The organism is Idiomarina seosinensis (genome assembly GCF_003987275.1).
In the GTDB taxonomy this organism is placed as follows: domain Bacteria; phylum Pseudomonadota; class Gammaproteobacteria; order Enterobacterales; family Alteromonadaceae; genus Idiomarina; species Idiomarina seosinensis.
This window is the reverse complement of sequence record NZ_PIQF01000001.1, coordinates 978734-1036404: the sequence shown is the minus strand read 5'-3', so window position 1 is coordinate 1036404 and position 57671 is coordinate 978734. Positions and strand designations below refer to the sequence as shown.

The window sequence follows — 57671 nt, the reverse complement described above, 5'->3', positions numbered from 1 at the left end:
CTGGATATTGCGACGTTATATTCGCCGTAACGTCAATTCGACCGACCTTCGTCGGCGTTGGCTAGTTCAGCTACGCAATGGACTGTTGTTGGTCCTGCTGCTTGGTTTGGTAATGATTTGGGGCAACGAGCTGCGAACATTTGCTTTGTCATTAGTGGCTATTGCGGTGGCGTTGGTGATTGCCACCAAAGAGCTGATTATTTGTGTCAGTGGCACTTTAATAAAAAGTGGGTCGAATGCATTTCAGTTGGGTGACCGTATTCAAATAAAGGAATATCGTGGCGATGTTATCGATCAGAACCTACTAACCACGACTATTCTGGAAGTAGGGCCCGGTAAGAATATGCAACAACGAAGTGGTCGCATGGTTGTGATTCCTAACTCGTTATTTGCGATGGAGCCACTAATTAACGAGAGTTATAGTAAGGACTTTGTGCTACATACATTTGCAATCCCATTCTTACGAACAGACGACTGGCAGCGAGCGCAAAAAGAATTATTACGTGTTGCGCAGATCTACTGTGACGAATACCTGAGCGACGTAAAACGTCATTTTGATCGGATCAGTTATCGTACAGGCCTGGATTCGCCAGCAGTCGAACCGCGCGTAACGTTACAATTTGAAGAAGCAGAAGATATTACCTTGGTGGTTCGAATTCCAGCCCGAGCCGAAAGTCGTAACTGGGTTGAGCAAAACATTCTGAACGATGTTTTCTCAAATAATGATTTTTCTAGCAAGCAGGACGCTTAAGAGTCCTGCTTTTCATTCTTTTGCTTACGCCGAAGGCTCGCGCCGTAACCAATGCCGAACGCGACGCCTAAAGCGATACCCAGCGCTAGTTGATCCATAGCGACACCAATGCCAATGCCGACACCAACGCCGATTGCGATGGACACTCCCATAGGGTTGTTATCACTGGCTTTTTTACTTTCACTCATAATGATTGATCCACATCAAGTTGAAAAGGGCGGCTCTTTAATACACTAAAACCATAAACGATGTAGGGGGATAGAACCATGAGTTTATGGCAAGAGTTTTTTAAAGACCCAGTTATTTTTATTTCTTTTGTAGGCCTGGGTATCGTTATTGGCCTGTGTGTTTTTTATGGTATTTTCTTTTACAAGAAAATGATTGAAGCAGAAAAAAATCATTAACTGCTAACCGTCAGCTAAGCATTTTTTAACGCTGACGGTTCTTTACCTCATACATTGCCTGGTCCGCGCGTTTTAATAAATCGTTAACCGACAACTGGGTAGTTGCCCGATAGTAGCCAATGCTTGTTGATACGGTTAACGACAGATCCCGGCGCACCTGAATCGGTTGATTAAGGTGTTTTTGCAGACGTTCAATAAACTGGGTTATTTCAGCATCGTCATGCAAACTGTCAGTGACAATAATAAACTCATCACCGCCAAAACGTGCAGCCACATCACAGTCGCGGATTGCACTTTGGATTCTATCAGCTAACACGATGAGTACCTTATCCCCAACGTCATGACCATAGTTGTCGTTAATCGGTTTAAACTCATCAACGTCTAACATAAATAATGTCACTGGTGTCGCCGCCGAATCGCAGCTTTGCATGACTTTAGAGAGTATTTCGTTAAGTCCATTACGGTTAAATAGGTTGGTTAAGCCATCATGCTTTGCCATTTGCTCAAGTTCGTAGGTCCGTTGAGCAATTCTATTTTCAAGTTGCTCTTCGTTGGTTTTTAGTGCGGTTAACATGCCTTCCTGGGCTCGTTCTTTGTCTTGTTTTAGTTGGTTAAATTTGGCGGCGATAGCAAATGACAACAGAATCATTTCCAGCGCGGACCCTATTTGCATTCCGTACAAAGTGAAGAAGTGCGTTGGCAGAACTCCCAGGTTGCGCAGCGCGTGAATGGTTGCCCCTGAGAGTAACAATGTCCAGGCGATGACAAACAGTGTTGAACCGGGTACCCGTTTTATTAAACAACCAATGCCGCAGCTCAGCAGTACCACCCCGGCGACTAACCCGTTGAAATCGGATAATAGCAATGCGTTTTGTGCGGAGAGCAGGATGGCACCGATCAGTCCGCTGCCGGATACAAACAATGGCAAGTATGTAACTCGATACCAAAATCGATTGTTTTGTTTTAGGTTTAAAAAATCCCGTGCAAATAACGTTGCAGTAAACCCAGCGGCACAGAAACCAAACGCCATAACTCGGTTAACGTTTAAGGCGCTGTGGTCCCAAAATAGTTGCGGGCCAATACCGTTCATTGACAACGTGCCAATCAGGAAGCTGGATACAAAAAGGGAATAAAAAAGAAAGGTTTTTTGTTTTAACGAGATAAAGAGTAAAAGGTTATAAAGCCCCAGCGCAAATAGCATGCCGCAGTATAGTGATATCCAGAATAGTTCGGTACTGAAGGTGGAATCGTAGACTGCCGGAGAGTAGAGCCGGTGAAAAGCGGTTAAACTACCATTGCTCTCAATTTTTGTGTACACCTGAACTGTTTGTTTTGCCGGTATGGTTAAAGGAAACGAGGGGTGACGGTTTTGTAAGGTACGTTTGTCGCTCGCCACGTGCGACCCGGACTGCATTTCTCTGGCTAACTTACCGTTTTCGTTTACAACATATACCGAGACTTTATCCAGGTTAGCGTAATCAAAGGATAAAACTTTTAATAGCTCATCGTCTGAAGTATTGGTAATAACATTTGAAAGCCAGACAGTACCGTCATAGTAGCCAAGGTGTAATTGGGCTGGCTTTAACACGGGGACAAATTGCTCAGTATTTTTCTGAATATCGGCTAATGACAGTTGCCCGCGATCGTCATAGAGTACGCGTGAATAGTGAGTCAACTGAACTTCGTCGAGGCTGCCGCTCAAATACAAGTTGGCGCTGTTTGCCGAGGCCCAGGTCGACGCAGCGACAAAAGGACTGACTAAAACAAGCATGAATAGAACAAAAAGTTTGCGTACGTCGATCATGTCTAAATGATATATTTTTGTTAATGAGCCGATACTAGCAGTAATCTAACAGTTTAAAAACTGTCATTTAAATATTAATTGATGACTTAAAGGCTTTCCGCGTAGCTGTTTTTGCGACTGTGATGTTTGGTAATAAAAAATAAAACAAGCCCGGAGCCAGCAAGCAGTGCGCCGACCCAACCAGTGCCTTGCCATTGCCAGGGGGAAACGATAGCCAGCCCACCCAAGTAGGCACCCAGACCGTTGGCGATATTAAAAGCCGCATGATTTAACGACGCCGCTAATGTTTGTGCTTCACCAGCGACATCCATCAGGCGAACTTGTAAGGTTGGAACAAGGGCTGCGGTAGATCCCAGCAAAAATACCATGGGTAAAATAGTTGCCAGTTTTTCGATACTAAAAGGAAAAACTAATAGCACCAGCATTGACCAGCCTAGCGACCCGCCAATGGCCCATTTTATATTGACATCAGTGGCCCAACCGCCAACCAAACTGCCCGTTAGCGAGCCAATACCATAAACTAATAGCGCAACGGGTATCCAGGCGGCAGAAACTTGAGTTGCTTCGAGTAGCGTAGGTGCTAGGTAGCTTAATACTGCAAACATACCACCAAATCCAATGCTGCCTATTGCAAGTGTTAGCAGAACCTGATGGTTCTTTAGGGCGCTAAGTTCTGTGCGTGTTCGAGTGCGATTTTTTTCTGGGTAGGCTGGCACCACCAGCAGAATTAAAACTGCGGCGGCTAAAGCGGTAATACCGACCCCCTGGTACACCCAACGCCAGTCCAAAAGCTGACCAAACCAAGTGGCTACCGGATTGCCGACTAAAATAGCAATGGTTAAGCCCATCATTACCATGGTTACCGCCATGCCTCGTTGATCCTTCCGCACCATTGCCGCCGCCATTAAACAGACGATACCGCCATAAGCACCATGCGGTAATCCAGTGAGAAACCGCCACCATTGCAACTCGATAAAACTCGAGGCATTAGCACTTGCGATGTTGCCTGCCGCATAAATCAGCATCAGTATCAGCAACAGCAGTTTTTTAGGAACACGGGCAAAAATAACGGTGATTAGTGGTGCTCCAATAACCACCCCTAATGCGTATAAACTAACCAGGTAGCCGGTTTGTTGTGAGTTGGTGGAAAACTCCTGACCAACATCCGGCAGTAAACCCATCATGACGAATTCGCCAATACCAATAGCAAAGGTACCGATGGCCATAGCAAAAATGGCGAAACCGATTGTTAATTTTGAATTGGGCATTGGTGGCTAATAGGGCTATTGATTAATGGCCGCAAAGTTTATCGCAGAACAGCTATTAGCGCTATCCACTTTGTTGTTTATGATAGAGTGAGCGATATTATTAGTAGTAACGAGGTATATTGTAATGAACGATAAGACAGCGATTTATCCAATTGGAACGCAAGGTAAACCTTGGGGTGAACAAGAAAAGGCTGAGTGGCTTGCCCAGCAAACTAAAAAACGCTCGTATCAAGAGCAAGTCGTGGCAAAAATCGACGCGTTAAAAGACCGCTTTCAAGTAGAACAATACGGCGAGTTAAATTATCAGGACGCTACGTTTCCACTGTTTGTTATCAAAACTAAAAACTGGGATGAAGAAAAGCCAGCTGTGTTAGTGACTGGCGGTGTGCATGGGTATGAAACCAGTGGAGTGCAGGGAGCATTACTATTTGCTGAAGAACAAATGCAGGAGTACAGCGATGATTTTAATATTGTTGTGTTTCCCTGCCTGAGTCCATGGGGATACGAAACCATTAATCGCTGGAATCCAGATACTGTCGATCCGAATCGTTCGTTCATACAGGACAGCCCGGCGCAGGAATGTGCGTTGGTTATGTCTTATCTTGACCAGCTAGGTGTGGACTTCTTAGCTCATATTGATTTGCATGAGACAACCGATACTGATAACTCCGAGTTTCGCCCTGCTAAAGCGGCTAGAGAAGGAGAGGTGAACACCAACTGGAATATTCCAGACGGATTTTACCTGGTGGGTAATTCAGAAAATTTACAGCAAGAATTTCAGATAGCGGTGCTAGAAGAAGTGTCCGAGGTTACTCATATCGCGGACGCCGATGAGGAGGACAAACTAATTGGTGCGCCGGTTGATCTGCATGGGTTAATTAGCTTTCCGGTTAATCAATTAGGTCTATGTATCAGCTTAACCAATGCTATGTACACAACCACCACCGAAGTGTATCCAGATAGTCCTAAAGCGACGCCAGAAGAGTGCAACCGGGCGCAGGTTGCCGCAGTCGTAGGCGCGTTAAAATTCTTACAATAAAATCTAGGTAACTACCTAACAAAGTGCTACGTTATGAATTATAGCATTCAACTAACCTATAATTCATAACGTGCGTTTACTATTTCGATCACTGCTTCTTTTAGTTTTATGGCTAGCCCTGTGGCGGCTGTCCGCGTTAATGGAGTACAGTGAGCACGCCAGTCTGTGGTTTCCGCCAGCTGGCTTAACATTTGCTGCATTGCTGGTAATGAGCTGGCGGGCTATCCCCACACTATTTGTCGCCAGTATTGTCTCAACATTCTGGATGGCTTCTCTTTACCAGTTGGACGCCGGCCCACTAAGCCTGGCTAAGGCTGGAGTCGGATTCTTTTTTGCACATGTGGTCCCTTATTTCGTCGGTGCCTTGCTGCTACGATGGCAAATGACCCGTTTGCAAGATAGTGGAATCACCACCACCGTCCTTAACTTTTTATTACTTGCCTGTTTAAGTTCTTTGGTGGTTTCCTGGTTAGGAACATTAACCATCGCTGAAAGTGGCTTATTGAGCCGGGCAGAAATATGGGATACCTGGTTGCCTTGGTGGATTGGTGACTTAACCGAAGTGATTGTATTAGCGCCTATATTTATAGCTGTTATTAGCTGGCGCTATCCGCAACTCGAGGAATGGCTGGGAGGGCTTACCTTTGCAGTCTCCGACAGAAACTACCGTTCATTTGTTGGCAAACTTTCTCTCATCCTTGGTCTATTGTTTGTCAGTCTGCTGCTGGTTAATTACAGCCAGCGTGAGGAAGCGGCGTTTGCCGTATTCTTCTTAATTTTACCTTTTTTATGGATCGCCTATACAGAACCGGCGATCTATACCGCTCTGGCGATAACCTTGTTTAGTTTTCTACTCGCGAGTCTGGTGCCATTGTTGCAGTTAATGAATTATGCGCTGGTGTTTCAGTTTGCCATTACCGTGATTGCTGCCAGCGCCTGGTTCGGAGTTTCGGTACCAACGCTGGTAGCAAGTAATTTAGTGTTAACTGAACGAGTGTCTAAAGACGGACTCACTCAGGCATCTTCGCGTGAGTTTTTTATGCAGCGGTTGCAGCAGCAACTGCGCCAGGCAAAGTATCAACAAAAACCAACCGCATTGTTGTTGTTTGATGTTGATAAATTTAAGCATATTAATGACAACTTCGGTCATATTGTTGGCGACGAAGTTCTGGTCGGCGTTACCGCAACGGTTAAACAACAATTGCGTGATGGAGATTTACTTGGGCGTTTTGGCGGCGATGAGTTTATGGTGATGCTAAACACTACAAATTTAGGCGAAGCGTTAGAAACCGCCGAACGTCTGCGAAAAGCAATCGCTTGCCTTAAAGTGTCGGTTCCAGACATTCATGTAAGTTGCAGTTTTGGCATTGTTGAGATTGCGGCTGGTGAGCATATTATGGAAGCAGTCGATAGAGCCGATCAGGCGCTACTGAATGCCAAACGCGCAGGCAGAAATTGCGTAGCAAGGGGATAAGGTTCGATGAAGATTATTTTTTTAGGCGGTACAGAAACGGTAACTGGCTCTAAATATCTGGTTGAGACTGAAAATACCCGGTTATTGGTTGATTGCGGTTTATTTCAAGGCTACAAATGGCTACGAAAACGTAATTGGCAGCCCTTGCCAATGGGAATTAATGAAGTTGACGGGGTGGTCCTAACCCACGCGCATCTTGACCACTCAGGCTTTATTCCGGTGCTTTATAAAGAAGGTTACCGTGGTCCCATTTTTGCGCAAGAGGCGACCACTGCTTTATGCGATATTTTGTTGGCCGACAGCGGCCGTATCCAGGAAGAGGATGCTAAATTCCTGGGTAAGCACGGATTGAGCAAACATAAGACCCCACAACCGCTGTATGACGAAGCCATGGCACTGGCCAGCATGAAGTTATTTCAATCGGTGAGTTTTGGTCAAAGTTTTGCCGTTGGTGATATTAATATAACATTACAACCAGCAGGACATATCTTAGGAGCCAGCTCGGTCATCATTGAGGCAGAAGGCAAGCGCGTTGCATTTTCAGGAGATGTAGGACGGCCGCAAGACGTTATGATGTATCCGGCCGCACCATTGCCTGAGGTCGACTTGCTATTATTGGAGTCGACCTATGGCGACCGCCAGCATGATAAAACTGAGAGTGCAGAAAAGCAGCTGGCTGATGTAGTCAATGAATGTAGCAGTAGCGGTGGTGTTTTGTTGATTCCCGCCTTTTCAGTAGGTCGCGCACAATTGCTACAGTATTTGTTGGTTAAATTAATGGATCAGGGGGACATTCCGCGTCAGCCAATCTTCCTGGATTCGCCCATGGCCATTAATGTATCTCAGATCTATCGTCGTCATCACCAACTGCACAAACTATCAGACAGCGTATGTCAGCATTCTTTTGATAAAGTTATTTACACGCGGTCGGTGGATGAGTCTAAGGCTATTGCCTCGCAGTCGGGGCCGCATATCGTTATTGCGGGTAGTGGCATGGCCACTGGCGGACGTATTTTGCATCATTTTAAACGCTGGCTTACTGACCATCGTTGTACCGTGCTGTTTAGCGGACATCAAGCGGGTGGTACACGGGGTGCGAAGATGCTGCAGGGCGTTGAGTCGATTAAACTGCACGGCCAGTGGTTACCGGTAAAAGCGCGGGTACGGCAACTCGATGGGTTGTCTGCTCATGCAGACTATAGTGAGTTAAGCGACTGGCTAAAACAATCGGATTTGCGAGCGGGAACTCCAATTCAACTAATTCATGGCGAACCGGATGCAATGGAATCCTTCCGCGACCATTTAAATCAGACCACTAACTTTGATGTTGATATTGCCGACTATCAGGGGGTTTATCATCTATAGGTGGGTTAAAAAAACATCTACAAATATACTAGGTAATTAATCCAGTCACTGAGTTATTTACGTACTAGCCTCTGACTTTAACGCAGTGAGGTTATTTAATGTCTGCTTATCCCTGGACTCTGTCCGCCAACCGTGTCTTTACCGGTGTATTGTTAAGTCAGTTGGCGATTACCGTCCTGATTTGTTTTTTCACGGGCGAATGGTTATTACCCGTTGGTCTGTCATTGGTGATTGTTTCCTTGCCTCTTGCGTTAATCCGCTGGTTGCCGCATCAGCCAATAACCCGGCATACGGTAGCTGCGGCGATACAGCTAATTACCGCGCTGCATATTGACCAGACGATGGGGCTGGTTGAAATGCACTTTGAAATTTTTGCGGTATTAGCATTTTTGATTTACTACCGAGACTGGAAAGTTTTGGTAACCAGCGTGACGGTTGTTGCCGTTCATCATGTACTGTTTTTTGTTCTGCAGCTAAACGATGTTGGTGTTTATATTTTTGCTGAAGGCTATGTGACGCTGGGTATTTTAGCCATTCATGCGAGCTTTGCCGTTGCCGAGGGCGCAGTTTTAGCCTTTATTTCGCATAAGAGCTATGTTGAGGCGAAAACGGCAATAACGATAAAGTCAGCGATAGAAACTATTGTCAGTGATAAGCAACGGATAAACCTAAAGACCTCAATAGTTGCCGATAATCCCGAAACACAGCGATTTGCTGACTTAATTAATACCGTCCGCGAGAGTATTGCTGAGACGTATGATCTGAGTTCTACGGTTAATCAGAACTCTGATGAATTGACAACTAACACGCGGACCCTAACCGGTAAACGCGAAAATTCAGCGGCACAAATCGAACGAATCGTTAGCGCTATTGATGAGATGGGCAGTACCATTGCCTCGATTTCGGATCAGGCGCAGCAAGCCCGGGAAGCAGCCAATGAATCTTTAGACACAAGCAGTCAGGCCGTTGACTACACGCAACAGGTTAATGCAGAGATCGTCTCAGCTCGCGAAACGATCGATCAGGCGAATCAACACATTCAGTCTCTGGAGCAAAAAAGCAGCCGTATCAATACGGTGGTTACAGCGATTAATGACATTACCAAACAAACTAATTTGTTGGCGTTAAATGCAGCCATTGAGGCCGCGCGAGCCGGTGAACATGGTCGTGGCTTTGCTGTGGTTGCGGATGAAGTGAGAAGTTTGGCTCAGACGACTGAACGCAACGCCAAAGAAATTAGCGATATTTCTCAGCAAATACTTGAGGAAGTAGAGCTGTCGGTTAGCAAAGTGAGTAATGCGTCGAGTAAAATAGACCAGAGCGTATCATTGTCTTCAGACTTAAAGGAATTAATTGAACGCGTGAGTGAGCGAGTGGCGAGTATGGCAGACCGCATCGAGCAAGTGGCATTTGCGACCGAACAACAAAATTCGGCTACGGGAGAAATGTCGAATTCGGCCCAGGCCCTTACCGCTTTATCACACGAGGAACTGCAGTTGGTTGAGGCCAATGATGATAAAGCCAGAGAATTAGCGGATGTTGCAAAGCGCTTAAAACAGCGTGTTTCCAGGTTTGATGTGTAATAGAAAGCGAAACCAACCATGGCTGGTGGTGCTGGTGGTAAGCTGGTTTGCTATCATTTTGGTTGGATTGTGGTGGCTGCTCGATGCTCGACTGACCTGGTTTGATGGCTCTGGCCGGCTGCAAACACGAATAGCTGACGAGGGGTTTACTGAGCAGCTAAAAGCTCAATTAAGAAAACATACCGATGAATTAGCTGGCGCAGTTTTTCACATTAATCAGAAAGATTGTCGCTGTAACTGGCGAACTCAAGGCCACCAGGCTCAAGTAAAACGACAAGTCAGCGCTAATAAGGGCCATAATTATCAGCTCGATATCGACCAAATATCTGCTTTACAAAATTATATTCCAGCCACGCCAGCTATTATAATTTTTAATCAAAACGAACATTTAGTCTATTTGGGACCTTATGCCGATGGTGCTTTTTGTAATACCGAAACCAGTTTTGTTGAGCAGTTGATACCGCTGGTAAACGCGCGGCATAGCCAAAAGCAGTCTGGTTGGATCAACCTCGCGGCAAAAGGCTGTTATTGTCCAGTCGCATTTTAATGACTCTCAGGTTACAGTAACGATATAATAACAATTTACGCATTTAAGGGATCGTGTGGTGCGAAATCATCATTTGTTGAGCCAGTATGTGTCAGCATTGGAGTCATCAGCTTTGTGTATTCGCTTAGATGCGCAGGGCAGAGTCATCTTCATTAGTGAGTCTTTACAAAACCGGCTGAATACCGATCAGCCGCTTGTCGGTAAGGCGCTCAAACAATTTGTTGATCCCGCCCATCGCGAGCAGCTCGAAGATCGTATTAAGTATACCGTTAGTAACCAGCAGAGCTGGAATGGCATTATAAAATTAGCGACACAGCAAACCCAGGGTGCTTGGTTTCAGTGCCTTACAATTCCTTTGTTCGATACGCAGGATAAACTTTCTGAAATTGTGCTGCTATTGCAAGATGTGTCGCGAGAGGTATACCTGGATGAGTTGCTTAGCGAGACTCGTTTCGATTCGGTCACAGGTTTAGCTACTCGGGTGGATTTATTGAACGATATAAAAACCACCAATGCGCAATGTTTGGCCATTCTGGATATTAGAAAGTTTCGTTCATTTGCCGATTTTTACGGGCTGGAATTTGGTGATGAATTGCTACGTGCTTTTAGTCTTTGGTCTGCGCAATTTTTAAATGACAGACACTTAAAGATTTATCGCTTATACGGGGATAAATTCGCTATTGTCGCCGACTTTAGAATGATCCCCAGCGTTTTCGAATTGCATTTAAAACATTATTATCAGGCACTATCGTCCACTCAGTTTCAGATAAACGGTGGCGACGTGGCGATTGATATTGCGCTGGGCATGGGGGTAGGTCGCAAAAAGTTAGTGCAGTTGGCTGAAAGTGCGCTGGCAAAGGCGAAAAAAGTGTTTTCCGGCGATCGCATTGAATGTGTTAAGGAGCGCGAATTCGTTAACAGCAACAAAGTTAACTGGATGCCAAAAATACAGGCGGCGCTGGATAACCACGATTTTATTAACTATTACCAACCGATCAAAAGCAGTGATGGCAAGAATGTTGATTATTTCGAAGCTTTGGTAAGAATGCGTGACAATGGCATTGATTTGCCTCCGGGTATGTTCCTCGACAAAGCAAAGACGACCCGTTACTACAGTCAGATAACCCGCTCAGTGATAGAGCAAGCGGTGATTCAATCCGAACAACATAATGTCGCGATTTCGGTTAATATATCCATCGAAGATATTCTTAATCCACAAACTGTTGAATTTATGCTTGATACACTGGAGGCGCATAAATCTGCTCAGCTCATCTTTGAAATTACTGAGACTGAGTCAACTGAAGATTTTAGCGCCGTTGAGGACTTTGCCAAGCAAGTTCGCCTGCGTAACGGAAAAATCGCCATTGACGATTTCGGAGTTGGCTACTCGAATTTTTCCCGGCTTATTCAGTTGCATCCGGATTATTTGAAAATCGATGGTAGTATTATTCGCAATATTTTAAGTGATAAGAGTAATGCCAGTATTTTGACTGGAATGATTAGTATTTGCCGAGAAATGAATATTCCGATGGTGGCTGAATTCGTTGAAGATGAGGCGGTTAATGGTTATTTGACGCAACAGCAAATCGAGTTTTTGCAGGGCTATTACATCGGCAAGCCGGCTCCGCAGTTATCTAAATGGCTTAATTAAAGGGAAGTTTGGTCAATGGAAGTAAAAAGGACATTCCGGGAGTTTCTAGAAATCATTCCTGATGGAGCTATCGTTATTAATTGTGAAGGCAATATTGTAGCGGCTAATGAAGCGGCGGCAAACATGTTCGATTATACGTCGAGCACTCTTATTGACTTGCCATTAAATCAATTGATTCCGGAACAGTTTCGTAAGCAGCATGATCAACATTTGAGCAGTTTTTTCTCACACCCGGGTAAACGTTCAATGGGTAACGGTTTACGTTTTCCCGCTGTAAGACGTAATGGTGCCGAGTTTTATGTGGACATTATGCTGAATCAAATGGATGTCGATGGTGAGTTATTCGGGGTCGCCATTGTGCGTGACTATACGCTGCAACAACAGGCTGAAGAAAAGATTCGCCGCGAACTTGAGTATGAGAAGCGTCAGGCCCTGACGGATCACTTAACTGGGGTAATGAATCGCAGAGCATTTGTCGCTCAGTTAAACGATGAATTACAACAGTTGGCAGAGCAGGGCACGCCATTTGCTGTTGGGTTTATTGATCTGGACGACTTTAAAGAGGTTAATGACAAGTTTGGTCACCAATACGGTGACGAGGTGCTGCAGTCTATTGCCCGGCTTATTACTAATTGCAGTCGTCATTCGGACCATATTGCCCGGATAGGTGGTGACGAGTTTGCCACAATCCACCCGATGATTTCAGCTGATAATGCGTTGCAAATGATGGAACGGCTGCGCTCTCAGCTAGTCACCGGCATTGAATCGGAACATTTGCCGGTAACTTTATCGATTGGCCTGTGTCAGTGTGACCAGCTATCAAAATGCTATACCGTAGAAAACATTATCGATATGGCGGATAAAGCCATGTATCAGGCGAAAAGTGAGGGGAAAAACGCAGTAGTACTGGCGCAATCCCAATAAATCGCAGTTAATTATTAACCACCGGCCAATCAGCCGCGTCATTATGATCGAGCACTGATGTTTTATCGCCTCGCCAGCGCGCTATAAATTCACCCTCAGGGTCGAATTGACTGGTCTGCTTTTGCAAATTAAATTGACGCCCCCCTCGAGGGTCCGCGCCAACGCCTGCTATATACTGCCAGTTGCACCAGTTTGAGGCTACATCATAGTCAATAAGTTGCTGCTCGAAATAGGCTGCCCCGTAACGCCAGTCGATACCCAATTCGTTAATCAAACAACTGGCCACGATTTGACGGCTACGATTTGACAGATAGCCGGTTTCATTTAATTGCTTCATACAGGCATTCACTAAAGGATAGGGAGTATTACCCTCACACCATTGTTTAAAACGGCCCGGATAAAAACTGGTTTTGGGTCGTTTATCACTCAAACCTTTAAAGCTAAAAACTTTGTGCTGGTGACGGATCAGATACCAAAAAAAGTAATCTCTCCAGAGTAATTCAAATAGTATCCAATAGGTTGAGTCGTTAGCCTCATATTGTTGTTCATAGTCACGCACCCGATTAACCACTTGTTGTGGAGAAAGATTACCAGCAGCCAGCCATGCGGAAAGTTTGGTTGATTGATCAAAACCTTCTAAGGCATTCCTGGTTTGTTTATAACGGGCAGGGGCGGAGCTGCTAAAGTACTGCTGTAAATGCTGGGCTGCGGCAAGTTCGCCACCCTCGACTAAAGCTCCGGATGGTTCCGGCAGTTGCGGCAGTTGATGATGCTTGTTGATCACCAGCGTCTTGTGGTTAAAGTTCGGGTTATAAAGTTGCTTGCTGGGCAGTGAGTCTGAAAGCGGCTCGACCAGTTTACGAAACTGGCTAAAACTAGCGGGCAGTTCATTAGTGGAACAAGGCAGCTGCTGTTCTGCAAATAAGGTGGAGTTGTCAATTTGCTGAAAGCTCAGATAGGGAAACCTTTTCGCCAGTTGTTGCCAACGACGTTGTTCGTAAATACCGGCAGTCCTTGCTCCAAACACCGCGTCCAGACTGTACTGGCTAATTAACGCACTAAGCTCCTCAAGTGGTTCGCCGTTAAGCACGATAAGTTGGTGCCCGGCCTCGGCTAATTGCTGCTTTAGCTCGGCTAATGACTGCATAATAAAACGCAGACGATGCTTACCTAAAGAGGGCATACCGTAGCGCCCCCTAGTGAGGGCTTGCCTATCGATAACATAACAGTAAGCGAGTCGCTCACATTGCTGCTGTGCTATGGTTAGAGCAGCATTGTCGTTGAGTCGTAGATCGTGCGAGAACCAATATAGGGCGCGCTGGTATTTTTTTGTCATAATTTAAACTTAACTAGCGGAATTATCGTTATAAATTACGAAATAAAAACCAAAATGGACGTGTGATATGGGTACAGCAAAAACAAAAATTATGCAGCTACTCGGCTTTGCCGGGTTAATTCCCTTTCTGGTGTTTTCCTTAGCCCAGTTAATGGGGGTTAAGTTACCTTTACCGGTTGCACCAATGACACTGCTGCTCACTTACGGGGCTATTATTTTAAGCTTTTTAGCGGGGATTTTGTGGGGAAGAGCGATTCACCGCGCTGACAGTGAACCGACCAATAGTTTACTGGTGTTAAGTAATGCGTTCGCGTTGCTGGCTTGGTTTAGCTTGCTGCTTGATAGTGTGTTTTGGGCGCTACTGATTCAAATGGTTGGGTTTGCTCTGGTACTCACGTTCGAACGGGTGCTTGCCAGAGGCAGTCTGATGACGACGCAGTCCGGTTATTATCCTATGCGTCTAATTTTGACCGCAGGTGTAATTGTTTGCCAGCTATTGGTACTGGGTAATCATATTTTCTAACGACCAAGAAAAAAGCGGCACCAGTGTTTAGCTGATGCCGCTTTAAAAATATAACTAACTAATGGTTATTTTACGCCATCTAAGATAGTCACTTCGCCTAAATTTAGGTTCCGGACTTTGTCTTCGATTTGTTCTAAATCACCAACAATAACCCAAGTCATTGCACCAGGACGCAGCACTGAATCGGCTGTCTGCTTAACGCTGTCCAGGTCAATAGCCTCGATGCGTTGGGCATAAGCTTCAAGGTACTGCATGTCCTTACCTTTATTTAAGGTCTCGGTAACAGCTCCAATAAGCGCGCCTTTGGTTTCATAAGCGCCTGGCAACTTCGCCGTTTTGTTGGCTTTAACTTTTGCCAGTTCGTCCGCGGTTGCAGGATCAGAACCTTCGTACTGAGTAAACTCCTTAACAATTTCCTCAATAGACTCTTTAGTCTTATCGGTTTGTACAGGGGCTAACGCAATCAGCAAACCCGGTCCCAAATTATCCAACCATATTGACCGAGCACCATAGGACCAGCCTTTATCTTCGCGCAGGTTCATGTTCAAACGGCTGGTAAAGCTGCCGCCCAATATGGTGTTCATAACATCAATAGTGTCTGCGTTCTCTACGGTACCTGAAGGTGCCAACTGACCTGCAATGATCAGCGACTGTGGTGTTCCGGGCTTATCGATCAAGAACACACGCGCGTCTGACTGCGGCTCAGGAGTATCAAGCTGCTTGGTTGGTAAGGCCGACTCTGGCGCCTGCCAGCTGCTGAACTTTTGCTCGAGCAATGGCTTAACTTGATCTTCTGTGGTGTCGCCGACAATAACCAGACGTGCATTATCCGGACGCATCCAGGTATTTGCATGTTGCACCAAATCATCACGGGTTAATGACTCAATCGATTCGACCGTGCCAGAACCTGTTAATGGCTGGCTATACGCGTGGTTTTCACCAAACATTAGCCCTGGTACTACGCGCAGCGCCTGAGTTTGTGGCCTCGCTTGCTCTTTACGGATGTTCTCTATCCAGTTAGAGCGTTTGCGTTCAATTTCTTCTGCAGGGAAGGTTGCAGACTGCAGTACTTCATTCATTAGGTCCAGACTTTCGTTTAGATTTACTGTTAGTGTATCCATACGAACATTTGAACTATCCAGTGACGCGCCGGCTGACAGACTTGTTCCCAGGCTGTCAAGACGTGCTGAAAGCTCCATTGGACCATAATTTTCGGTGCCTTCTTTTAACATCGACATGGTAAAACTGGCGGTTCCCGGTTTGTTACCGGCATCTGCAGCGTAGCCAGCATCGAATACCAGGTTCATTTCGACGGTTGGTGTATCGCTGCGCTCGGCGAGGTAGACTTCCAACCCGTTAGACAGTTCAAACGTCTTAAGCTCTGGCAAATCGAGCATTGGCAAATCGCCAATTTCCGGTAGTTGCTCACGGCTTGCTTGAGCTTCGCCTGCCTGATAGTCACCGCGTGGTTCTACGTGCAAGACAAAATCGCCATCAGTTAACCAACGTTGTCCGGCTTTTTGTAGGTTGGCAACGGTAGCCCCTTTAATCCAATCCATTTCTTGTTGGTAAAAACCGGGATCGTTATGATAGACCGCGCCTGACGCTAAAATGTCAGATTTGCCACCAAACCCACCGACTTTCTCGGCCTGGCGAACAAATTGTGCCGTGGTACTGAATTTAGTTCGGCTCAGTTCTTCTTGAGTCGGACCTTCGGTTAATAGCTTATTCAGTTCTTCATCAATAATTGCTTCGATGCGGTCAAGCTCGACTCCTGCCTTGGCATCGGCGGTAATAAAGAACTGACCTGCTAAATCACGACTAAACTGAAAGCCGCCAACAGAGCTTGCTAGTTGTTCGTCATAAACTAACCGTTGATATAGGCGAGAGTTTTTACCATTCGCTAAAATATCGGATAACAATCCTAAATACTCAGCATCTGCGGTGCCAATCTGGGCCGTATTCCAAACACGATAAATGCGCGATGCAGGAACATCATCTTTCATTGAAGCGCGTTTTGAGCCTTCACGTTTGGCTACCCACGCTTGCAGCTTTTGCAGTGGTTTTCCGGGGTCGATATCGGCAAAATACTTCTCGACTTTTTCTTTGGCTGTCTCGACATCGATATCGCCGGCTAGAACAACGACCGCGTTGGACGCACCATAGTAGTCTTTAAACCACTGGTGAACGTCATCCAAAGAAGCATTATTTAAATCTTCCATTGACCCGATGACGGACCATGAGTAGGGGTGCCCCTCAGGGAATGTCTGTTCTGCCAGGTATCCCCATACTCTTCCGTAAGGTTGTGCTTCGCCTTGACGTTTTTCGTTTTGAACGACACCACGTTGCTCATCGAGTTTATCTTGAGTAACGGCGCCTAAGAGATGACCCATCCGGTCAGATTCCATCCATAACGCCATATCTAGAGCTGGAGTCGGTACATTCTGGAAATAGTTGGTACGGTCATTATTGGTGGTACCATTCATTTCGGTGGCACCAGCGCGTTCAAACGGGCCGAAATACTCATCATCGTAGTTTTCAGTACCATTGAACATTAAGTGCTCAAACAAGTGAGCGAAACCCGTTTTGCCGGGCTTTTCATCCTTAGAGCCAACGGCGTACCAAACATTAACGGCAACAATTGGTGCTTTACGATCTTCGTGGACCACGACCGTTAGACCATTATCCAAAGTAAACGTCTCGTAGTTTACTTCTACTTGCGGGAATTGTTGTTGGCTTGTTTGTTGAGATGTTGACGGTTCGCCAGCTGTCGACTGGGTCATCTGGCAACCACCTAATAGCGCCGTACTAACGGCCACCGCGGTTAAAGTTTTAATCATTTTCATCGTTATTTGTTGTCCTTAATGAAATTGTGCGTTGTTACTATAACGAGGGTGCTTGTATAACTATAGGTAAATGGGTTAAAAAATTGTAACGAAATTAGACAAAGCAAATTTACCGCTAGGCTTTTAATTGTCATCACAATCAAGGATAATTGCGCGCGGTCTGAAACGCTAAAGGGAAAACACACGCTTGTGAGTAAAACGACAGTTATTGCAATTGCTGGTGCGTCAGCTTCTGGCAAAAGCTTGTTCGCTTCTACCGTATACCAGGAGCTGGTAGCGGAGCTTGGCACCGATGGCATCGCAATTTTAGCCGAGGATGCGTACTACCGCGATCAGAGCCACATGACGATGGAACAGCGCGTGTTGACTAATTATGATCAGCCCTCTGCGTTCGAACATGATTTGTTGTTACAGCATATTCAGCAGTTACGAGCGGGTAAATCTGTCGAGATGCCACAATACAGCCATACGTCGCATACGCGAATGGAAGACACGATTAAAGTTGCTTCGGCAAAAGTCATCATGGTCGAAGGCATTTTATTGTTGACTGATCCTGCGTTAAGAGAAGAATTTGATATTGCAGTATTTATGGACACACCCTTAGACGTGTGTTTACTGCGTCGAATAAAACGGGATATCGAAGAACGTGGTCGTACCTTGCAGTCGGTAACAGAGCAATACGAACAGTATGTACGCCCGGCCTTTTTTGATCATATTTTCCCGTCGAAGCAATATGCAGATTTGGTGGTAACTCGTGGTGGTCAAAATGAAATCGCTATCGACATTATAAAAACAAAAATACGCCAGTTATTGGCGGAATAAAGTTGGTCTTCTATGAATAGTTTGCTCGGCATTGCTGTAATTCTTTTTGTTGCGTATTTATTCTCAACAAACCGAAAAATGATTCGCTGGCGCACCGTTATCGGTGCGTTTTCTATACAGGTGGCACTGGCCGGGTTTGTTCTGTATGTACCTATTGGCCGCGAAATGCTGTTTAGTTTTGCGCAAGGGGTATCGACGGTAATTGGCTACACCCAGGCTGGGATAAACTTTCTGTTTGGCGGTCTAGCGTCAGAGGAGTTTGGCTTTGTATTCGCCATTCAGGTTCTCAGCGTCATCGTATTTTTCTCCTCTTTAATTTCGGTTCTTTATTACCTGGGGATCATGAAGTGGATCATTCGCGTGCTTGGCGGCGGTCTGCAAAAATTGCTAAAAACCAGTCGGCCAGAATCAATGTCGGCAGCGGCAAATATTTTCGTGGGGCAGACCGAAGCGCCGATGATGGTGCGGCCTTTCATCGGTACCATGACGCGCAGTGAGTTGTTTGCGGTCATGGTCGGTGGTATGAGTTCGGTATCGGGTTCGGTGTTAGCCGGTTATGCGGGTGTTGGTGTCGAACTTAAATACCTTATTGCAGCAAGCTTTATGGCAGCACCTGCTGGCTTTCTGATGGCTAAAATGATGATTCCGGAATGCGAGCAGCCGCGTAATGATCTGGAAGAAGTTGAAGTAAAAGATAATTCGGCCAATGTTATTGATGCAGCGGCCTCTGGCGCATCAAGTGGCCTGCAGTTAGCGATGAACGTAGGTGCCATGTTGCTGGCGTTTGTTGCCTTAATTGCTCTGGTTAACGGCATGTTTGGCTGGGTTGGTGGCTGGTTTGGTTATCCTGAACTGACCATGCAGGAAATTTTTGGTTACGTATTCCGGCCGGTTGCATATGTGTTGGGCGTAAGCTGGGACGAAGCTCAGTTAGCGGGCAGCTTTATTGGTCAAAAGCTGGTAATCAATGAGTTTGTCGCATATTTAGATTTCGTGAATTACAAAGAGCAATTGAGTCAGAACTCTCAAGTCATTATCACCTTTGTACTGTGTGGCTTTGCGAACTTCTCGTCTATTGCAATTTTATTAGGTGGACTTGGCGGAATGGCACCTAGTCGTCGGCATGATATTGCCCGGCTGGGTATGCGGGCATTGTTAGCGGCGACCATGGCTAACATGATGAGTGCTGCTATCGCCGGTTTCTTTGTGTCCTTGACCTAATTGACTCAGGCACGCAAAAAGAAGCAGCCTAGCGCTGCTTCTTACGCATAACCCCTTCTTGTATGGTTGACGCGACCAGAGTACCGTCGCGACTATAAATCTGGCCCCGTACGAGTCCGCGTGAACCGCTCGCTGACGGACTATCAATAGCATAGAGTAACCATTCATCCATCCGAAAAGGACGATGGAACCACATCGCGTGGTCGACTGTGGCAACTTGCATATCAGGTTGAGCGAAGCTAACGCCATGTGGCTGCAATGCTGTTGGTAAAAAATTAAAATCGGACGCATAAGCCAGCATATATTTATGGACCCGGGGGTCATCCGGCATATCTCCGTTAGCTTTTAGCCACACGTAACGTTTTGGCTCATCTTTTTCTGGTTTAAACGGGTTATAAGCAGTAACAAACCGCATCTCGATGGGCTTTTCACATATAAACTTGTTGCGAATCGGGGCTGGGATTAAGTCCTGATGCTGTCGATAAATATCCATATCGGACACCAATCCTTCAGGTCCCGGAACCTCGGGCATGGTATCCTGGTGCTCAAAGCCAGGCTCGTCGCTCTGAAACGAGGCTGTCATATAAAAGATTGGTTTACCGTTTTGAATGGCTTTGACGCGACGGGTAGAGATACTGTTACCGTCACGGATAACTTCGACATCGTAGACAATCGGTTTTTTTGCATCACCGGGACGCAAAAAATAACTATGAAATGAATGAGCAACCCGTTCAGAAGGCAAAGTTTCTTTTGCGGCAGACAGCGCCTGGCCGATAACCTGCCCACCAAAAACCGCGCCGAAGCCTAAATCCTGGCTATTACCGCGATAAAGTCCTTGCTCGATCGTTTCTAACTTTAATAAGTTTAATAAATTATCCAATACTTGGCTCATTGACGCTGTTCCTGTGACCCTGAAATCCTTTGTCTAGTGTATCGAATTGATCTGATTTCGTCTTTAACGACTATCCAATATAAACACAATTAATAGTAAAAATAGGTATTTATCTTCAAACAAGAGGGCCGACGCGGCTGGCGTGATACGGTCGTTTATGTTTGACTGTAAACAATAAAAGGTATGGCTGAAGAGGTTTCCTTTGGCTATATTAAAGTCAGGATTCAAATAAAAACCTTTCAGCACAATCAACGCTCAATGCGAATGGGAGAGTACTATGTCAGGCAAAAATAGTCTGGATACGTTAAGTACATTGGATGTTAAGGGCAAAAGTTACGACTATTACAGCTTGCCTAAGGCAGCCAAGTCATTAGGAAATATCGACAAGCTTCCAGCGTCGATGAAGGTCTTGCTAGAGAATTTATTGCGTAATGAGGACGGTGAAACGGTTACTCATGACGATCTGCAGGCAATGGTCGACTGGCTCAAGAAGAAGAAGATCGATCGTGAAATTCAATATCGTCCAGCTCGCGTATTGATGCAGGATTTCACCGGTGTGCCCGGAATCGTCGACTTGGCGGCAATGAGAGATGCCGTCAATAAAGCAGGTCACAATCCAGAGATTATAAATCCATTGTCGCCAGTGGATCTTGTTATTGACCACTCGGTTATGGTGGATAAGTATGCCACACCAGAAGCGTTTAAACAGAACGTGCGGATGGAGATGGACCGCAATAAAGAACGCTATGAGTTCCTAAAATGGGGGCAGGGCGCGTTCGAGAACTTCCGGGTAGTGCCGCCAGGCACCGGTATATGCCACCAGGTTAATTTAGAATACCTTGGTAAAAGCGTCTGGACCAAAGAAGAAGACGGTAAAACAGTCGCGTATCCGGATACCTTGGTTGGTACTGACTCTCACACCACCATGATTAACGCGCTTGGCGTGCTAGGCTGGGGTGTTGGTGGTATCGAAGCCGAAGCAGCAATGCTGGGCCAGCCGGTATCGATGTTGATTCCAGAAGTGGTTGGTTTCCGGATGACCGGAAAACTTCCAGAAGGCGTCACCGCTACTGACTTGGTATTAACGGTAACGCAAATGCTGCGTGAGAAAGGCGTGGTGGGTAAATTCGTCGAATTCTATGGTCCTGGCTTAGATAACTTGCCATTAGCAGACCGTGCGACTATTTCAAACATGGCACCTGAGTACGGTGCGACCTGTGGCTTCTTCCCAGTCGATGACGAAACCATTAATTACATGCGTTTGTCTGGTCGCGATGAAGAAACACTGAATCTGGTCGAAGCTTACTGTAAAGAGCAAGGGTTATGGCGCCGTAACGACAACGAGCCTGAGTTTACTGACGGCATGGAACTAGATCTAGGGACGGTAACAGCGTCACTGGCAGGTCCAAAACGTCCTCAGGATCGGGTGAACATGGAGCAACTGGGTAGCAACTTTGATCTAATCCTCGAAAACAATGGACAAGCGAACGAAACGGATAAGGAAGTGCCGGTTAAAGGACAGGATTACAGTCTAAGCCACGGCGATGTCGTGATTGCTGCCATTACCTCCTGTACTAATACGTCGAACCCGAGTGTGCTAATGGCCGCAGGCTTATTAGCGAAAAAAGCGATTGAAAAAGGGTTAGATCGGAAGCCTTGGGTCAAGTCATCTTTTGCTCCAGGCTCGAAAGTAGTCACCGACTACCTGAAGAAAGCAGGGTTTACGCCATATATGGAAGACCTTGGCTTTCACTTAGTTGGCTACGGCTGCACAACTTGTATTGGTAACTCGGGTCCTCTGGACGATGAAATTACCGAGGCTATTAACGAGGGCAACTTAACAGTGTCGTCAGTACTTTCGGGTAACCGTAACTTTGAGGGTCGTGTGCACCCAGAAGTGAAGGCCAACTGGTTGGCTTCACCACCATTAGTTGTGGCTTATGCACTGGCGGGTACAACTCGTACTGACTTAAGCAAAGATCCGCTGGGTACCGATAAAGACGGCAACGATGTCTATCTTAAAGACATCTGGCCGACGACCAGTGAAATCGCTGAAGCGGTCAAAACTGTCGACAACGAAATGTTCCGAAAAGAATATGCGGAAGTGTTCGAAGGTGATGAAGAGTGGCGTGAAATTAACGTTGCCGAAGGCAAGGTATATGATTGGCAGGATGACTCCACCTACGTTAAAAATCCGCCGTTCTTTGAGGGCATTGATAAACCACTTGAAGAGCTGCAGGACATTAAAGGTGCTAATGTATTAGCCGTGTTTGCTGATTCTATTACCACTGACCATATTTCGCCAGCAGGTGCGATTAAAGCAGACGCTCCGGCGGGTAAATACCTGCAGGAGAATGGGGTTGCCGTTAAAGACTTTAACTCTTATGGTTCGCGCCGTGGTAATCACGAAGTCATGATGCGCGGCACCTTTGCCAACATTCGTATTAAGAACCAAATGTTGGATGATGTCGAAGGCGGCTACACTAAGTATATCCCTACGGGCGAGCAGATGGCCATCTATGATGCGGCCATGAAGTATATGGAAAATGATACGCCACTTGTCGTGCTTGCCGGTAAGGAATATGGCACCGGTTCTAGCCGTGACTGGGCTGCTAAAGGTACTCGTCTGCTCGGTGTAAAAGCCGTTATTGCTGAAAGCTATGAGCGTATTCACCGCTCTAATCTGATTGGCATGGGCGTTTTACCACTGCAGTTCGACGAAGCTGAGGGTGTCGAAGAGCATGGCCTTACTGGTGAAGAGGAAATCTCAATTTTAGGATTGAATAAAGATTTGAAGCCAGGTCAGATACTCGATGTAGTGGCTAAGCGCAACAACGGTGAGGAAGTGAAATTCCAGGTTAAATGCCGTATTGATACCGGAAACGAAATGCGTTACTACAAAAATGGTGGTATTTTGCATTACGTGTTGCGGCAAATGCTTAAAGACTAAAAGTTTAAGCTGTAACAAGAAAAAGGCCTTCGTAAAGAGGGCCTTTTTTTATGCGTGTTGGGCTAAATTTTTAATGCTCGGCCGCCATCCACTTTAATCGATTCGCCGGTCAAAAATGTATTGTCGCGTAAAAAGCGCACGGTATCTATCATTGGCTGCAAACCACCTTCCACCGTCAACGGGGTTTGTTCTAAAATTTGTTGTTTGTGCGCGCTATCATGTTCCGGTAAAAATAAAATTGGACCTGGCTGGATAGCATTTACCCGAACCTCCGGAGCTAACGATTTTGCGAATGCCTGGGTCATATTGGCTAACGCGGCTTTGGCACCGCAATAGGCAATATAGTCAGTTGATGGGCGGTCGCTATATATATCGGTAATATTGATGACCAGCCCATCGTTGGCTTTGGCTAACAGTGACGACAAGCCTGTTATTAACTTATAGGGGGCGACAGCATGCACCTGGTACACAGCGTTTAATGCATTGTCGTTCTGATCCACGGTGTCATTATTAAAAAAGCATGATGCATTGTTGACCAGCAAGTCTAGATGATTGGCTTGGGCCAATACAGCGTCAACCATTTGGTCAATCTGTTGGTTATCACTAAAGTCAGCCTGCAGGCCGATGGCACCGCTTTTCTCAAGTTTCTCGACACCTTGTTTCGAACTATTATAGTGGGCAAATACAGTATAGCCCTCGTTAAGAAGACTCTCAGCCAGTTCATAACCAAACCGTCTTCCGGCTCCGGTAATTAGGGCGACTTTATTCATTGTTTTAGGCTCATCAGTTCTTGTTGTAAATGGTGCAAGTATTCAGGAACTTGCGGTTGTTCGCTTAAAGGACCTAATATATCAATATCGATGGGACGGTCCTTAATACTACTCTGTGGGTCAGAGCGGTCGCGCCCTAATAGTTCCTCTATTTCGTTAAAATGTTGCTTTAACTCGTTAGCAGGCAATGTAGTTTCTAACGTGAAAAGGGCATTTAAAAAGGGCTTGTTGGTATTTATTCCAACCGGTTGAGTGACAATATCCCGGGAAAACTCAAGCTTTTCAGAGAGCTTAGCGAGATAGTGTTTTGCTCTGGAAAAATGGAGCTCAGGCTCTATATTTGAGCCTAGACTGCAAAGATACATCATAAGTAAGCAGCTTCCTGTAGTTAATCACGTTAAAGCAGTACGTTAGCTTGCGGGAAACGGATTGTTGATGCAATTATAAGATAAAATGTTAATAAAAATGAACGTTCAAACAACAACCTGCTTGTTAAGTTGAAATCGTTCTAACGGGCTGATAGCCTGATAATTCAAGTTACTCAAGAGAGCAATCCAACGCATGGTGAAACCCTCGATAGGTGCCGGACGTATGATTAAAATGTTGAGTTTGTGTTTCTTGTTAACACTGGCTGCGCCGTCGGCCGCGCAATCACTGCAGTTAAATGGGCCGGATTCAACCGTCAGAGAGGGATATTTCACGGTAAACGTGTCGTCGACTACTGATGCTTCAGAGCCTATTGCTTCTCTTGTAATAGAAGCTTCCTCAAGTAAAGATTTTAAGCAAAACCTGCAAACTTTCCCCGCATTAGGTGATTTTAAGAAACTCTCGCTAACTGGCTTTAGCGATGGCACATATTATTTGCGAGCACGCAGCGAAGATGTTTCTGAATACAGTAATGTAATTCAGGTTCGAGTTCAGCATTACCCATTGTGGCAAGCGCTTGGCTTATTTGTGGTTGGTTTTTTAATATTTACTGCTCTGGTTGTAACAATAATTCGGTTTCATCAAAAATCTGAAGCGGAGCCTGCAGATGACTGAGTTTGCTCTGGATACGTCGGTTGGTTTAACCATCGTCGTATTATTCGGTATTGGCTGGATCTTGTTTGGCTACTGGTTAGGCCGTAAAAACAAAACCCACGAAGACTTTGCCCTGGCCGGGCGTAATGTAGGCTTTGCTTTTGCGGCAGCAACGGCAATGGCCACCTGGGTCACCAGTAATACGACCCTGGTAGCACCACAACTAACCTACCAGTTTGGTCTTTGGGGGATGATTGGTTACTCCTTTGCCGCTCTGGGGCTATTGTTATTTGCACCTATGGCTAAACGTATTAAACAATTGCTACCCAACGGGTATACCTCAGGCGACTTTGTAAGGTTGCGTTATGGTCAGGTGGCATGGTGGGTATTTATTATTATCTCGGTGGTTTACGCGTTCGGCTGGCTGATAAGTTTGGGGATGGCGGGCGGTATTTTGCTCGAGTCGCTGAGTGGCCTTGATTATCACATTGGTATGACCGCTATTTTAATTATTTGTGTGGGTTATACATTGTTTGGTGGAATGCGAGCGGTCATTGCGACCGATTTTATTCAGGCGTTAATCATTATTGTCGGTGTTAGTGTTATTGCTTACTGGCTTATTGATAATGTTGGGCTGGACAGTATTCACCAAAACTTATCCGCTGAGCACCCACAGTTATTGGACGTATTATTTCCGGCAGCTGTGATGTTTTTGTTTAATAATATTTTCTTTGGTTTGGGTGAAATTTTTCATTCCAATGTTTGGTGGTCGCGAGCACTATCCTTTAAAAAAGATGTTGCCTACAAAGCCTATTTAACGGGTGGTTTAATGTGGTTGCCGATCCCAATTGTTACTGGGTTTATTGCATTGGCGGCACCGCAGTTGGGTATTTTTCCACCAAGCGCTGATATGATTGGTCCGACAGTCGCTGCAGCGGTACTCGGTAAGGCGGGCGCGATTGTTGTCTTTATTGTTATCTTTTCGGCTTTAGCTTCCAGTCTGGATTCGTTATTGGCGGCTACATCAGATTTAGTCACTCAAGATTTATTCCATAAAAAATTCAAACCCAAGGCTTCTGACAAAACGCTGATGCGGTTTAACCGTTACTGCATTTTAGGACTTGGGATAATGACTTGGTTGTTTTGCTTACCTCGCATTGCCACCTTAGGCGCTTTATTAAACTTTGCCGGTGCCTTTGTAGCCAGTACTATCTGGCCAATTGTACTTGGTCTTTATCAACGGAAGTTAAGCGGTAGCTATGCTGCGGCAGCAATGGCATTTGGTACTTTAAGTGGGCTCGTTGGCTACTTTGCTATTGGTTTTTACGTCGCGGCACTGATCTCTTGCGCTGTTTCCGGTGTTATTTGTTGGGTTGGCGTAGTAAACAGTCAGCGCCTATTCGACTGGCGGCAGCTAAACGAGGAGAACTAAAAATGCAAATTCCTGAACTGTTTTTCTCGGTATTAATTATCGCTGCGCTGGTAATCACTTGTTTAACTCCGGTGATTTTGCTGGCACTGTTTATCAAAGACTATTTTTCTAAAACAATATGGTAACCCTATGAACATAAAAGATGTGTCGTTTGAAAGGGAGCGGCCGGATGTTTGTGGTAACGCCCATCCTAAGGCGTTACTTAGAGCTATTCAGGAAGATGGCGATTATTTGTTGAAGCTGTCCAATCAGCACATTGTGTCTTCGGATCAGTTTACCCAAAACGGTCTGCTGCAGTTGTTTCGGCTAGCCGCAAAATATGAAGCTAACCCGCGGCGGTTTAGTACCTCATTGCAGGGTAAGATTTTGATTTCTGCCTTTTATGAGCCCAGCACTAGAACCAGACTCTCGTTTGAGAGCGCCTGGCATCGTCTGGGTGGCGATATTATGTCAATTACCGACCGATCTACCACAGGTATTGCGAAAGGTGAATGCTTAGCGGATGTGGCCGAAATGTTTAATAATTACGGCGACTGTGTGGTACTGCGAGATAACAACGAAACGTCGCTAGAAGAAATGGTCGACTCGTTGCGTATCCCGATTATTAATGCCGGTAATGGGAGCGATGAGCATCCAACGCAAGCACTGGCTGATCTTTATGCGATGTTCAAATGGCGGCCGGAATTGGTTACCGAGGAGGCTGCAGAGCATGCTGTCAGTGTTGGTATCATTGGTGTGCCGAATAAAATGCGCACGGTACGCAGTTTGATAAAGCTGTTGTGTAAGTTTCCCAATGCCATAAAAGAGTTGGTTATTATTCACGACGACTCGGTGCAGGATGAGTTATTCGGCCAGCAACAACGAGAACAAATTGAGCAAGCGGGTATTAGTATCCGTACCGCAACCGATCTGGATAAAACTTTACCCGATCTGGACGTTATTTATATTAATGCTATTTCCTGGGAGGGAGAGACGTTTAATACCTATGGTAAAACATTTAGTCTAACGGCTAAATCGCCGCTTAAAGAGGGGGCTATTATCTTGCACCCATTGGCTCGTGGCGCAGAATTGAGTACCGATCTTGATCATACACCGCATAATTGGTATTTCAGCCAAGCCCGTGGTGCCGTGTTTTTACGCATGGCGTTACTAACATGTATGGTTCAGCGCGCGGAGCGCGTTATCGATGTTGTCTAATAGAAGGAAAAGCAAAGAATGTGCGGAATTGCTGGAGTTTTTCATCACCAAACGGAACGTCCGATAAACGCTCAAACGCTGGTTAACATGGCCGCGATTATGCACCATCGGGGCCCCGATGGTTATGGCTACCAAATTAATCAAGAACAGGGGGTCGGTTTTAGTCACGCACGACTTTCAATTATCGATTTGGATGAACAGCGCGGTCGACAGCCTTTTTTATCAGCCGACAACCGGCTGCTGCTAACACATAACGGCGAATTTTATGACTTTAAACGGATCCGTGCGGATCTGACTGCTAGAGGCGCTCAATTCCGTAGCAAAAGTGACTCCGAGATTGTATTGCACCTGTTCGAACGTTATGGCTTAGAGGCCACTTTAAAAGAGCTACGTGGAGAATTCGCGTTTGGCCTTTTTGATAGTCAGGAAGACAGTCTCTATCTAGTCCGCGATCGATTCGGCATCAAGCCGTTGTATTGGACAGAAACAGAGCACGGGATAGTGTTTGGATCCGAACTGAAAGTGTTGTTTGCCCACCCAGATGTCAAGCGGGAGTTTTCTGCTGAAGGCTTGTACCATCAGTTAATTCAGGTAATGGTTCCAGGTTCAACCGCATTCTCGGGGATTAATCAGGTGCAGCCGGGCTATGTGGTAAAAGTAACTCGGGTTAACGGTAAATTACAGATCACGGAACATAAGTACTGGGACGTTAACTTCCCGGATGAGAGAGATTACCCCGGCGACGACGTTGACGAAGAACAATACATTGAGGGAGTTCGAGCCCAACTGTTGGAAGCGGTACAACACCGGATGACGGCTGATGTGCCAGTGGGCTGCTATCTATCCGGTGGTATCGACTCATGTGCCATCCTTGGTCTGGCTTCTGCGTCGACGCAAACTTCAGTTAAGGCATTTACTATCGGCTTTGATTCTGACGACTACGACGAAACACCAATAGCTAAAGAAATGGCCGAAGCAACTAATGCTGACCACCATATCATGGCACTGAAAGCGAATGACTTATACGACCATTTTGTGAAAACCTTATGGCATACGGAACGCACGATATACAACACTCTGGGTGTTGCTAAGTACCTGATGAGTCAAGCGGTGCATGAGGCTGGTTATAAAGTGGTGATGACCGGGGAAGGCTCGGATGAGCTCTTTGCCGGATATCCTGCTTTCCGTAAAGATATGTTCTTGCATGGTCTGGATCATTTACCGGAAATCGAGCGTGTGGAGTGGCAGGAGTTACTTGAAAAAAACAATAAGTTGTTTAAAGGCGCAATGTTGGCGCGCGAAGAGTTTGTCAGCGATGCGTTTAATCAAAAAGTGGGCTTTACTCCAAGCTGCGTTCAACCCTGGTTATCGTGCAGCTCGGTTGCCTTGCCACTGATGTCTAATACCATGCGACAAAAGGTAGAGAGTTATGATCCTAGCACGGCGATAGCCGATACTCTCGACCAAAACATGTTAGAAGGGCGTCATCCGCTCGACCGCGCTCAATATGTCTGGATTAAAACCATGCTGGAGGGGCAGATTCTGACCTGGGGCGGTGATCGGGTTGATATGGCAAACTCAATGGAAGCACGACCTGCATTTCTGGACCACCATTTAGCGGAGTATGCTTTTTCTGTACCGCCGCATTTGCGAATTAAAGGGAACAAAGAAAAATATGTGCTGCGTGAGGCGATGAAGGGCTTGTTACCGGAAACGCTGTATAAGCGAGAGAAATTTGCGTTTATGGCACCACCGGCGCATACCGACCCTGAAAAATGGAAGGCGGTGGAAAAGCTGGCTGAACAGTTTCTCAATAAGAAAGCCGTCGAAGATGCCGGTTTGCTCGACTATGAGCAAGTGGTAAAAACTTTTGAAAGGCATCAGGACTCGGCGGTTCCGGCTGAGGAACATGTGCAATTAGATGCAGTGATCAATCATATGCTGGGTGTTCAGGTTTTGCATCACCATTTTGTTGCGACGGATGTGCCGAAACAAGCGGCACAGCGAGCTCAGGAACTAGGCTGGGTAGCCTAGCTCCTACTGAGCACCTTTTGAGGACTCGGTGACTGCGTCGATATAGTCACCGTAGCCTCTTTCTTGCATTTTATCGAGCGGGACAAACTCCATTGCCGCTGAATTCATACAATAGCGCAAGCCTGTTGGTTCGGGTCCGTCGTTAAACACGTGGCCTAAGTGCGAGTCGGCATAGCGACTGCGGATTTCGGTACGGGTATAAAACCAACTGTTGTCTTCCTTTTCGACCACAGCGTTCGGTGTAATGGGGCGAGTGAAGCTTGGCCAGCCGCTGCCCGATTTGTACTGATCTGCCGATGAAAACAGCGGTTCACCACTAACAATGTCAACGTATATACCGGCACGCTTATTATCCCAGTAGGCATTGTTAAAGGCTTGCTCGGTTTCATCTTCCTGAGTGACGGCGTACTGAATTGGTGTTAATTGCTTTTTTAGTTGCTGTTTTGACGGTTTGCTAAAGTCTTGCCAAGGGTTACTACCTGCCGTTTTTTCACCGCCGGGGTTATCATTGGTGAATCGATGGTAATCAATGTTGTTTGTTTCTCCCCAATGCTTTTCTACAAAGTCGTAGCGACCGGAATTGTATGTATAAACTCTATATCGAATTGGGTTTTTGTCGTAATAGTCCTGATGGTAATCTTCTGCTGGATAAAACGATGTAAAGTCTGTTATTGGCACAACAATCGGTTGTTGAAACGGGCCGTTTTCGGATAACCACTGTTTAGAGGCCTCTGCAACACGTCGCTGAGTATCGTTATGGACGAATATTTCTGGACGATATTGCTGTCCACGATCAACAAATTGGCCTTGGTTATCGGTAGGGTCCATAATTCGCCAAAACTTTTGTAATAGACCAGCGTAGCTGATAACACTGGGGTCGTAGTAAATCTGCGCAGCTTCGGTGTGCTCGGTCTGGCCCGACGAAACTTGCTCATAACTCGGGTTTGGCTGGTTACCGCCGGCATAACCAGAAACAACTTCTCGGACACCATCAAGTTGTTCAAAGGCTTCCTCTACACACCAAAAACAGCCACCGGCGAGTGTCGCGACCGCTTCATTTTGTTGCTTTTCTGTTACTTCATTTTGTGCGATGCTGAAATTACTGACTAACAGCAGGCAGGTGAAAGTTAAAATGATTCGCATGTGCTCTCCAGATAATACGACTATTATAATGTAATAGGTGTATTTTGGTGAAAAAGTTCTCTATCGGTCTGCTTTTATTATTAACGCCATTGGTACAGGCACAAACAGAGGAGCCCGGGCAGCACTCTGATAAACAGTGGTACGACAGCTTCCGTGAAGGACTCGCTGGCACTGTCGATGCATCCGCTCGCTGGGTTGACGGTTTTTTTGCCGAAGACAGATTGTCAGATAGCTACAGTTCATACGGTCGACTGTCATTAGCGCCTCAATGGAGCGCTTACGACGGCTTTGAGTTAAAGTCTCGGTTTCGGGCAAAAGTAAATTTACCTCACGCCAAGGATGAGTTATCCGCGTTTATCGGTCGAGTCGATAGTGATGAATTTTTGGATGATGCATCCGCCGGACGACCTTCCGTTATTCGCTCCACAGCTACCGACGAGGAATGGTTAGTCGGCCTGGGTTTCGACCCTCATATGAACGAGCAGCACCGGCTGTCTTACAGCGTCGGCATTCGTGGTGGTCTCGACTTTGATAGCTACCTAAGAGCGCGCTACAGAACCGATGCTGCGCTGGGGGAGAGCGCCTTGGTGAGACTGCAAAGTTCAGCCTTTTGGCGGGATAGTGATGGCTTTGGAGTCGCGCAACGGTTTGACTTTGAAGCGAACGTTACCGATAGCATTCTGGCGCGCTGGTCGGCATTGGGAACCTTTGCGCAGGAAACTAATGGTTTGCGTTGGAGTAGTTCAGCTCGTGCTTATAAACTTTATGCTGAAGACAAGGCGATGGCGGTTGAAACCTGGATTGAAGGACAAACCGATCATGCTGTGCCGATAAATGACTATGGAGTACGGCTACTCAATCGGCAACGTTATTTGCGTGAATGGCTGTTTGTGGAAACTTGGGTGGGCTATCACAGGCCCCGAGAGACTGTTAATGAAGTTCGTCGGGGCCACTGGATGCTGGGATTAGAGATTGAAATCCATTTTGGTACTGACAATGCCTACTTGCCAGATTCGCGCCAATCGAAGTCAACGACAAGTGGATCATGATCTGATGACCGATAGGGGCCGGGTTGATAGTACGTTTTATCACGGTAGTCGTAAAAGCCCGGTTCATCGGCATTAAAATTGATATGTTGCACCAAGTCGATAGAGGGCACCAATTCATCAGCCACTAAAATATGGTCTAATGCACCGGCCTGACTGTCATAAACGTATGAGTAGTCATGTTCGGAGGAAACATTTTTGTACCCGTTAGAGGTCATGTATTGGATCGGATCTTCGTGATAATAAGCATTAAAATCCCCCAATAAAACCGGTGCCGGGAATTGCTCGTTAGCCACCCATGACAGTAGTGACTCGGCTGACTCTAGTCGCAGAGAATTCCAACATGCCTGACCATCATGTTGGTTAGCATTAGAGCCGCTATCAGGACAACTTCCTTTTGATTTAAAATGATTAACTACCGCAGTAAAGGTTTTATCGTTGTTTTTATCAACAAATACCTGTGCTAATGGTACCCGGCTACCCCATGTAAAAGGGCCCTGTACCAAAGTTTTAGCATGCGAGCCTGGAGTTAGCCGCTCGGAGTTATAGATAATAGCAACACTAATTTGATCGCTTCCCACCCGCTCTGAGCGCGGCTGAGCGATAGCGTAAGTTTTACTCTGGGCTTGGTTTAATGCCTTTGTTAGTTGAGTAATAGCGCTGTACTGACTAAAACCATCATTTTCTACTTCCATTAAACCCAACACGTCTGCATCAAGTGCAACCAGTGCGGCGATAATCTTTTGTTGCTGACGCTTTAATTGCTCCGGTGAGTGAGCGCCGCGTTCAGTTGGAAAGCCGCCACCCTTGCCGTCGCCGTTAAAATAATTCAGCACATTAAAGCTAGCAACCCGAAGATGCTCGGTGCGCTTAGGATATATTGGTGTTATCTTGGAGCGCTCTGCAAGTTGCAGATCGACAGTCGGTTGCAACCGGTAAATGTCATTATACTGCGATAAAATTCCGCTGATCGGCTTTAGTCTCGCGCCACTTCGTAAACTGTTTTGTGGGCCATGAAATAAACTTTGATGTGGCAGCACGTCGGGTTGCTGGTTGCTGTTGTCGTCCACTTGTAGTCGGTTTAGCCGATTGCTGGCGCGTCGCGCGTTAGCGGCACTTCCGGGTTTAGCGACTTGAGTTGGGGTCCAGAGACGTCCGGCAGAAACATCAAAGTAGCCATGACGAGGAAATTGGTAATGGCCAGAAATCGTCAACGGTTCATCGCCTTCTACGATAACCTGCATTCCTTCCAACGCTTCGGCTTGAGCGCGCGAGTCAAACGGCAAGCTTACAGTAATAGTCGATGGCTGTTGCTCCGCCGGGCCGCAGTCATAGATGGCACTTGGATTGGTTAGTTGAGTAAGACCGTTTATTTCACTAACTGTGCCGGTTACCCGAACCTGAGTACCAACCTCCGCTTTATGACTTATATTTTGGGTTGCAACAAACAGACCTTGAGATGTTAACGGATCATCATCGACATGGTCCGTTGGCGACTGGATAAAAAAACCACTTAGCTGATTTTTATTACTCCAGTTGGCTGTGACAATACCGGATACGGTGGCTTGTTTACCTTCCATCGGTGAGCTTTCAGCTGCTCCCTGAACATCATGAATCGCGACCAACTGGGCGTTGTTTTCGCAGCTTTGAGCAGTAACGCCAGCGCTAAAAAGTATTGCTGAGGCAATAAGGGTAAGTTGTTTCATTGACCTGAATCCATTTTGTGATAACTGCCAACCTCCAGTACTGGAGCGGCGTCGAGTCTTTCCGCGTCCATCATAGCCGCAATTCTTTGCATAGAGGACAATAATAAAGATTGTTCCCATTCATCTAATGCCTGAAACTTCTCGATAAAGTCCTCTTGCAGAGGTTGTGGAGCTTTACTCAGGAGCGCACGGCCTTGTTCGGTTAGATATAGCAAAACTCGGCGTTTATCGGTAGCACTGCGGTGTCTATGGATAAGTTGCCGATGCTCCATCCTTTCAATGACGTTAGATACGGTAGCTGGGCTTAGGGTAATATTTTGCGCAACTTCACTGGCAGTAATTCCGTCGCGAGCAACAATTTCTCTGAGAATTAAAAGTTGAGGAGCAGTCAATCCGGAATATTTATTAAGCTGTTTGGAATAAAGGTCGATAGCGCGAATAACTTTACGCAACGCCAATAATAGTTCCTCGTACTTTTCCATAAGCCAATCCTTGTTTAATGAATTAGTAACGACGAGCCGACAAGTCTGTTCGACGAATTTGGATAACCATGCCCATTTTTGGATGGTCAAAATAGTGTGTTTCGTGGCTAATAACCCGACGTCGCTGCTTAAACGGGTAAGCTCTTAAAAAAGGTTGCTCTGAGGACTTTCCGGATAGGGCGTGTTGCGCCTGTTGCTTTAAGTCAGACATTGCCGATTCGATTGCTGTTGTTTCGCGTAAGTTAAAATCACTGTCTATATGCAAGTAATTGCCGATTAAGAATATATGCAGGAGGCCGTCTAACTCCCAGATAAGCTCTGGTAATTGGCTGGTGTCATCCAGTGGTTTAGGGGCCTGCGAGTCGGCGTTAGTAAAGATAACTTGTTCAGCATCTACTTTCTGCAGTAACGTTTCTACTTGTTCTACTAACGAGCCTTGTTGCAGGCGTCGCTCAACTGAAGTTCCACCGAGCGACTGTTTGGTAAGGCCGTCGTAATTAAATTCATTAGTAAATTGTTCGCCGGCAAACAGTCGTATTGTTTTATTATCCCGTTCGCTAAAAACAGGCTGTCGCCAGGCAACGTGTAGCAGCGGCTTCACCAGCCCTTTATTCACTAATTGCTGGCGCGTTTCAGTCAGTTCGTGGACACTTTCCGGCATCAAAAATGCCTGTCTTGCAGAGTTAATATCACCGCCTCTGCCGTCAATAATAACGTCTGTTTTGGCGAGTTCTTGCGTTCGTGTTGGTGGTGTTAACGGGTTACCGGGAATCGGGATCCAAACATCCTCATGCTCAAACTGGCAGTCAATTCGCAGATTTAATTCAGACTGTTCAGCGAGCGGCTCACAGCTGTCTAAACCGCCGCGTAGCGCAGGGTAGCTTCGATTGTGATAGGGCGTAAGAAGATCATTACCCAGCGTAATCGGGATAGCGGAGACCTGGAGCGGGAATTGCTCACGAATAGTTTGTTCCGAAGTGTGTTTAAACAAAACAACTTCTACTTCGAACCAACGCCAATACTCTCTATCTGGAACCTGTGCATGAGCCGTCGTCACACTCAATGTTGACAGGGTTAGAGCAATAGCTGTTGTTAAAATACGCGTCAGCGCCACCTTATTCACTCCTGAGAAAAGTCATTCAACAGCGACTCTATCAGTTTTAACCGGCTTTGAGTATCCTCTATAGGCTGACTGATGCGGAGCCGGTTTGGTCCATCAAGCTTGTAATTATTCGGTGCCTGTTGCATCAAACCAATAATCACTTCGGGTTTAACCTTGGTGTTGTCGGAAAACTCGATAACGCCACCTTGATTACCCATTTCAATTTTTCGAATTCCTAACAATTCGGCGTGATTTCGCACACTGGTTTGTCGGATTAGGTTTTTCGCAGCATCCGGGAGTAACCCAAAACGGTCAATTAATTCAACCTGAATGTCTTGCAGCTGCTGTTCGCTGTCACTGCTGGCGATGCGCTTATATAAACTTAAGCGGTTATTGACGTCGGGAATATAGTCATTAGGTAACAGAGCGGGAATGCGTAAGTCGACCTCGGTACGAGTTCTGGATAAATTTTCCAGCGAGGGTTGTTTACCGTCCTTAAGCGATTGTACTGCCTGTTCCAGCATGTCCATGTACAAAGTAAAGCCAATGCTTTCAATTTGTCCGCTTTGTTCATCACCTAGTAGTTCACCGGCGCCGCGGATTTCTAGGTCGTGCGTAGCGAGCATAAAGCCAGCTCCCAAGTCTTCAAGCTGTGAGATAGCTTCAAGCCGCTTAGCGGCATCCTTGGTCATACGCTTAGGATTGGGTGTTAATAAATAGGCGTAGGCTTGGTGATGTGAACGGCCGACCCGTCCCCGAAGCTGATGCATCTGTGCCAATCCCAGGTGATCGGCCCGGTTCATAATGATGGTATTAGCACTGGGAACATCGATACCGGTTTCGATAATAGTCGTGCAAACCAATACATTAAATCGTTGATGATAAAAGTCGGACATAATACGCTCGAGTTCGCGTTCGCGCATTTGCCCATGAGCGACTGTAATACGAGCTTCAGGAACCAGGGTTTCCAGATCACGGGCAATCTTATCGATGGTCTCAACGTTATTGTGTAAAAAGTAAACCTGACCACCGCGCAAAATCTCGCGCAACACGGCTTCGCGCACGGTGGCATCGTCAGATTCACGGACAAAGGTTTTTACGGCAAGGCGTTTCGCTGGCGGAGTAGCGATAATGGATAAATCACGAATGTTATGCATCGCCATGTTGAGCGTCCGCGGGATTGGTGTTGCGGTCAACGTCAGAATATCGACATCGGCGCGCATTCGTTTAATCGTCTCCTTTTGGCGAACACCAAACCGGTGCTCTTCGTCGACCACGAGCAAGCCAAGGTCATTACATTTAATATTATCCTGCAGCAACTTGTGGGTACCGATAATGATATCCACCTGGCCTGACTCCAGATCTTCTAAAATCTGTTTGGACTGCTTAGTTGTCTTAAAACGTGACAACACTTCGACTCTGACCGGCCAGTCAGCAAAACGATCTTTAAAGTTTTCATAATGCTGCTGCGCTAGCAAAGTAGTGGGAACCAAGACCATTACCTGTTTGCTGTCATTCACGGCAATGAAAGCAGCGCGCATGGCAACTTCGGTTTTACCAAAGCCAACATCACCGCACACTAACCTGTCCATAGCCCGTGGCGCCTGCATATCGGCGTTAACAGCTTCAATCGCTTGTTGCTGGTCAATGGTTTCCTCAAACGGAAAGCCGTTCGAAAATCTTTGGTAGTCGTCTTGATTAATGGTAAATGGGTAACCGGGCTTCGCTTCACGCTGCGCGTACACATCAAGCAGCTCGGCGGCGACATCCCGGATCTTTTCGGCAGCGCGCTTTTTCGCTTTTTCCCAACTGTCATTACCTAATTTGTGCAATGGCGCATGATTATCTTCGCCACCGCTGTAGCGGCTCAATACATCGAGTGCAGAAACCGGAACATAGAGCTTTGAAGCGCCGGCATATTCGATAGTCACAAACTCAGTGGTGACGTTACCTGCATCCAGAGTTGTTAGCCCTTGATAACGACCGATACCGTGATCGATATGCACTACCGGCTGTCCTACTTGTAACTCTGCTAGATTACGGATTAAGGTATCTGGACTGACAGTGGCTTTTTGCTCGCGGCGACGTCGCTGCGCTACCTTATTACCAAACAATTCCGTTTCGGTAATAAACCAGACGCCTTCCTCTACCAGATGGAATGAGTTGACGATAGGGCTGACCAGCAGTCCAATCGGTTCATCCGACGCTAAAAACTCATTCAGACTGGTGAAGTTGGCGAGCTGCCAGCCTAAACGGGCGGCAATTTCACGTAAGGTTTCTTTGCGGCCTGCGCTCTCGGCGGAAAAAATGACGCGTTCATTATCATTTAGTGCTTGCTCAATAGTTTTTGCTAACTTTGCAAATGGCTGCTTGTGCTGATGATCTGCAGCAATGTCCGTTACAATCTCGGTATTAAATTGGACAGCGCCTGGGGTTGGTTTATCCGCAGGGATAGCTGTGCGGATACGGTGCAGTTTTTTAAAGCCCCGGTGAACTTCGTTGGCAGGCAAGAACAGTTCGTTGGGGTGTAGTAATGGTCGCTGTTTATCGTATCGACGTTGTTCATAGCGGTGGTTAATATCGGTCCATAAGCGCTCTAAGGCACCCTGGATGTCGCCAAAAGTAACTAACACCGTGTCATCCGGCAAGTAATCAAAAAGGGTTGCGGTTTCTTCAAAAAATAACGGTAAATAATACTCGATGCCGCCGGGAAGTTGAGATTTACTGACTTGCTGATACACCGAGTCGCGCTCGGTGGTTACTTCGAAACGCTCGCGAAACTGGCTACGAAACTGCTCGATACCGGCTTTCGTTAGTGGGAATTCATGCGCTGGTAACAGTCGAACTTCATTAACCGGTTGTTGAGATAACTGAGTTTCTGGGTCGAATGGCCGAATGCTATCAATCTCATCATCGAAAAAGTCCAGCCGATAGGGCAGCTGACTGCCCATTGGGAACAGATCAAGGATAGACCCCCGGGCACTAAATTCACCGTGCTCCATAACCTGATTGACGTGTCGGTAGCCAGCTTTCTCAAGCTCCTCACGCAAAGCAATACTATTGAGTTTTTGACCGACGGTAAATTCAAGTGCCTGACTTTTAACGAAGGTTTTGGGAGCGATGCGTTGCATTAATGTATTAACGCTAACAATTAAAGCGCCGCGCTTCGCAGCGGGGAGACGGGCTAACACGCTCAACCGTTCAGAGATTATATCCTGATGTGGAGAAAAACTATCGTAAGGCAAAGTCTCCCAGTCAGGGAATAGGGTTATATCGTCGTGGTATTCTGTATTTTCACCCGCAAAAAACCGCACTTCCTGCTCGATTCGATGGGCTTGATTTGCATCAGGGGTAACGATTAATACCCGGCCTGGGGTATGGTCAATGAGCTTGGCCAGTGCCAGTGCCTCGGAACTGCCGCGCAAATTTATCCAGCTAATATCGCGTTCGGACGACTTCGGAAACGGTGGATGTAATACAGAAATTTCAGCCATGACTACTCAATTGCCGGTTAAAATACGTGGGCATTATACCGATCTATGCGTGTTTTTGGATGAGTCTCAGTGACAATTTATCCATTTTCGTCAGTTTTTTGCTGGCGTTGTTGGGCGCGCCGTTTTAAGTGGCGACTTTGGGAATGCAGACTGGCCCGAATTAAGTGTTCCTGATCTTGTTCTAAGATTTGCTCAAACTCGAAAGTGATTTTGTAGCTGCCTGATGGCTCATGCGGCTCACTGGCGACACAGCGCAGGTAGCAAAAGATAGCTAACGACTCCGCTTTAAAGAACAGCTTAGCTCGAACAACCTGATCAAAATCAAACGAGTGTGGGGATATAATGCGTATGCCACCACCGCCAAACTCAGTTCCTTCGAAGCGGTGGTTGGGGTCGTCTTCGTAACGCAACAAATAACCTAGCATGGTGATCATTCGCTGGTTCATATGGTCGAGTAGGCCGATTAGCGCAGGCGACTGTTGATTGTCCATTTTAAGTCTTTCGAGCATATCCTGATCGGAACCCGCCATACTGGATGCCATTTTAAACAGCTCCGGCATAGTGTCTTCAAACTCAAACTGATCCGGCACTATAAAGTCGTTATCGACGATTTCCAGGTTGACCGGAAATGACTCGCTAACGGTGAAGAAATCGCCGATTTGTTGTGTCTGTGTTAATGGGGAATCTGTCATAATCTGCCCTTTTAGTTGTCAGGCTTACTACAACTCATTATCCTTGCTCGATACTATTACGCAACAATTGATTTTGAGAGGGTAATGTTCCAACCCGTTACGCTGTTTATCGCGCTTCGCTATGGACGAGCGCAAAAAAGCTCAGCTTTCACCCGGTTTATCAACCGTTTCGCGCTTGGCGGCATTGCCCTGGGGTTAATGGCGCTAATTGTGGTGATGTCGGTAATGAATGGCTTTGAAGGTGAGCTTAAACAACGCATTTTAGGGGCTGTGCCACAGGTCACGTTAACCCATTCCGATCCCATTGATAACTGGCAGCAGCAACGTCAACAGCTGCCTAAACACGCAGCTGTTGAGTCAGTGTTTCCGTTCGTTCAGACTCAGGCGTTGCTGCAATCTGGCGGCGACATGATGGTGGCGATAGCAAGGGGGCGGATGAATTCGACCGCGGCGGCTGACTCGCAAGGGCTCCCGCAAATGCTGCAGAAGTCATTACAAGTGGGACGCTGGACGGACTTAAAAGCTGGCGACTACCAGTTGATTATTGGTCAGGGTATTGCGCATCGGTTGGGGCTTACTGTTGGCGACAGAGTTCGGCTTATAGCCTCTAGAGGTGGCGTGTACACGCCATTTGGTATGGTTCCGGCTCAACGACAGTTTACGGTTACTGGTGTTTTTGCGTTGCAATCCGAAGTTGATAATGGGCTAGTTGTTGCTGATGCCGCGGATTTAAACCGTTTGACCCGCCAACCAGAAAATTCGGTAATGGGCTTTCAGCTGCAACTGGAGGATGCTTTTATGGCACCGGAAGTCGCCGCCAGTTACCGAGAACAAACCTCTTATCAGGTTAGTGACTGGCGTCAGCAGTTTGGTCAGTTATTCGATGCTGTGGCCATGGAAAAGCGGATGATGTGGCTAATGTTAGCACTGATTATTGCGGTGGCTGCATTTAACACCTTGTCGGCACTGGTTATGGTAATCAACGAAAAGCGACACGACATTGCGATATTACAAACTTTGGGGTTAACACAAGTACAAATACGTCGTGTGTTTTTATTGCAGGGGGCTTATAACGGTGTCATAGGAACATTGTTAGGTCTATTAATGGGATTGTTATTAAGCTATTACCTAAACCCTATATTGTTGTTTTTCGGTGTTAACTTAATGAGCATAAGTCCTGCCGGATTACCGGTTATGATTGACCCTTTACAAATTACTATGGTGGCGTTGGCATCACTTACCTTATGTTTAGGTGCTACCGTCTATCCGGCGTTGATGGCCGCTAAAACTCAACCATCGGAGGCGTTACGCTATGACTAATGCGTTGCTGCAGGGCTCGCAGCTGAGTAAGATATTTAATGATGGAAGTGGCCAGGTGACCGTGCTAGATGACGTTGACTTTACCGTTAATAAGGGTGAAATGGTAGCGATTGTGGGAGCGTCAGGCTCAGGTAAAAGCACGCTGATGCACATCCTCGCAGGGCTGGATAAGCCGACTTCGGGCAAAGTGCTTTTTAGCGGCGATGAAATAACCCACTGGTCAGCTAGCCAGTTGGCGCGTTGGCGTAATCAGCATTTAGGGTTCGTGTACCAGTTTCATCACCTGTTGCCCGAATTTGATGCGCTGGAAAATGTCGCTATGCCATTATTAATTGCGGGCGCAAGCAAAGAACAAGCTCTGCAACGCGCTCAGTCACTACTGCAACGGGTTGGTTTGGCGGACCGTGTCAACCATCGTCCAGCCCAGCTTTCAGGTGGAGAGAGACAACGAGTTGCGGTGGCACGAGCGTTTGCTAATCAGCCTCAGCTAATTATTGCTGATGAACCGACCGGGAACCTTGACGGTGAGGCTGCGGAGGCGGTGTATCAGCTAATGTTGCAGTTAAACCAGGAGCAAGGGACTGCTTTTGTTGTGGTCACTCACGATGAGCGCATGGCTGATCAGCTACAACGGGTTGAACGATTACAGCGAGGTAAATTGTGCTGAGCTGGGATATTGCCTATCGTTTTAGGAAAAATACAGCACATAACGGCTTTTTATCGTTTATATCGGCTTCGTCGACCATTGGTATTGTGCTCGGGTGTGCGGTTTTGATCACAGCACTGTCGATGATGAATGGTTTTCAACTGGCGCTGCAAAATAAACTGCTGAAGGTGGTTCCACACGTCGAGTACCAACGCGTAGATGGTCCATTTGAAGATTGGTCTGCGATCGCGGAATTAGCTATGCAAGACAATGCTGTGACTGGTGTAAGTCCAGTCATCCAACAAACAGCAATGGTGCAGTCGGGGCAAGAATTTAAAGGAATAATGCTGCAAGGCATTGATCCGGAAACCTCTGGTAATGGTATTAGCGACTTTATTAAAAACGATGCACTGCAGGCACTGCAGCAGGCGGAGCCGACTATGGTGTTAGGTGCAGGCCTCGCCAGAGAGCTAGGACTGTCTTTCGGTGACCGCTTAACATTGCTGATTGCAGAGCAGGGGAATCGAGCTTTTCAGGCACCCAAACGGCATCAACTAAGAATTGTTGGTTTGTTTAATTTTGGAGGGGAAGTCGATCACAAAAATGCTTATGTATCGTTACCTACGGCTCGTCGGTTAGCAGGTATAGAAAGAGGAGTCACGGGGATACAGCTATCGGTGCGTGATGTGTTTAATGCCGATGCAGTGGCAAAGCGCGTTGGTAATCGACTGCCGGAATTAGTTTATGTTAATCACTGGATGCGTACACATGGGCATTTGTATAGGGATATAGAACTGGTACGGACTGTCATTTATTTGGTGCTAGTGCTCGTTATGGCAGTCGCTTGCTTTAATATTGTGTCGACGTTGGTGTTAACTGTCACTAAAAAACGGGCGCAAATTGCGATGCTGAAGACGATGGGTCTTGAGGACCGGAAAATTGTGATGATATTTATCTGGCAGGGCCTTCAAAATGGCTTGTGGGGAGCTTTTCTGGGAACCATAGTCGGTGCTGTTCTGGCTTTAAGTTTACCCCAGTTAATGCTTTGGCTAGAACAATTACTGTCACTACAAATGCTCAATGATGACGTTTACTTTGTCAGCCAAATTCCTTCGGAACTTCGTTGGCAGGACCTTGCCCTTGTTGCTGGAGTGGCCATAGTAATGAGCTTGTTAGCGACAATTTATCCCGCCTGGCGAGCGACTCAGGTAGCTCCGGCTAAAGCGTTACACGGCTCCCACTAGTTTGTGTGATTAGCCTGAGTGGCGTGAGCCCGGACGTCTGCGCCATGCTCTAACAACCGACTGCCGCCAAAGCAGTCGGATGCCTAAATATCCGGTCAGACTGGCGAGCGTACCTAGCACCAGGCAACCAAGCAGTAATGATGGGCCGATAGTTGAAATGCTGGCAATTAACCAAGTCCAGCTGAGTTCAAATGAAAACGGTTGAGGCGGCGCAGCCAGTAACCAATTACCTAACCGATAAGCTAAGTAAAACATCGGGGGCATGGTAATAGGATTAGATATCCAGACTAACCCTACCGACAGCGGCAAGTTGACTCTAAAAGGAATCGCGACAGCTGCCGCTAAAACCATTTGAAAGGGCACAGGGATAAATGCGGTGAATAAGCCAACCGCAAACGCGCCCGAGGCAGAACGCCGGTTTAGGTGCCAGAGGTTGGCGTCATGTAACAGACTGCCAAACAGGCGCATAACCTTAGTTTGCCTAATCGTTTCATGATTAGGTACTAGTTTTTTGATTACCCGTCGAGCCATGGAACTACCTGCTAAATTTAATTAACCGCTGACCGGGAGCAACGATGGACCGTTGTTTACTCATGTTTATTATAGGTGTTGGGCTGAGTTTAAACATTTCAAGCGCCGGTACCTTTTGGTGGAGCTGCGCTGCCGTAAGCCTTGCTCTTGCGGTTATCCTGGTCTCATCGCAAGCGCTGCCGCGAGCGCGACTACTGGCAATGTTAGTTTTAAGCGTATTTTGCGGTATTGCGTTAACGACTGCAAATCTAAATTGGCAGCACTATCAGAGAAAGCAAGTTGATGAGTTGACTGAAACAACCCAAGTTAAGTTGTTGATCAGCAGTATTCCAGAGCAATACGCGACTCATAGCCGCTTTGTTGGAACGGTTTTATCGATAACTGGTAAGCAGCAAACATTTTTGAATCCGCCCAAAATACAAGCTTCATGGTATGGAAACTTTCCTCGGCAATTGAAGCTGGGTCAGCTTTGGCTGTTAAAGGTAAAGTTTAAGCAGGCGCAAAACTACTGGAATGAGGGCAGCAGGGATTACCGCCTGCGCTTGAGTCGGCAGGGAATTATTGCTCTGGCCTCTGTAACCGAGGGGCACCTAATCGAACAGTCCAATAACATTCGAGCGCGGTTGGCACAAAGGTTCGCCGATGACGCTAACCGTTACAATGGCGTGTTGGCTGCATTAAGCATTGGGGTCAGAAGTTTTTTAACGGCTGAGGATAAACGGCAGTGGCAACACAATGGATTGACTCATGCGCTGGCTATTTCAGGACTTCACTTAAGTTTAGTGGGTTGGGCGGGCCTTATGCTAGGTCGAGTTTTACTCAGTCGTATCTTTTGCTTAACGCTGTCGATGGAAAGACTAGAAAAAATCAACATCAAATGGCTTAGCCTGTTACTGGCATTACTCATAGCAACTGGTTATGCCTGGTTGGCCGACTTTGCTATCGCTACTGTTAGAGCGTTAATTATGTTTTCGGTGATTGTGTTGCATCAGGTGTTGGCGCTGCGTGTTAGCAGCTGGCAGTTGTTGTTGCGAACAGCCGCGCTGCTGTTCGTCATCGATCCTCTCGCTTGGCTTGACGCCGGGTTTTGGCTGTCGGTAACTGCACTTGGCACTATTTTTTCGACGCTTTGGCGCTGGCAGCAAGGGCCTGAGGTTAACCCTACTTACCAGTTGTTTAGGCTACAGTTAATGTTTTTACTGGTTATGGCGCCTTTATCGTTATACTGGTTTGGAGGAGTCTCCTTACTTGCGCCGCTGGTCAATTTGTTGTTTTTACCGGTTATTAGTTGTTGGATTTTACCGTTTACCTTGTTGGGCTCTTTATCCGAGCTTGTTTACGCCCACACATTTGCTGATAACCTCTGGTATATGGCGACATTACCATTAATGGCGGTTACACCTGTGTTACAGGAGACTGCCAGTTGGTCGTTTACCTGGTGGCAACCTAAACAACCCGTTCCTTTGCCTGCTTTATTATCGTTACTCCTAATTGTTATGACACCGATATCGAAGCGCCTGGTTAAATGGCTGTTGGCTGTTAGTGTTCCATTGACTATTACGGCGCTGGCGGATAGTCGAGAGCGGGATAGCAACATCAAGCTGCACGTGCTGGACGTTGGGCAGTCACAGGCCGTGGTTATTGAAAGAGCCGGGCGAGCCTGGTTAGTTGATACCGGCATGGGGTATAGCAGTGGTTATACTTTAGCGGCAACGGTCATTGAACCTTTTTTGCAAGCTCGAAACTTACAGTTAGAAGGGGTTTGGGTTAGCCATAAAGATCGCGATCATAGCGGCGGTGTTGCTTATTTAAAACAGCATTATAGCGATATTGCCTGGTTTGGAGCTCTGACTAATCGGCCATGTCAGCGGGGGATGCAGGGCAACTGGAACAATATTAATTGGTCCGTGGTATGGCCGTCAGCAGAGCCAATTGACGAGGTGGCGATGGGTTCCAATAATCAATCCTGTGTGCTGTTGTTTCGTTATAAAGATTTTTCGCTATTATTACCTGGCGATATTGAGTTTCCTGCTGAACGTCAAATCGCCGAGAAGCATGGTTTTCCGTCAGTCGATGTGTTGGTAGCGGCACATCATGGCAGCAAAACATCCAGTGGCTGGCTAAAGCTAAAACAGACACAACCGTCAATTATCTTAATCAGTAATGGCGAACATAAGGGGTTTAACTTTCCCCACCGTTATACCACCGAACGTTTTCGAACAATGGTACGCCCTTGGTTTAACACAAAAGATGTTGGGCAGTTAACTGTCGTATCCGATGGGCACCGTTGGCACTTAGAGTTACCCTTTGCAGCAAAGCGGGAAAGGCTAATCTATACTGAGGATGACTAGCCACCGACGGTATAATGCAGGTAGAATAACAGAATATTTAGCAACTTAATGAGACTTCATGGATTCTCAGAGCCTAAAGAAAAGTACCTTTAAACGTCTGCTCGGTTATATAAAACCTTATAAACTAGCGTTTGCAGTAGCGGTTATTGGCATGATCGGTTATGCCGGTGTCGATACCTTATTCTTTTCTCAGATCGAAACCCTTATTGACGAAGGGCTAACCAAACAAGACCCGACAATACTGCTTTATGGCGGCATTTTCGTCCCGGTCTTTTTTATTATCCGGGGACTTTTTAATTTTGCCAGCACTTATTTTTTGAACTGGGTTGGGTTCAAAGTAGTAACCCGCATGCGACAGCAGCTTTTCGACCATTTAATGAAGCTTCCTGTCGCTTTCCACGACCAACACTCAACCGGCGATTTAATCTCGAAAATAACCTATGACACGCAACAAGTTGCTGAAGCCAGCAGTCGGGCGTTATTAGTATTAATTCGAGAAGGTGCTTTTGTAATAGGGTTGCTGGGTTTAATGTTTTACCAAAGCTGGCAACTGTCGTTGGTATTTTTGGTGGTAGGTCCATTGATTGCCAAAGTTGTAGCGGTCGTTTCTAAACGGTTCCGCACGGTTAGTAGCCGTATTCAGACGGCGATGGGTAATGTCACTACAACCGCTGAGCAAATGATTAATGGTCATAAAGTGGTTGTCATGCACGAAGGCCAAAATGCCGAATCAAAGCGCTTTAGTGAAATTAATAACATAACCCGTAATCAAAACATGAAACTGGTCAACACTCGAGCTATTAGCACGTCGGTAATCCAGTTTATTGCTTCGCTGAGCCTTGCCATGGTTTTGGTTATTGCGAGCTACCCGCAGATGCTCGAAAGTTTGTCAGCAGGAGCATTTACTACCTTATTAACGGCAATGATCATGCTGTTGCGTCCATTAAAGCAGCTTACCAACGTAAACAGTGACTTCCAGCGCGGTATTGCGGCTGCAACCAGTGTCTTTACCATCTTGGATGAGCCCGTTGAGGTGGATAACGGCACTAAGGTAGTGGATCGGGTAAAAGGCGACATTAAATTGGAGAATGTCACCTTTGCCTATAACGAAGGTGATGAACCTGCACTGCAAGAAATTAGCTTTAATTTGAGCGAGGGCAAAACGATCGCTTTGGTGGGTCGATCCGGCAGCGGCAAGTCAACTATCTCGAGTTTATTAACGCGCTTTTATGATGTAAATGACGGACAAATTCTACTTGATGGTCATAACATCAAAGACTATAAACTCAAATGCTTACGGCGACAATTCGCTTTAGTATCGCAACATGTCACGTTGTTTAACGATACTATTGCTAATAACATTGCTTACGGCGCTGGGCGTTCAGTATCTCGTGATGACATTATTCAGGCTGCGGAACAAGCTTATGTGACTGAGTTTACTGACAGTATGCCGAATGGTTTAGAGACGATGGTCGGCGAAAATGGGGTGATGTTGTCAGGCGGACAACGCCAGCGTATCGCCATTGCCCGCGCGCTACTGCAGGACGCACCTATTTTGATTCTGGATGAGGCAACTTCAGCACTGGATACTGAATCGGAACGGCATATTCAACAGGCCCTGGGTGCATTGCGTAAAGATCGAACCTCGTTAGTTATTGCACATCGTTTATCGACTATCGAGAATGCCGACGAGATTTTGGTGATGGACGACGGTCGTATTATTGAACGAGGCAGTCACAGCGACTTATTGGAACAAGAGGGCGCTTACTACCAGCTTTATAACTTACAATTTAGTGGTGGCTGAGAATGTGGTTACAACACCGCTGGTACGATAAACGGCTGCACCCATTACTGTATTTGTTAACGCCGCTATCGCTGTTGTTCTGGTTGCTGACCAACGTAAGACGGTCGCTCTATTGGTTACGGGTGTTACCTAGCTACCGCGCAGGTATACCGGTGATTGTTGTCGGTAACATCAGTGTTGGTGGAACCGGTAAAACGCCAATGACGTTGGCTTTGGTTAAATTTTTGCGAGAGGAAGGTTTTAATCCTGGCATAGTTAGCCGTGGTTATGGAGCAAACACGAAATATCCACACGATGTGCAGCCTAACGAGTCAGCCAAAGTTGTTGGTGACGAACCGTTAATGCTTCGTAAAAAAAGTGACTGCCCGGTAGTTATCTCTCCGAAACGCGGAGCCGCGATTAAAGAGCTGCGACGGCTGCATTCCAAGGTTGATATTATAGTCAGCGATGACGGTCTTCAACATTACGCCATGAAACGCGATATAGAGCTTATTCTAATTGATGCAGAGCGCGGTGTCGGCAATGGTTGGTTACTGCCTTGCGGGCCTTTAAGAGAGGGCCCTTGGCGACTAAAAGGTGCAGAGTGGGTAGTGTCACTCTATGCTCAACATCCGTTTGCCCGTTATGTTTGCAAAGTCGAGTCGAAAGATTGGTATCGGGTAAAGGATGACAAGCAGGTCGAGAAGCCCACGCAACAGTGTTATGCCGTTGCAGGTATTGGAAATCCGCACCGGTTTTTTCATAGCCTACGACAACAACAATTAGATTTGGCCGACTGTATCGAGTTTGCTGACCATCATGAGTTTAGTGCTGATGACTTTGCTAAGTTAGGTGATAAACCGGTATTGATGACTGAAAAGGACGCCGCAAAGTGTCGAGATTTTGCCGCATCAAATTGGTACTATCAGCCTATAGAAACACGATTACCGGACGACTTTACGGCGAGCCTGGCTAAACGCTTGCGTAAATTCAAAGATTAAGGAATAAACCATGAGTCTAGATCCCAGTACCTTGCAAATAATTGCCTGCCCGAGTTGTAAAGGCAAGCTGGTGTATGCGGAACAAAAGGAAGAGCTTGTATGCCGCGGCGAGCGCTTAGCTTATCTCATCGAAGAGGGAATTCCAGTGCTTATCACTGATAGCGCACGCACGCTGGATGCGAAAGAGTTGGAGCAGCTACCGTCATGAGTTTTACTGTGATCATTCCGGCTCGCTACCAATCTTCTCGGTTGCCCGGCAAGCCCTTGGTTGATATTGGTGGTAAACCAATGATTCAACATGTGGTAGAGCGAGCAGAGCTAAGTGGTGCTGCAGAAGTAATAGTAGCTACCGACGATGAACGGATTGAACGCGAAGTGACTCGCTTTGGTGGTCGGGCGATGATGACCGGAAGCGAGCATCAATCGGGTACCGAGCGATTGGCTGAGATCACCGAGCAGCTGGCACTGGCGGAAAACGAGATTGTAGTTAATGTGCAGGGCGACGAGCCATTTATTCCGCCAGAGATAATTCGACAGGTCGCGGATAATTTAGCGAATCAGCGACAAGCGCCGATGGCAACGTTGTCAGTGCCGATAGACGATGCCGAAGATGTGTTTAACCCTAATGTGGTTAAAGTGGTACGCGATTCGGCGGGCTATGCATTGTACTTTAGTCGCGCAGCGATCCCCTGGGATAGGGATCGCTTTAATGCTGAGCGAACGACTGCTTCATTAAACCACGATTTTTACCATCGTCACATTGGTCTATATGCTTATCGGGCAGGCTTTGTGCGACGTTATATTGAATGGCCAGAGTCGCCACTGGAGAAACTGGAATCGCTGGAACAGTTGCGAGTACTGTGGCATGGCGAGCGAATTCATGTTGCAGAGGCGATTAAACCACCAGCGGCTGGTATTGATACGCCGGACGATTTGGAAAAAGCCCGGCGTTTGATCGGTTAATTGAGCGCTCAAGCGATGGACGACTTAGTCCATCGCTGACATTTGCGCATACTCATCTTCAAAGAAGAACTTCTGTTCGCCAAATGCAGGCTTCAGATCGTTTAACCAGGTCGCATTGGGATCATATTTCGCAAAGAATGGGCGTTGCACCCAATCCGGGTTGCGGCCTTGAATGAATCTCAGCGCGAAGACTTTTTCACCAGCAATTTCGGTAACGCCCTGAACTTCTACTTTACCGGGTCCGGCGCTCATTGACGGGCCGCGAACGGTACGAGCAATTCCGGAGACTTGCTGATAGGCCTTACGGAAAATCTCCCAAGTCTGCTCTAACGGTACTTCGAAATATCGCTTGGCGCCAGTGTCCCGCTCAACAAACATGTAATACGGAATCATGCCCAGACTGACTTGTTTCTGCCACATTGTCGCCCAATCATCAGGGTCGTCATTAATATGGCGCAATAGCGGGGCCTGACAGCGAATTTGGACACCAGTGTTGCGTAACCGGCGAACGGCCTCTTGGCAGACTTCGGTACGCAATTCATTAGGGTGATTTAGATGTGCCATAATCGACACATGTTTACCTGCACTAACCAGTTTCTCCAGCAAGCGCAGTAAATCATCAGCATCGGGGTCAGTGATAAAACGATACGGCCAGAAGGTCAGCGACTTGGTGCCAATACGAATGGTCTTCAGGTGTTCAAATTCGGGCTTAAGCAGGTTTTCCAAATAGTGTTGAAGTTTCCGGGTACGCATCACCATAGGATCGCCACCGGTCACCAGCAAATCGGTTACTTCTTTATGCTGCGCCAGATATCGGTGTAACTGGTCGGCATCGTTAGAATTGAAACGAGTTGCTTTACCGACAAACTGCGCCCAGCGGAAACAGAACGTGCAATACGAATGACAGTACTGACCCTGCGCCGGGAAAAACAGTACCGTTTCCCGGTACTTATGTTGCATCCCAGGTAACGGTTCGCCGTCAACGTGCGGCACGTTCATTTGCATTTGTCCCGCAGGGTGTGGATTCATTTCGTCGCGTAACTGGGTCGCTAAATCGAATACTTCGTTGGTCGTGTGTTTACCTGACATTAAGTCAGCCATGCGCTGGAAAGCGCTCGGCTCAAGCATGTCTTTTTGTGGGAATGTCAGCTGAAACAGTGGGTCGTTGGGTACATTTTCCCAGTCGATTAATTCATTAAAAACATATTCATTGACACGAAAAGGCAGTACGTTGGCTACCACTTTCATTTCAAAGCGCATGTCCGCCGGAACTTTGTTTAAGGCTTCGATCTTATCGAGCTGTCTATGCTGATAAACTTTGAAGCGACGCGGAGTAATGACGGGTTCTTGTACGTTAACTACTTGCTGCATAAGCCTCTCTGTTTTCTACTGAGCTAAATTGCGCGCTAGTATAAATAAAAAGAGGTGTCATTGCCATGCAACTGACCATTTATAATAGACTGTAGTCTAACTAACTGATTCGTTGTGAATTGCTTGAGCTTAATGTGTTATTCCGTATTATCATAACAATATCTGAACCACTAACAGCAGTCAGGCAAAATGAGCCAAAAAATTCAAACTAAGTTAAATGACAGTGCCCATATCTGTCGCCAACAGGGAGATAAAATTAGCCCCTGTGGGTATCATCACAGCAGAGTTCACTGTCAGTTCGCAGGCATTACAGAGGATCTGTTAGAAACTTCACAGGACAGTTTTCACGGTTTCTTGAAGCAGGGCGCAGCAACCACTGAATTGGCAAAGTGGTTTTCCGCTACTTATTTACCGGCTGGCAGCTGGTATTTGGTGAAGGAACAACGATTGTGGTTAAAGCAACGTCTGATCGAACAATTTAGAGCTCACCAATCCGCTCAACCTTTACAAGTAATGATTGCTGGCGTTGCCGGTTATGTGCACGCGCTGGGGCAACTATTAATTTATCTTGAAGCATTGGAGCAGTCCCAGGCTGAGATTAATATTGCTATTACCTTTGTTGATCGCTGCGATTTTCCATTAAAACAGATTGCAGGCTTTTTAGAGGCTATAAAAAGTAAGTCGTTTTTTCGCTACAAGTTTCAGATTGGCGAAGATAAGTACGCTTGTGCAAAAGGACTTGATAAAGCCATCCGTGACAAACGACAAGCGCTTGCACGAATTTCCGTTGACTACCGGTTAGGTGACTTAAGCGATCCCATGCTATTTGCTGGTGAGCAGTTCGATTTAATCACTGAACATTTTATGACGTCATTGCTCTATAAAAATTTCGACGTTATACAACCAATCCGTGCAAACTATGCACATTGGTTAAAACACCAGGGACGTTTGCTAAGCGCTGATGGTTTGCGGGCTGACTCAGATGCCTATCAAACCTTTGTTGAGCTTAATCGTGATGCTGGCCTGGTGGTTAACCAGCAGGCCAGATTACCCGTGTGGGATCCATACGGCCTGCAACAAGAGGTGTTTCAAAATATCCTCGAAGGCAATACTCAACGGCGAGTTGCTGTTGAGCTTGATAACACGTTATCGGAGTTCATTAAACAATGACTCGGCAGACATTCCATGGTGATGAGCTAAAAGGTAAGAACTTAAGTCGGCAAGATCTCAGTGGCTGTGTTTTTGATGAATGTGATTTCACCAACACCGCGTTTACAGAGACAAATTTAGAGGGAGCGACTTTTAATCGGTGTAGCAGCGACAGTGATAGTTATAGCAAGTTTTCGATGGCTAATTTAACCAATACACGCTGGCATGGCTGTCAGTTAGAAAATGCCGACTTTGACGATGCCAACCTTACTGGAGCTAAGCTACGTAATACCAGCATAAAAGGCGCTACGGCCCGCAATTCGCAGTGGGATGATTCACGCCTGGACGACGTTGACTTTTCCAGCGTTGACTTTGACTTAGCCAGCTTTCGAGACGTTAAAGTGATACGAGTAAAGTTTCGACCCGCGTTGGTTACTGGCACACGTCATTTTTTGCGGTTATTGAAACAAAAGCGCACTGCCAAACATACTATTTTTACGTCAGGAACCGAGCTTTCACCATTTATTGAGTATTGCTCACGTGAATATCGGTTGTCGTTATTGCTGTTAGAAATTGAGCAGTTACCCTTCTACAAGAAGTTGCCGAGGGTGTTGTTTGCTGCGGTAATCGGTCTGGTCTCAGACTTTGGCCATTCACTATCCCGTTGGCTATTATCATCGCTGCTTATTGTTAGCCTTTTTGGTGGCTACTTTGCGATCGCTAAAAAAGCTGCATTTGGCGACTTTAGCAGCGCCTGGCACCATGCTTTGCTGCACTTTATTAACCAGGGGAGTTTTACCCCGGCGACTGATGGTGTCGCGCAGACCGTGCTCAATGTTCTAGGTTACTTTATGCTTGGCATATTGATATCAATTATTACTAATCGCTTCGTTAGTCGCTGGTAAAACGGCATAAAAAAAGCGCCTCCAAAAAAATGGGGCGCTTTTTGCATTAAGTGCCAGGCACTTGTTACTTCTTAATCGGCTTAAACTCACGCTCAGTATGGCCGGTATAAAGCTGACGAGGACGACCAATTTTTTGACTTTGCTCGCTCATCATTTCGTGCCAGTGCGATACCCAACCGACCGTCCGCGACAAGGCAAAAATGACGGTGAACATATTGGTTGGAATGCCAATCGCTTTCAATACGATACCTGAGTAGAAATCCACATTCGGGAATAGTTTCTTCTCAACAAAGTAGTCGTCTGACAGCGCGATACGCTCTAGCTCCATTGCTACATCTAATAATGGATCGTCACGGTTAAGCTCTTTCAATACTTCATGACATGATTCGCGCATGACAGTAGCTCGAGGGTCCATGTTTTTGTATACACGGTGACCAAAGCCCATCAAGCGGAACGGGTCATTTTTGTCTTTGGCTTTCTCAATGTACTTAGGAATATTTTCAACCGAACCAATTTCCGCCAACATACGCAGACATGCTTCGTTTGCGCCGCCGTGTGCAGGGCCCCATAACGAAGCCACACCCGCGGCAACACATGCATATGGGTTTGCACCAGATGAACCAGCCAGACGGACGGTAGAGGTTGATGCATTTTGCTCATGGTCCGCATGCAGGATAAAGATACGGTCCATAGCTTTTGCAACCGCCGGACTGATTTCATAATCTTCTGCCGGTACTGAGAACATCATATTCAGGAAGTTCTCTGCGTAGCCTAAATCGTTGCGAGGGTATACGAACGGTTGGCCAATGCTAAATTTGTAAGCCATCGCCGCGATTGTCGGAATTTTAGCGATTAAGCGGTATGCACTGCGTAAACGTTGATCTGCATCATGAATGTCTAAATCATCGTGATAAAACGATGATAACGCACCGGTTACCGCGCATAACATCGCCATTGGGTGGGCGTCACGGCGGAACCCATTAAAGAAGTTATGCAGACCTTGATGAACCATTGTGTGCTTAGTAATGGTGCTCTTAAAGTCTTGATACTCTTGCTCACTGGGTGCTTCACCGTGCAACAGCATATAACAAACTTCTAAATAATCTGCCTGAGTTGCCAGCTCACCAATGGGGTAGCCGCGGTGCAACAACATGCCCTGTTCGCCGTCGATGTAGGTGATAGCCGACTCGCAAGAACCCGTTGCCAGAAAGCCTGGATCAAAGGTGAAATAACCATGTTTTCCAAGAGTGCGGACATCGACTACATCTTTACCTGCAGTAGGTGATAACACAGGCAGTTCGATTGACTGTCCATCAATCTGTAATGTGGCTTTACGATCAGCCATAAGGAATTCTCCTTGCTTCAACTTTTGAAAAGTGCGCTAATTTAACTCTAAATTGGTGCCAAATGTCAATTTATGTAAAGAACGTTTGGCGTTCTGTCACATTAGTAATACGAGTAAATGGGGCAAAGAAGATTACCACAAAATGGTAAAATTAGACTTTAGTCTTAATCAGCTGGCAGATCCAAATATTGTGCTTCACCGTTACTAGTTTTGTCATTGTAATTGACTGTCAGGCTAGATATACTCACTGCCGTCAAGGTGGCATTTGACTCTTTTAAAGATGCACCGGGCATACTTTACATTTCTTTAGTGCTTTAGTGAAAGGCAATCTATCGTGAAAAAAGAAAGACCTGTAAACTTAGACTTATCAACCATAAAACTTCCTGCCGCTGCCAAAGCATCCATTATACATCGCGTATCCGGTGTGGTTATGTTGATTGCACTGGCCTTCCTGATTTGGGCTTTCGCCACATCTTTAAGTGGTGCTGAAGGATTTGCCCAAGTTGAAAGCTTGATGACTGGCTTTATTGCTAAGTTCATTGGCTGGGGTATTTTGACAGCGTTAGGATTCCATTTAATTATCGGTGTTCGCCATTGGATGATGGATTTAGGACATTGGGAAGAGCTTGATTCAGGACGCATGAGTGCAAATGTCTCCTTTGTCCTGTCAATTATCTGGGCTGTACTGGTAGGAGTTTGGTTATGGTAAAAGCAGCTGGAACCTTCGGACGTAGTGGCTCGCACGATTACATTTTGTTGCGTGCTTCATCAGTCGTTATCTTTTTATTCACTCTTTTTATGATTGGGTTTTTTGCTTCTACAGCGAATGTTACCTATGAAATCTGGAGTGGATTGTTTTCGAACTTATGGATGAAAGTGTTCACGTTATTAACCCTGACTGCAGTGCTTATCCATGGCTGGATCGGTATTTGGCAGGTGCTGACGGATTACGTTAAAGCAACAGGTGTACGAGCTTTCATTCAATTCCTGTTCAGCGTCGGATTAATCGTCGTTTGGCTCGCTGGCTTGTTTGTACTGTGGGGTGTTTAAGTGAACGTTAAAACTCTAGAATATGATGCAGTGGTGATTGGTGCTGGCGGGGCCGGCATGCGAGCAGCGCTGCAAATTTCCCAAGAGGGATTAAGTTGTGCGTTGATGTCCAAAGTGTTTCCAACGCGCTCACACACAGTTTCAGCGCAGGGCGGTATTACGGTTGCGCTAGGCAATGCGCACGAAGATGATTGGCAATGGCACATGTTTGATACCGTTAAAGGGTCAGACTATATCGGTGACCAGGATGCTATCGAATACATGTGTAAAGCTGGCCCTGAAGCGATTCTTGAAATGGAAAACTTAGGTTTACCATTCTCTCGCTTTGAAAACGGTAAAGTGTATCAACGTCCATTTGGTGGTCAGTCGAAAAACTTTGGCGGTGAGCAGGCAGCTCGTACAGCGGCAGCAGCCGACCGTACCGGTCATGCATTACTGCACTTGCTTTATCAGCAAAACGTAAAAAATAAAACAACTGTGTTTTCCGAATGGTATGCACTGGATATCGTCAAGAACCAAGACGGTGCTGTGTGTGGTGTTACCACAATGGATATCGAAACCGGTGAAGTTTACTTTGTAAAAGCCAAAGCGGTTGTTTTAGCAACCGGCGGAGCAGGTCGTATCTATTCATCGACTACTAATGCTCACATCAACACCGGTGACGGCGTTGGTATGGCGTTGCGTGCTGGCGTTCCAGTACAAGACATGGAAATGTGGCAGTTCCACCCAACCGGTATCGCCGGTGCCGGCTCGCTGGTAACAGAGGGTTGTCGTGGTGAGGGCGGTTACTTGCTGAATAAAGACGGTGAGCGCTTTATGGAACGTTACGCGCCAAACGCTAAAGACTTAGCGTCACGTGATGTTGTTTCGCGCGCCATGATGACTGAAATCCGCGAAGGCCGTGGCTGTGAAGGTCCTTGGGGGACTCACATCAAACTTAAGCTTGACCATTTAGGCAAAGAAACGTTGGAAAGCCGTTTGCCGGGTGTGTGTGATTTATCACGGACGTTCGCCCATGTTGATCCAGTAAAAGAACCTATCCCGGTTATTCCAACCTGCCATTATATGATGGGTGGTATTCCCACCGACGTTAATGGTCAGGTGTTGTCTGTTGATGACAACGGTCAGACCTCTCACGTACAAGGCTTGTTTGCTTGTGGTGAAATCGCTTGTGTATCTGTACACGGTGCGAACCGACTCGGCGGTAACTCATTACTTGATTTGGTTGTATTTGGGCGTTCAACCGGTATGCACTTAGGTGAAAACCTTGCTGCCAACGTTGAAGCTCGTGAAGCAACCAGCGATGATGTGGATGCAGCATTGACACGCTATAATCGTTGGGAAAACACACAGAAAGGTGAAGACCCGGCGCAAATCAAGAAAGATTTACAACAGTGCATGCAGCTTAACTTCTCGGTTTTCCGTGAAGGCGATTCAATGAAAGAAGGCTTGAAAGAGCTTCAGGAAATTCGCGAACGTCTGAAAAATGCACGTCTTGATGACACGTCCAAAGAGTTTAATACTCAACGTGTCGAATGCCTTGAGTTGGATAACTTGATGGAAACTGCATACTCAACAGCAGTTGCTGCTAGCTTCCGTACCGAAAGCCGCGGTGCTCACAGTCGTGCTGATTATCCCGATCGTGATGATGAGAAGTGGTTAGTGCACACAGTATATCGCCCTGAGAAGGAAGATATGGTGACACGAGAAGTGAATATGGCACCTAAACTGCGTGAAGCTTTCCCTCCGAAAGCTCGTACCTACTAAGTTGGAGGGTGATATGAAAAAATATACATTTTCAGTTTATCGCTATAACCCTGATGTCGACAACGCGCCTCACATGAAAGAGTACACGTTAGAAGTCGAAGATAATCAGGACCTTATGGTTCTGGAAGCTTTAATAAAACTGAAAGAGAAAGATCCAACGCTGTCTTTCCGTCGCTCATGCCGGGAAGGTGTTTGTGGCTCGGATGGCATGAGTATCAATGGTAAAAATGGCTTAGCCTGTATCACGCACTTGTCTTCGTTAAAGTCTGACAAAATTGTGATCCGTCCATTGCCCGGGCTGCCTGTTATCCGTGATTTAATTGTGGATATGAGTCAGTTCTACCAGCAGTATGAAAAAATTAAACCATATCTGATTAACGACGATAAAACGCCACCGGCGAGAGAGCGTCTGCAATCACCAGAAGAGCGTGCTAAGCTTGATGGTTTATACGAGTGTATCTTGTGTGCTTGTTGTTCAACGTCTTGCCCATCTTTCTGGTGGAATCCAGATAAATTTGTCGGGCCGGCTGGGTTGCTACACGCCTATCGTTTCTTAATCGATAGCCGTGATACGGCAACCGAAGAACGACTTGACGAGTTGGACGATGCCTTTAGTGTATTCCGTTGCCACGGTATCATGAACTGTGTCAATGTGTGCCCGAAAGGTCTAAACCCAACAAAGGCCATTGGCCATATTAAGTCAATGCTATTGAGCCGTGCTGTTTAA

General features: G+C 46.5%; 50 protein-coding genes (1 of these 50 cut by a window edge). 33 read left to right on the top strand and 17 right to left on the bottom strand.

Going from position 1 to position 57671, the window contains the following annotated elements:
- Positions 1-751, top strand: partial view of a mechanosensitive ion channel domain-containing protein gene (locus CWI81_RS04945; RefSeq protein WP_126784170.1) — the 3' portion only. Its footprint begins 113 nt before the window's first position; the window shows 751 of its 864 coding nt (coding positions 114-864); its start codon lies beyond the left edge, outside the window; the stop codon is at positions 749-751.
- On the opposite strand, the gene CWI81_RS04940 is transcribed toward CWI81_RS04945, so the two are convergent.
- The gene (locus CWI81_RS04940; RefSeq protein ID WP_126784168.1) at positions 748-939 is read right to left on the bottom strand and encodes a glycine zipper domain-containing protein; all 192 of its coding nucleotides are present in this window, start codon (positions 937-939) and stop codon (positions 748-750) included. The genes CWI81_RS04945 and CWI81_RS04940 overlap by 4 nt on opposite strands.
- A gap of 78 nt (positions 940-1017) precedes the next feature.
- Between CWI81_RS04940 and CWI81_RS04935 the strand changes: the two genes are divergently transcribed.
- On the top strand, positions 1018-1155 hold the full coding sequence (locus CWI81_RS04935) for a DUF3149 domain-containing protein (RefSeq protein WP_126784166.1): 138 nt from the start codon (positions 1018-1020) through the stop codon (positions 1153-1155).
- 25 nt (positions 1156-1180) lie between these two features.
- Here CWI81_RS04935 and CWI81_RS04930 read toward each other — a convergent pair whose 3' ends face one another.
- A complete protein-coding gene (locus CWI81_RS04930) occupies positions 1181-2959 on the bottom strand; it encodes a diguanylate cyclase (protein WP_126784164.1) in 1779 nt (592 codons plus the stop codon).
- An 86-nt stretch (positions 2960-3045) separates the two neighbouring features.
- Positions 3046-4227: an MFS transporter gene (locus tag CWI81_RS04925; RefSeq protein WP_126784162.1), complete on the bottom strand. Its 1182-nt coding sequence runs from the start codon at positions 4225-4227 to the stop codon at positions 3046-3048.
- Positions 4228-4351: 124 nt separating this feature from the next.
- Between CWI81_RS04925 and CWI81_RS04920 the strand changes: the two genes are divergently transcribed.
- From CWI81_RS04920 to CWI81_RS04890, 7 genes are all read left to right on the top strand, one after another.
- Positions 4352-5266 carry a M14 family metallopeptidase gene (locus tag CWI81_RS04920; RefSeq protein ID WP_126784161.1) on the top strand — a complete coding sequence of 305 codons (915 nt, stop codon included), beginning with the start codon at positions 4352-4354 and terminating at the stop codon, positions 5264-5266.
- A 70-nt stretch (positions 5267-5336) separates the two neighbouring features.
- Entirely contained in the window at positions 5337-6740 is a 1404-nt protein-coding gene (locus tag CWI81_RS04915; protein ID WP_198678640.1) for a GGDEF domain-containing protein, read from the top strand.
- Positions 6741-6746: 6 nt separating this feature from the next.
- Positions 6747-8105: an MBL fold metallo-hydrolase RNA specificity domain-containing protein gene (locus CWI81_RS04910; RefSeq protein ID WP_126784157.1), complete on the top strand. Its 1359-nt coding sequence runs from the start codon at positions 6747-6749 to the stop codon at positions 8103-8105.
- Positions 8106-8203: 98 nt separating this feature from the next.
- Positions 8204-9688 carry a methyl-accepting chemotaxis protein gene (locus CWI81_RS04905; protein ID WP_126784155.1) on the top strand — a complete coding sequence of 495 codons (1485 nt, stop codon included), beginning with the start codon at positions 8204-8206 and terminating at the stop codon, positions 9686-9688.
- Positions 9681-10235, top strand: a complete 555-nt coding sequence (locus CWI81_RS04900; protein ID WP_126784153.1) for a DUF6436 domain-containing protein — start codon at positions 9681-9683, stop codon at positions 10233-10235. Before CWI81_RS04905 ends, CWI81_RS04900 begins: the two co-directional genes overlap by 8 nt.
- Before the next feature lie 58 nt (positions 10236-10293).
- Entirely contained in the window at positions 10294-11886 is a 1593-nt protein-coding gene (locus tag CWI81_RS04895; protein WP_126784151.1) for a sensor domain-containing phosphodiesterase, read from the top strand.
- 15 nt (positions 11887-11901) lie between these two features.
- Positions 11902-12810 carry a GGDEF domain-containing protein gene (locus CWI81_RS04890; RefSeq protein ID WP_126784149.1) on the top strand — a complete coding sequence of 303 codons (909 nt, stop codon included), beginning with the start codon at positions 11902-11904 and terminating at the stop codon, positions 12808-12810.
- A gap of 7 nt (positions 12811-12817) precedes the next feature.
- Here CWI81_RS04890 and CWI81_RS04885 read toward each other — a convergent pair whose 3' ends face one another.
- Positions 12818-14146 (bottom strand): DASH family cryptochrome, encoded by a 1329-nt coding sequence (locus CWI81_RS04885; protein WP_126784147.1) that lies wholly within the window; start codon positions 14144-14146, stop codon positions 12818-12820.
- Between the two features lie 67 nt (positions 14147-14213).
- Here CWI81_RS04885 and CWI81_RS04880 point away from each other — a divergent pair, with 67 nt between their 5' ends.
- Entirely contained in the window at positions 14214-14669 is a 456-nt protein-coding gene (locus tag CWI81_RS04880) for a DUF3429 domain-containing protein (RefSeq protein ID WP_126784146.1), read from the top strand.
- A 65-nt stretch (positions 14670-14734) separates the two neighbouring features.
- On the opposite strand, the gene CWI81_RS04875 is transcribed toward CWI81_RS04880, so the two are convergent.
- The gene (locus CWI81_RS04875) at positions 14735-17515 is read right to left on the bottom strand and encodes a M16 family metallopeptidase (RefSeq protein ID WP_126784144.1); all 2781 of its coding nucleotides are present in this window, start codon (positions 17513-17515) and stop codon (positions 14735-14737) included.
- A 189-nt stretch (positions 17516-17704) separates the two neighbouring features.
- On the opposite strand from CWI81_RS04875, the gene udk reads away from it, so the two are divergent.
- Both udk and CWI81_RS04865 read left to right on the top strand, forming a co-directional pair.
- Positions 17705-18337, top strand: a complete 633-nt coding sequence (gene udk / locus CWI81_RS04870) for a uridine kinase (RefSeq protein WP_126784142.1) — start codon at positions 17705-17707, stop codon at positions 18335-18337.
- A 12-nt stretch (positions 18338-18349) separates the two neighbouring features.
- Positions 18350-19558 carry a NupC/NupG family nucleoside CNT transporter gene (locus CWI81_RS04865; RefSeq protein WP_126784141.1) on the top strand — a complete coding sequence of 403 codons (1209 nt, stop codon included), beginning with the start codon at positions 18350-18352 and terminating at the stop codon, positions 19556-19558.
- A gap of 28 nt (positions 19559-19586) precedes the next feature.
- Here the strand turns inward: CWI81_RS04865 and tesB are convergent, their stop codons facing one another.
- Positions 19587-20450, bottom strand: coding sequence for an acyl-CoA thioesterase II (tesB, locus tag CWI81_RS04860; RefSeq protein WP_126784139.1), 864 nt, complete (start codon positions 20448-20450; stop codon positions 19587-19589).
- Between the two features lie 277 nt (positions 20451-20727).
- Here tesB and acnA point away from each other — a divergent pair, with 277 nt between their 5' ends.
- Positions 20728-23400, top strand: coding sequence for an aconitate hydratase AcnA (acnA, locus tag CWI81_RS04855; protein ID WP_126784137.1), 2673 nt, complete (start codon positions 20728-20730; stop codon positions 23398-23400).
- 62 nt (positions 23401-23462) lie between these two features.
- On the opposite strand, the gene CWI81_RS04850 is transcribed toward acnA, so the two are convergent.
- A complete protein-coding gene (locus CWI81_RS04850) occupies positions 23463-24170 on the bottom strand; it encodes an SDR family NAD(P)-dependent oxidoreductase (RefSeq protein WP_126784136.1) in 708 nt (235 codons plus the stop codon).
- Positions 24167-24538, bottom strand: a complete 372-nt coding sequence (gene folK / locus CWI81_RS04845; protein WP_126784134.1) for a 2-amino-4-hydroxy-6-hydroxymethyldihydropteridine diphosphokinase — start codon at positions 24536-24538, stop codon at positions 24167-24169. Before folK ends, CWI81_RS04850 begins: the two co-directional genes overlap by 4 nt.
- A gap of 223 nt (positions 24539-24761) precedes the next feature.
- On the opposite strand from folK, the gene CWI81_RS04840 reads away from it, so the two are divergent.
- The 5 genes from CWI81_RS04840 to asnB are packed head-to-tail and all read left to right on the top strand — an operon-like array spanning position 24762 to position 29853.
- Complete coding sequence (locus tag CWI81_RS04840) at positions 24762-25211, top strand: hypothetical protein (protein WP_241970344.1); 450 nt, start codon at positions 24762-24764, stop codon at positions 25209-25211.
- A complete protein-coding gene (locus CWI81_RS04835) occupies positions 25204-26622 on the top strand; it encodes a sodium:solute symporter family protein (protein WP_126784130.1) in 1419 nt (472 codons plus the stop codon). The genes CWI81_RS04840 and CWI81_RS04835 overlap by 8 nt, the downstream gene beginning before the upstream one ends.
- 2 nt (positions 26623-26624) lie before the next feature.
- On the top strand, positions 26625-26747 hold the full coding sequence (locus CWI81_RS12860) for a hypothetical protein (RefSeq protein ID WP_276567836.1): 123 nt from the start codon (positions 26625-26627) through the stop codon (positions 26745-26747).
- 4 nt (positions 26748-26751) lie between these two features.
- Positions 26752-27819, top strand: coding sequence for an aspartate/ornithine carbamoyltransferase family protein (locus tag CWI81_RS04830; protein WP_126784128.1), 1068 nt, complete (start codon positions 26752-26754; stop codon positions 27817-27819).
- Between the two features lie 18 nt (positions 27820-27837).
- Positions 27838-29853 carry an asparagine synthase (glutamine-hydrolyzing) gene (asnB, locus tag CWI81_RS04825; protein ID WP_126784126.1) on the top strand — a complete coding sequence of 672 codons (2016 nt, stop codon included), beginning with the start codon at positions 27838-27840 and terminating at the stop codon, positions 29851-29853.
- Positions 29854-29856: 3 nt separating this feature from the next.
- On the opposite strand, the gene msrB is transcribed toward asnB, so the two are convergent.
- Positions 29857-30996, bottom strand: a complete 1140-nt coding sequence (gene msrB, locus CWI81_RS04820) for a peptide-methionine (R)-S-oxide reductase MsrB (RefSeq protein WP_126784124.1) — start codon at positions 30994-30996, stop codon at positions 29857-29859.
- Between the two features lie 47 nt (positions 30997-31043).
- Between msrB and CWI81_RS04815 the strand changes: the two genes are divergently transcribed.
- On the top strand, positions 31044-32045 hold the full coding sequence (locus CWI81_RS04815) for a hypothetical protein (protein ID WP_126784122.1): 1002 nt from the start codon (positions 31044-31046) through the stop codon (positions 32043-32045).
- On the opposite strand, the gene CWI81_RS04810 is transcribed toward CWI81_RS04815, so the two are convergent.
- The 5 genes from CWI81_RS04810 to CWI81_RS04790 all read right to left on the bottom strand — a co-directional run bounded on the left by CWI81_RS04810 (position 31997) and on the right by CWI81_RS04790 (position 39518).
- On the bottom strand, positions 31997-33748 hold the full coding sequence (locus CWI81_RS04810; protein WP_126784120.1) for an ExeM/NucH family extracellular endonuclease: 1752 nt from the start codon (positions 33746-33748) through the stop codon (positions 31997-31999). The genes CWI81_RS04815 and CWI81_RS04810 overlap by 49 nt on opposite strands.
- Positions 33745-34230, bottom strand: coding sequence for a MarR family winged helix-turn-helix transcriptional regulator (locus tag CWI81_RS04805; protein ID WP_126784119.1), 486 nt, complete (start codon positions 34228-34230; stop codon positions 33745-33747). Before CWI81_RS04805 ends, CWI81_RS04810 begins: the two co-directional genes overlap by 4 nt.
- A gap of 22 nt (positions 34231-34252) precedes the next feature.
- A complete protein-coding gene (locus tag CWI81_RS04800; RefSeq protein WP_157983294.1) occupies positions 34253-35344 on the bottom strand; it encodes a CsiV family protein in 1092 nt (363 codons plus the stop codon).
- A gap of 5 nt (positions 35345-35349) precedes the next feature.
- The gene (mfd, locus tag CWI81_RS04795) at positions 35350-38826 is read right to left on the bottom strand and encodes a transcription-repair coupling factor (RefSeq protein WP_126784116.1); all 3477 of its coding nucleotides are present in this window, start codon (positions 38824-38826) and stop codon (positions 35350-35352) included.
- A gap of 77 nt (positions 38827-38903) precedes the next feature.
- Complete coding sequence (locus tag CWI81_RS04790) at positions 38904-39518, bottom strand: PilZ domain-containing protein (RefSeq protein WP_126784114.1); 615 nt, start codon at positions 39516-39518, stop codon at positions 38904-38906.
- 84 nt (positions 39519-39602) lie between these two features.
- Between CWI81_RS04790 and CWI81_RS04785 the strand changes: the two genes are divergently transcribed.
- Genes CWI81_RS04785 through CWI81_RS04775 form a run of 3 tightly spaced genes read left to right on the top strand, consistent with a single transcriptional unit; the run spans position 39603 to position 42728 of the window.
- Positions 39603-40838, top strand: a complete 1236-nt coding sequence (locus tag CWI81_RS04785; RefSeq protein WP_126784112.1) for a lipoprotein-releasing ABC transporter permease subunit — start codon at positions 39603-39605, stop codon at positions 40836-40838.
- Positions 40831-41505, top strand: coding sequence for a lipoprotein-releasing ABC transporter ATP-binding protein LolD (gene lolD / locus CWI81_RS04780; protein WP_126784110.1), 675 nt, complete (start codon positions 40831-40833; stop codon positions 41503-41505). Before CWI81_RS04785 ends, lolD begins: the two co-directional genes overlap by 8 nt.
- Entirely contained in the window at positions 41499-42728 is a 1230-nt protein-coding gene (locus tag CWI81_RS04775; RefSeq protein ID WP_241970343.1) for a lipoprotein-releasing ABC transporter permease subunit, read from the top strand. Before lolD ends, CWI81_RS04775 begins: the two co-directional genes overlap by 7 nt.
- 9 nt (positions 42729-42737) lie before the next feature.
- On the opposite strand, the gene CWI81_RS04770 is transcribed toward CWI81_RS04775, so the two are convergent.
- Positions 42738-43259, bottom strand: a complete 522-nt coding sequence (locus tag CWI81_RS04770; RefSeq protein WP_126784106.1) for a DUF2062 domain-containing protein — start codon at positions 43257-43259, stop codon at positions 42738-42740.
- 44 nt (positions 43260-43303) lie between these two features.
- Between CWI81_RS04770 and CWI81_RS04765 the strand changes: the two genes are divergently transcribed.
- The 5 genes from CWI81_RS04765 to kdsB are packed head-to-tail and all read left to right on the top strand — an operon-like array spanning position 43304 to position 49357.
- Positions 43304-45610, top strand: a complete 2307-nt coding sequence (locus tag CWI81_RS04765; protein ID WP_126784104.1) for a DNA internalization-related competence protein ComEC/Rec2 — start codon at positions 43304-43306, stop codon at positions 45608-45610.
- A gap of 58 nt (positions 45611-45668) precedes the next feature.
- Positions 45669-47414 carry a lipid A export permease/ATP-binding protein MsbA gene (msbA, locus tag CWI81_RS04760; protein ID WP_126784103.1) on the top strand — a complete coding sequence of 582 codons (1746 nt, stop codon included), beginning with the start codon at positions 45669-45671 and terminating at the stop codon, positions 47412-47414.
- 2 nt (positions 47415-47416) lie between these two features.
- Positions 47417-48394 carry a tetraacyldisaccharide 4'-kinase gene (gene lpxK / locus CWI81_RS04755; protein WP_126784101.1) on the top strand — a complete coding sequence of 326 codons (978 nt, stop codon included), beginning with the start codon at positions 47417-47419 and terminating at the stop codon, positions 48392-48394.
- A 10-nt stretch (positions 48395-48404) separates the two neighbouring features.
- Positions 48405-48602 (top strand): Trm112 family protein, encoded by a 198-nt coding sequence (locus CWI81_RS04750; protein ID WP_126784099.1) that lies wholly within the window; start codon positions 48405-48407, stop codon positions 48600-48602.
- Positions 48599-49357, top strand: a complete 759-nt coding sequence (gene kdsB / locus CWI81_RS04745; protein WP_126784098.1) for a 3-deoxy-manno-octulosonate cytidylyltransferase — start codon at positions 48599-48601, stop codon at positions 49355-49357. Before CWI81_RS04750 ends, kdsB begins: the two co-directional genes overlap by 4 nt.
- A 24-nt stretch (positions 49358-49381) precedes the next feature.
- Here the strand turns inward: kdsB and CWI81_RS04740 are convergent, their stop codons facing one another.
- On the bottom strand, positions 49382-50728 hold the full coding sequence (locus CWI81_RS04740) for a KamA family radical SAM protein (protein ID WP_126784096.1): 1347 nt from the start codon (positions 50726-50728) through the stop codon (positions 49382-49384).
- A 189-nt stretch (positions 50729-50917) separates the two neighbouring features.
- On the opposite strand from CWI81_RS04740, the gene CWI81_RS04735 reads away from it, so the two are divergent.
- Both CWI81_RS04735 and CWI81_RS04730 read left to right on the top strand, forming a co-directional pair.
- A complete protein-coding gene (locus tag CWI81_RS04735; protein WP_126784095.1) occupies positions 50918-51898 on the top strand; it encodes a class I SAM-dependent methyltransferase in 981 nt (326 codons plus the stop codon).
- Positions 51895-52782: a pentapeptide repeat-containing protein gene (locus tag CWI81_RS04730; RefSeq protein WP_126784093.1), complete on the top strand. Its 888-nt coding sequence runs from the start codon at positions 51895-51897 to the stop codon at positions 52780-52782. Before CWI81_RS04735 ends, CWI81_RS04730 begins: the two co-directional genes overlap by 4 nt.
- A 64-nt stretch (positions 52783-52846) precedes the next feature.
- On the opposite strand, the gene CWI81_RS04725 is transcribed toward CWI81_RS04730, so the two are convergent.
- Complete coding sequence (locus tag CWI81_RS04725) at positions 52847-54127, bottom strand: citrate synthase (RefSeq protein ID WP_126784091.1); 1281 nt, start codon at positions 54125-54127, stop codon at positions 52847-52849.
- A gap of 334 nt (positions 54128-54461) precedes the next feature.
- On the opposite strand from CWI81_RS04725, the gene sdhC reads away from it, so the two are divergent.
- Genes sdhC through CWI81_RS04705 form a run of 4 tightly spaced genes read left to right on the top strand, consistent with a single transcriptional unit; the run spans position 54462 to position 57671 of the window.
- The gene (sdhC, locus tag CWI81_RS04720; protein WP_126784090.1) at positions 54462-54836 is read left to right on the top strand and encodes a succinate dehydrogenase, cytochrome b556 subunit; all 375 of its coding nucleotides are present in this window, start codon (positions 54462-54464) and stop codon (positions 54834-54836) included.
- Positions 54830-55177, top strand: a complete 348-nt coding sequence (sdhD, locus tag CWI81_RS04715) for a succinate dehydrogenase, hydrophobic membrane anchor protein (protein WP_126784088.1) — start codon at positions 54830-54832, stop codon at positions 55175-55177. Before sdhC ends, sdhD begins: the two co-directional genes overlap by 7 nt.
- Complete coding sequence (gene sdhA, locus CWI81_RS04710; RefSeq protein WP_126784087.1) at positions 55178-56944, top strand: succinate dehydrogenase flavoprotein subunit; 1767 nt, start codon at positions 55178-55180, stop codon at positions 56942-56944.
- Between the two features lie 13 nt (positions 56945-56957).
- Positions 56958-57671, top strand: coding sequence for a succinate dehydrogenase iron-sulfur subunit (locus tag CWI81_RS04705; protein WP_126784085.1), 714 nt, complete (start codon positions 56958-56960; stop codon positions 57669-57671).

What these genes read in the sequence shown, in the direction of transcription:
- CWI81_RS04765 (WP_126784104.1), top strand. Translation starts at nt 43,304, where the DNA reads ATGGACCGTTGTTTACTCATGTTTATTATAGGTGTTGGGCTGAGTTTA.
- CWI81_RS04730 (WP_126784093.1), top strand. Translation starts at nt 51,895, where the DNA reads ATGACTCGGCAGACATTCCATGGTGATGAGCTAAAAGGTAAGAACTTA.
- folK (WP_126784134.1), bottom strand. Translation starts at nt 24,538, where the DNA reads ATGATGTATCTTTGCAGTCTAGGCTCAAATATAGAGCCTGAGCTCCAT.
- acnA (WP_126784137.1), top strand. Translation starts at nt 20,728, where the DNA reads ATGTCAGGCAAAAATAGTCTGGATACGTTAAGTACATTGGATGTTAAG.
- asnB (WP_126784126.1), top strand. Translation starts at nt 27,838, where the DNA reads ATGTGCGGAATTGCTGGAGTTTTTCATCACCAAACGGAACGTCCGATA.
- CWI81_RS04835 (WP_126784130.1), top strand. Translation starts at nt 25,204, where the DNA reads ATGACTGAGTTTGCTCTGGATACGTCGGTTGGTTTAACCATCGTCGTA.
- CWI81_RS04925 (WP_126784162.1), bottom strand. Translation starts at nt 4,227, where the DNA reads ATGCCCAATTCAAAATTAACAATCGGTTTCGCCATTTTTGCTATGGCC.
- lpxK (WP_126784101.1), top strand. Translation starts at nt 47,417, where the DNA reads ATGTGGTTACAACACCGCTGGTACGATAAACGGCTGCACCCATTACTG.
- CWI81_RS04940 (WP_126784168.1), bottom strand. Translation starts at nt 939, where the DNA reads ATGAGTGAAAGTAAAAAAGCCAGTGATAACAACCCTATGGGAGTGTCC.
- CWI81_RS04785 (WP_126784112.1), top strand. Translation starts at nt 39,603, where the DNA reads ATGTTCCAACCCGTTACGCTGTTTATCGCGCTTCGCTATGGACGAGCG.
- CWI81_RS04920 (WP_126784161.1), top strand. Translation starts at nt 4,352, where the DNA reads ATGAACGATAAGACAGCGATTTATCCAATTGGAACGCAAGGTAAACCT.
- CWI81_RS04910 (WP_126784157.1), top strand. Translation starts at nt 6,747, where the DNA reads ATGAAGATTATTTTTTTAGGCGGTACAGAAACGGTAACTGGCTCTAAA.
- CWI81_RS04770 (WP_126784106.1), bottom strand. Translation starts at nt 43,259, where the DNA reads ATGGCTCGACGGGTAATCAAAAAACTAGTACCTAATCATGAAACGATT.
- CWI81_RS04725 (WP_126784091.1), bottom strand. Translation starts at nt 54,127, where the DNA reads ATGGCTGATCGTAAAGCCACATTACAGATTGATGGACAGTCAATCGAA.
- lolD (WP_126784110.1), top strand. Translation starts at nt 40,831, where the DNA reads ATGACTAATGCGTTGCTGCAGGGCTCGCAGCTGAGTAAGATATTTAAT.
- msbA (WP_126784103.1), top strand. Translation starts at nt 45,669, where the DNA reads ATGGATTCTCAGAGCCTAAAGAAAAGTACCTTTAAACGTCTGCTCGGT.
- kdsB (WP_126784098.1), top strand. Translation starts at nt 48,599, where the DNA reads ATGAGTTTTACTGTGATCATTCCGGCTCGCTACCAATCTTCTCGGTTG.
- CWI81_RS04930 (WP_126784164.1), bottom strand. Translation starts at nt 2,959, where the DNA reads ATGATCGACGTACGCAAACTTTTTGTTCTATTCATGCTTGTTTTAGTC.
- CWI81_RS04935 (WP_126784166.1), top strand. Translation starts at nt 1,018, where the DNA reads ATGAGTTTATGGCAAGAGTTTTTTAAAGACCCAGTTATTTTTATTTCT.
- CWI81_RS04900 (WP_126784153.1), top strand. Translation starts at nt 9,681, where the DNA reads ATGTGTAATAGAAAGCGAAACCAACCATGGCTGGTGGTGCTGGTGGTA.
- CWI81_RS04750 (WP_126784099.1), top strand. Translation starts at nt 48,405, where the DNA reads ATGAGTCTAGATCCCAGTACCTTGCAAATAATTGCCTGCCCGAGTTGT.
- tesB (WP_126784139.1), bottom strand. Translation starts at nt 20,450, where the DNA reads ATGAGCCAAGTATTGGATAATTTATTAAACTTATTAAAGTTAGAAACG.
- CWI81_RS04705 (WP_126784085.1), top strand. Translation starts at nt 56,958, where the DNA reads ATGAAAAAATATACATTTTCAGTTTATCGCTATAACCCTGATGTCGAC.
- CWI81_RS12860 (WP_276567836.1), top strand. Translation starts at nt 26,625, where the DNA reads ATGCAAATTCCTGAACTGTTTTTCTCGGTATTAATTATCGCTGCGCTG.
- CWI81_RS04735 (WP_126784095.1), top strand. Translation starts at nt 50,918, where the DNA reads ATGAGCCAAAAAATTCAAACTAAGTTAAATGACAGTGCCCATATCTGT.
- CWI81_RS04805 (WP_126784119.1), bottom strand. Translation starts at nt 34,230, where the DNA reads ATGGAAAAGTACGAGGAACTATTATTGGCGTTGCGTAAAGTTATTCGC.
- CWI81_RS04840 (WP_241970344.1), top strand. Translation starts at nt 24,762, where the DNA reads ATGATTAAAATGTTGAGTTTGTGTTTCTTGTTAACACTGGCTGCGCCG.
- msrB (WP_126784124.1), bottom strand. Translation starts at nt 30,996, where the DNA reads ATGCGAATCATTTTAACTTTCACCTGCCTGCTGTTAGTCAGTAATTTC.
- CWI81_RS04885 (WP_126784147.1), bottom strand. Translation starts at nt 14,146, where the DNA reads ATGACAAAAAAATACCAGCGCGCCCTATATTGGTTCTCGCACGATCTA.
- CWI81_RS04830 (WP_126784128.1), top strand. Translation starts at nt 26,752, where the DNA reads ATGAACATAAAAGATGTGTCGTTTGAAAGGGAGCGGCCGGATGTTTGT.
- CWI81_RS04810 (WP_126784120.1), bottom strand. Translation starts at nt 33,748, where the DNA reads ATGAAACAACTTACCCTTATTGCCTCAGCAATACTTTTTAGCGCTGGC.
- CWI81_RS04740 (WP_126784096.1), bottom strand. Translation starts at nt 50,728, where the DNA reads ATGCAGCAAGTAGTTAACGTACAAGAACCCGTCATTACTCCGCGTCGC.
- CWI81_RS04790 (WP_126784114.1), bottom strand. Translation starts at nt 39,518, where the DNA reads ATGACAGATTCCCCATTAACACAGACACAACAAATCGGCGATTTCTTC.
- mfd (WP_126784116.1), bottom strand. Translation starts at nt 38,826, where the DNA reads ATGGCTGAAATTTCTGTATTACATCCACCGTTTCCGAAGTCGTCCGAA.
- sdhD (WP_126784088.1), top strand. Translation starts at nt 54,830, where the DNA reads ATGGTAAAAGCAGCTGGAACCTTCGGACGTAGTGGCTCGCACGATTAC.
- CWI81_RS04905 (WP_126784155.1), top strand. Translation starts at nt 8,204, where the DNA reads ATGTCTGCTTATCCCTGGACTCTGTCCGCCAACCGTGTCTTTACCGGT.
- CWI81_RS04865 (WP_126784141.1), top strand. Translation starts at nt 18,350, where the DNA reads ATGAATAGTTTGCTCGGCATTGCTGTAATTCTTTTTGTTGCGTATTTA.
- CWI81_RS04880 (WP_126784146.1), top strand. Translation starts at nt 14,214, where the DNA reads ATGGGTACAGCAAAAACAAAAATTATGCAGCTACTCGGCTTTGCCGGG.
- CWI81_RS04875 (WP_126784144.1), bottom strand. Translation starts at nt 17,515, where the DNA reads ATGAAAATGATTAAAACTTTAACCGCGGTGGCCGTTAGTACGGCGCTA.
- CWI81_RS04850 (WP_126784136.1), bottom strand. Translation starts at nt 24,170, where the DNA reads ATGAATAAAGTCGCCCTAATTACCGGAGCCGGAAGACGGTTTGGTTAT.
- CWI81_RS04890 (WP_126784149.1), top strand. Translation starts at nt 11,902, where the DNA reads ATGGAAGTAAAAAGGACATTCCGGGAGTTTCTAGAAATCATTCCTGAT.